This window comes from Cytobacillus oceanisediminis 2691 (assembly GCF_007678455.1).
Lineage (GTDB): Bacteria > Bacillota > Bacilli > Bacillales > Cytobacillaceae > Mesobacillus > Mesobacillus oceanisediminis_A.
Window position 1 is genome coordinate 287,142 of the sequence record NZ_VEEP01000001.1, and the last position, 57,282, is coordinate 344,423.

The following is a 57,282-nucleotide window of genomic DNA, read 5'->3' on the forward strand; positions in this document are numbered from 1 at the left end:
GACAAGACGCCCCTCATCGAGTACATGGTACAAAGGCGCTGAATCATATAATTTAAGGAATTTCTCACGGAAAGAATTTTTCTGTTTCGCATCCAGTGACAGAAATTCTGCAACAGTTGTCTCAAGCCCATGGGCTGTCTGTACTTTATTGCCCAATAGATATCGATACAGCTTATTGCAGTGGTTTCCAGGAACATAATAAGCAGCCTTTTTTTTCACGGCAAGTTCCCAAACTAGCTCTGCAGTTTTCAGTGACTCTGGTCCCCGGTCTGTCAGATCTCCGACAAAAGCAAGCTTCCGGTGCTCCGGGTGGATCGGAATGCCAGAATCCCAGTCATATCCAAGAATTTTGGTGATCTCTTCAAATTCGGCAAAACAGCCGTGGATATCGCCAATAATATCTAGTTTCATGGAGCCATCCTCCTTTTTATCGATTATCATTCCCACTCGTGAAAAAAAGAAAAGTTTAAATTAAAAAAGGGAATATTATTGAAAAGGCGAGCCTTGAAAACTTACGGTTACAAAACTTATATTACCATCTAATTTCATGGGAAAAAGAGAAGATAAAAGACAAAGATTTCATTAAATGCTAGTATAATGAAATGTACATAAAGGAAAGGGGGTAAGGTGTATGTCTGAAGAACGTCAAGAATCAGCATCCAGGCAGCAAATCAATTCTGAACTGCTGTTGGAAGCACTTTACTCTGAGAAAATTGATGATTTCCGTGCGGAATTTTTAGATTTGCATCCGTACGACCAGGCTGAATTTTTCAGTGAACTAGATGACGAAGATCGAGCTAAAGTTTATAATTTCCTCTCACCTGAAGAGATGGCTGATCTGTTCGAGAACCTGGAAGCGGATGAAGAGGATTTCAAGGATGTCTTGGCGCAGATGAATCCTAACTACGCGGCCGACATGCTGTCAAATATGTATGCCGATGACGCGGTGGATGTCCTGAATGAGCTTGACAAAGATCAGGTTGCCAGTTATTTGACAATCATGGATGAGGAAGCTGCGCAGGAAATCAAGGATTTGCTGCATTACGAAGAATACACAGCAGGAAGTATCATGACGACAGAATTCATTGCGATTTCTGCCAACCAGACGGTCAGGTCGGCCATGTATATCCTGAAAAAAGAAGCACCCAGGGCTGAAACGATTTACTATATTTTTGTTGTCGATGAGGAGAAGAGACTTGCTGGAGTCATTTCCTTGAGAGACTTGATCGTGGCGGATGACGAGACGATGATCGGTGAAGTGATGAATGAACGGGTGGTCTCGGTTTCGGTAGGAGAGGACCAGGAAGAAGTAGCGCGGATGATGCGGGATTATAACTTCCTCGCTCTTCCTGTCGTGGATTTCCAAAACCATCTCCTTGGAATCATAACGGTCGATGACATCATTGATGTAATGGAAGAAGAGGCATCGGATGACTACTCCAAGCTGGCAGGTATTGCAGACCTCGACACAGTCGACCGAAATCCATTTACAGCCGCCAAGAAACGCCTGCCATGGCTGATCATTTTACTCTTTTTAGGGATGTTCACAGCAAGCCTGATTGGAAGATTTGAGGCTACATTGGATAAGGTTGCAATTTTGGCTGTATTCATTCCTTTGATTGCCGGAATGGCTGGCAACACTGGTACCCAGGCCCTTGCCGTGGCTGTCAGGGGAATTGCCACTGGAGATCTTGAAAAAGAAAGTAAATGGAGCATTATTCTGAGGGAAGCTGGTACAGGATTGATTACCGGAGCGGTATGCGGGATCCTGGTTGCATTTGTTGTTTACTTTTGGAAAGGTGAATTTTTTCTTGGGATTTTAGTCGGTATATCGATCTTTATAACATTAATCATCGCCACACTGGCCGGGTCGCTTGTTCCGCTGCTTATGCACAGATTGAAAATTGACCCTGCGGTAGCATCAGGTCCATTTATCACAACGATCAATGATATTATCAGTATTTTGATTTATTTTGGGATTGCTACTGCTTTTATGAGTTATCTTATCTAATAATATCTTTTGCAAGGCAAAACAGCATTAATTACTGTTAATTCTTATATAAAAGGAGGGAGCGGATGGAACAGCATGCTTCGATTACATCACTTGTGATCGTCATTATTGTTGCATTTTTAACACCTATTATATTACACCGCTTAAAATTGAGTTTCATACCTGTAGTTGTTGCTGAAATCATCATGGGTTTGATTATCGGTAAAAGTGGCTTCAACATTGTCCATGAGGATGCATGGCTCAGCACATTGTCCACCTTGGGATTTTTATTCCTGATGTTCTTGAGTGGGTTGGAGATTGACTTCACTGCATTCTCTGGCGGGAAAAATAAAGGCAGGGCAAAACCCAACAGCAAAAAAGAACCAAATACGTTTGTCGTGGCTTCTGTCATATTTGTCGGGATATTCATTGCCTCTCTTGGATTGTCGTATTTATTCGTGCTTGCAGGGTTTATTGAGAATGTATTTTTGATGACCTTGATCATCTCGACAATCTCTCTTGGAGTGGTAGTTCCTACTCTTAAGGACGCACATTTAATGAAAACAAATATTGGGCAGATCATTTTATTGGTAGCTGTCATTGCAGACCTTGCCACCATGATCCTGCTTGCTGTCTTTGTATCCCTTTATGATACTGGCGGTGGCAACACATGGCTGCTGCTCGTGCTTTTTGCTGCTGGTGTAGCACTTTATTTCATCGGCAGATCCTTCAAAAATAGGACGTTCATTAATGCATTGTCCACTGGTACCACACAAATTGGCACCCGTGCGGTTTTTGCCTTGATTATTTTATTGGTTGCCATCTCAGAAACAGTCGGCGCGGAAAATATCCTGGGGGCATTCCTTGCAGGTGTCCTTGTTTCCCTGCTGGCACCTGACCAGGAAATGGTCCATAAACTTGATTCATTTGGCTATGGCTTCCTGATTCCCATCTTTTTCGTGATGGTGGGGGTCGAACTCGATTTATGGTCACTGTTCAGTGAAAAAAAGCTCTTATTATTGATACCGCTATTACTTTTGGCTTTGTTTTTGTCAAAAATGGTCCCGGTATATCTTTTGAAAAAATGGTACGACACAAAGACGGTTCTCGCTGCTGGCTTCCTGTTGACCTCCACATTGTCACTCGTCATCGCTGCAGCAACGATTGGTGAAAGAATGGAAATGATTTCACCGCAGATGAGTGGAACACTGATTCTGGTGGCAGTCATCTCCAGTGTTTTGACACCAATTTTATTTAAAAAATTGTTCCCTGAAGAAAAAGCAGAGGAAGTTAAAGTAAAGGTGGCGTTTATTGGCGCCAACCAGATGACACTTCCGGTATCAAGAGCGCTTCAATCTTCTCTTTACGAACCAGTCATTTTTCATACAAAACAGGATAAGGCGGAAAAACTGGCGGACACTGTTTTTGAAATCATTGAAATTGACAATTATGATATTGATACACTCGATAAGGTTGAAGTGTATGATGCGAATATCATTGTTATATCTACAGGGAATCCCGACCTAAATGCGACCATCGCGGTCAGCGCAAAGGAACGTGGAGTTGAAAGGGTCATCGCGAGGATTGAAAGTCCAGACCTTGCTGAGCAAGCCCAGGAAGAGGGAATTGAAGTATTCTCTGTTCTTCGTTCAACTGAGTCGCTGCTGCGTGCGATGATTGAATCACCAGGTGTCATGACCATCTTGACACATCAGGAAAATTCCCTGCATGAAATCAGAATGCTCAATGATCATTTTGACGGTATGACTCTCAGACGTTTCCCATTCACAGGAGATGTCATCTTTGTCAGGATCCTGCGTGAAAATGAATCAATCGTGCCTCATGGAGATACCGAGCTGAGACTGAATGACCGTTTGATTGTCACAGGATCAAAAGAATATGTCGATGAGCTGAAAAGAGAACTCGAATTCTGTTTTTGGTGCTGATTTGGAACGTAAACCCGTCTTCCCGACGGGTTTTTCTTTTCAAATGAAAAAATATGGTGTAGAATTAGCACTAGGTACTAATAACTTGTATTAACAGGGGGATATTTTAAAATGACTCTTTCATTGAACGGAAAAACATACGTAGTAATGGGTGTAGCCAATAAAAGGAGCATCGCCTGGGGTATTGCTCAATCTCTCCACAATTCCGGGGCGAATTTGATTTTCACTTATGCCGGTGAGCGTCTGGAGAATAGTGTCAGGGAACTTGCGGAATCACTCGATCAAAATTATTTAGTTTTACCTTGCGACGTTACAAGTGACGAAGATGTCGCTAAATGCTTCAAAGAAATCAAGGAAGCAGCAGGTTCGATTTCCGGTGTTGCCCACTGTATCGCATTCGCTAACAAGGAAGAGCTGCAGGGAGACTATATGAATGTTACACGCGATGGTTTCCTGCTGGCCCATAATATCAGCGCCTACTCCCTGACAGCTGTTGCCAAGGAAGCAAAAGAGCTGATGGCGGAAGGTGGAAGCATCGTGACTTTGACTTATCTTGGCGGCGAGCGTGCGATCCCGAATTACAATGTCATGGGAGTGGCAAAAGCATCACTTGATGCAAGTGTCCGCTATCTTGCTGCGGATTTAGGAAAGCACAATATTCGTGTAAACTCGATTTCAGCCGGTCCAATCCGCACACTATCTGCTAAAGGGGTAAGTGATTTTAACTCGATTTTGAAGGAGATTGAAGAGAAAGCTCCGCTTCAACGAAATACTACTCCGGAAGAAGTCGGCGATACAGCAGTATTCCTTTTCAGCGACATGTCACGCGGGATCACTGGCGAAAACATCCACGTTGATTCAGGATTCCATATCTTATAGAAACACATGGCCCGCCGCCTGAGCGGGCCTTATTTATTTTCAGCATTTATGATTCCTTTCAAGCAAATTCATTCATGATTCCGGCACCTATCCTGGGCGGCCGCATACATATAGGGTGAGCGAAGTTTTGGAGGTGCCATAAATGGGAAGAAAGCGAAGTCGTAAGCAATCTCCTTTGTTTTACATCAATCAGCCTGTTATTGATCTGCCCCAAGCTGATATGCAAAAAAATTATACGATTAAAAGTGAACCCGATACATCTGAGATTCTGCAAGAACAGGGTGATGTCCTTGTAACTAAAGAAATGATTTTTGAGGATAAGGAGTCATCTGAAGTGAAAGTAAACCACCAAGTTGAAGAGAAAGAAAACATTCAATCTGACCAGTCCGATGTCCGAGGGAAGAGAAGTTTCAATGATTATACATTGGAGGAAAAAATCAAACACTTAAAGTTTGTTCCCGCATCTGTAGCTAAGGTGAAATACGAATTCATTACGGTGGGAAGATCATATAAGGGATTTTTTATCGAAATGAAGGGAGAAGTATTGTTCATCCAATCTGTAACTCCCAGGAAGAAAAGCGTAAGTATTCCGAAGGAGGATTTAATCGACATCAAGAGGGTTGGATTATAAAAAAGGCTTACCATTTAGGTAAGCCTGATTTTCCAGCCTTGGTTATCTTGTATTGCCAGGAAGGCTTGAAAGTGGTGAAGCTGCAACTGGGTCAAGGCATGTGACTGCACAGAAGCAATCCAGGTCTACAGTTAAGCAGATACCAGTCCTGAAGAATTCATTTCTTGATCCGCCAGTCGTGATTTGCTCGCAAGGAGTGTCGAAGCTTTCTCCTTGGTCACCGCGAGTAGCAAGAAGCTCGAGTTTAGCGCAACAGTTATCATCCACAGAAGTTACGCGGAAGAAGAAAGAGTTGAAGCAGTCAAGCATTTGTGGTCCGCCGCCATTTGTGCGGATGCGAGTTCCAAACCCTTCGAACGGCTGGCAGTCACCGCAATATAGAATTACCGGGATTGTATCCAACTCAGTAGTAGGAGTTTGTGCACCTGCAAGCAATTCCTGGATGGATTTATTGCAGCTGACATCACAATCGTTGTCTACATCCACTTCATCCTGTGCATCTGCTATCGCTCTGAGGACTTCGCACACACAGTTATCCTCACCATGGTTCTTATTTTTGCAACCCATAATAAGTTCATCTCCTTTTTGTTGATATGACCTATTGTCCTTAATAGAATATGAATCGCCATCCTAATGGTGTGGGTGTTTGTCTAATTTTCAATATGTTTCAACAAAAATTAATGACAAAAGTGGACAGGCTCGTGCCTATCCATAGGAAATTGCCCAGCATAAGCTGTATTGAATCCAACAAAAACAAAAGTGGGTGAGATTATGGTAAGTTGGCTGGATTTATTTCTTCTGGGGATGGCGAGCTTCCGCTTGACGAGACTGATTGTATATGATGTGATTACTGAATTTCTCCGTCAGCCATTTCATGAGACAGTGGTGGAGACCCTTGAGGATGGGAGCACGGAAACCTATATAGAAATTAAAGGTACTGGTTTGAAATATTGGATCGGTGAGTTGTTAAGCTGCCATTGGTGCACTGGCATTTGGTCAGCGGCATTTTTGTATTTTGGATATGTGTTGTATCCTCCGCTGGCGATTCCGGCCATCACCATACTGGCAATTGCGGGTATTGCCTCCTTAATCCAGCATGTCCTCATTAAGGATTAACCAGCTGGATTTAATGAAATCGTCCAGAACCCCTAAGTAGACTTGTTCATAAGCTACCATATGGACTCTAAATGAAGGGGTTGTCATCATGGAGGAAAAACAAAAGAAGGATAGCAGCAATCCAAGCGAAGAAAGCCAAAATAGTAAAACAGCCTCAACCAGACGCGTACGCAGAAAACGCGGCTGTGGCTGCGGGAAAAAGAGAAAGAAAGCATAAATTCATCGTCTGCCAAACAACTGGCAGGCGATTTTTGTATTCAGGGAGTGAAAGCTGGGGGATATTAAAGTTGTTCTTACAATGATATGGAAATAAAACCCGAAATAAAAAATTCATAAATTAGGTTTTGGACGTGGAAAATAATTTTAACCAATCAGATGAATCATAGAAGGGGATTAAGGATGAATATAAAACAGACAATAAAAACAATCGCAGTACTGACGATGCTTGTAGTCGGTATTGCTGGATGTTCTTTTGGGAAGACATCCCCAGAGAGCAGGGCTTCCATGATCCAATCGGTCAATCCTGATCCGGGTGCGACTAATGATCTTGAGGAAAAGGATCTCGAGCTTGCTGAGAAGGTAAAAAAAGATATAGCTGGACTTGATGCGATTTTTGACGTCGCTGTGATTGCCGGGAAAAAAGATACACTGGTTGCTTACAAAGTAAAGCACATGAAGCGTTTCAACATGAAAGCGATTGAAAAAGAAATCAATAAGAAGCTGGAAAAAAATTATCCTGGTGAAAATTTCATTGTTTCAAGTGATTTCAAGATCTTTATTGAGGCGGTCGAGCTTCGTGAAAGAATGAAAGATCCTGCCTATCCTGATAAGAAAGCAGAAAAAGAATTGCAGCGGATAATTTCATTGAAAAAAGAAATGACTTAAGAAAGGATGGGTGAGATGGGGGACAAAAAGAAGCAAAAGATGACTCCAGAACAGCAGCAATATCAGCAGCTTGAACAAAAGCACGAGCTCAAGCGGCCAGTATTGAAGAATTGCATAAAGGCTTTTTTGGTTGGCGGTCTGATCTGCACTATTGGACAAGCGATCACTTATTTTTATATATATTTCTTTGATTTTACCGAACAGACAGCCGGGAACCCGACGGTAGCCACGATGATATTCCTTTCGATGCTGTTGACCGGGTTTGGGGTTTATGACCATATCGGCCAATTTGCCGGGGCAGGCAGTGCTGTTCCGGTGACTGGATTTGGGAACTCGGTGATATCGGCAGCGATTGAACACCGAACAGAGGGCTTTGTCCTTGGTGTTGGGGGAAATATGTTCAAGCTGGCAGGAAGCGTCATATTGTTTGGCGTATTTGCAGCATTTGTCGTTGCACTGATCAAGACTTTATTGACAATGATGGGGGTGCTTTAAATGTTGATTGGAACGCAGTCATGGCAATTCAACAATAGCCCGGTCATTGAATCATGGGGGTCATCTGGAGGTCCCTTTGAGTCGGAAGGGAAGCTTGCAGCGGATTTCGATGTCCTTCATGACGATCTATGGATGGGGGAAGAATCCTATGAGAAAGCTCATCGAGTTTTGCTTGAAGAGGCCATCAATTCGGCATTGCAAAAAGGGGAATTCCAAAAAGAAGATATGCAATTCATGCTGGCTGGTGATTTGATTAACCAAATCACGCCTACCAGCTTTGCTGCAAGGACGATGGCAATCCCATATTTCGGACTTTTTGGCGCATGCTCTACCTCAATGGAGGGTCTAGCGCTTGCATCCTTTATCATCAACTATCAGGGAGCAAAAAAGGTGGTAACTGGCGCGTCCAGCCACAACTCAGCGGCGGAAAAGCAATTCAGATACCCAACAGAATATGGCGGGCAAAAGCCTCCTACCGCACAGTGGACAGTCACAGGAGCAGGAGCGGCAGTGCTGACAGATAACTCAGATAAGCGGGGGAAAATCGTCACAACGTCAGCCACCATTGGGAAGGTGGTCGATATGGGGATATCCGATCCGTTTAATATGGGGGGAGCGATGGCGCCAGCAGCTGCAGATACGATCATCGCCCATTTCAAGGATTTGAATCGTCAGCCGTCCTATTATGATTTAATCGTAACAGGAGATCTCGGAAGGATTGGCCAGGCTACTACATATGACCTATTGCAGCAGGCCGGCCTTGAAATTACGAGAGAGCAGTTTCAGGATTGCGGACTGTTGATCTATAAAGAGGATCAGCCAGTTCAGTCTGGCGGCAGCGGTGCTGGTTGTTCGGCTTCGGTCTTGTATGGCCACTTATTGAATCAGATGAAAAATGGCATCTATAGGAAGATACTTGTTGTAGCGACAGGTGCATTGCTTTCGCCGCTTTCATTCCAACAGAAGGAAACCATACCTTGTATTGCACACGCTGTTGCGATTGAAATGAAATAGAAAGGAGGAATCGTAAATGCTGCCAATGTTTTTCTGGGCTTTTGTTGTTGGAGGTTTGATTTGTGTATTTGGCCAGCTGCTGTTCGATATAGCAAAATTGACACCGGGCCATACGATGAGTTTGCTTGTAGTGATTGGAGCGATACTTGATGGCTTTGGTCTTTATGAGCCTCTAATCGACTTTGCAGGCGCCGGTGCAACAATTCCAATCACCAGCTTTGGAAACTCGCTGGTCCACGGTGCGTTACAGGAGGCCGAGCAGCATGGGCTGGTAGGTGTTTTGACCGGGATGTTCGAAATTACAAGTTCTGGTATATCAGCTGCTGTCATTTTCGGTTTCATCGGGGCACTGATTTTTAAACCTAAAGGCTGATTCTATAAGGGATGATCTAATGCCGGATATCTTTGGTACAATCATACGTTCCATATTGTTGATCATTGGTTTATTCGTAATTACAAAGCTTCTTGGCAAAAAGCAGTTATCAAGCCTGTCATTTTTTGAATATATCGTTGGAATTACTGTTGGTGATATTGCTGGAACATTGTCAATGGATCCAGATTTGAGTCTTAGGGACGGAATTGCCAGCCTGATTATCTGGTCATTCGTCCCGTTCGCCATTTCATTGATTTCCTTAAGAAGCAGGGCGTTTCGCAGAGTCGTCGAGGGAAAGTCAACAACATTTATTGAACATGGCAACATCATTGAAAAAAATATGCGTAACGAAAAATACAGTCTTGATGAACTCCTTGAGCAGCTCCGCAAAAAAAGTGTTTTCAAGGTGGCGGATGTTGAATTTGCATCGCTTGATTCAAACGGAGAACTGAGTGTTCTTTTGAAAAAGGAAAAACAGCCTTTGAAGTATGAGGACATCAGTCACATGACAGAGGATGACAATGTTCCGGTCACCTTGATCATGGATGGGGAAATAATTAAGGAAAATCTTGAAAAGGCAAAATTGGATAAAAAACAGGCTGTAAAACTTATTAAAGATAAAGGCTATGAACAAGACAATGTATTTTATGCAGAAATCGACACAAACGGAGATATTAATATCGATCTTTATGATGAGTATTTAAGATCCCACTTTCCGGACTTTGACCAAATTTAATCCAGTTCTTTAAAATTGGGTAGGGGCTCGCCCATACATATCCCAATCACCTCTCATATAGTGTTATTGAGTAATCAAAAGTGAGGTGAAGAAGAATGGGCTACGGTTTTGGCGGCTTTTGCGGCGGTGGCTACGGCTATGGCTATGGCGGTGGATACTATGGTTCTACATTCGTTTTAATCGTCGTATTGTTCATTTTGTTGATTATTGTAGGAGCAAGTTTCTACAACTAATTGAAAACACTGGCGAAAGCTGTTCCGCGTCGGAGCAGCTTTTGCTGCATCATGAAGGAATAATAAATCATCCAGGCATTGTCTTTCACCATTTTCGCCTAGCTTCATACTATAGAGTAGTTAAAGAAGGAGGCGTGATTTATATGGATAATAATTTTTTCAAGAATATAGAAAAAAAGACTGGCGTCAATATGAAAGATGTATTTGAGCTGGCTAATTCATTACAAAATGCGAACTTTAAAGATGAGAAAACTGTAAGAGGGGTAATCCGCCGTGTTTCCCAATTGGCCAATAAGCCAGTTAACAAAGAAATGGAAGACAAGATTGTTGAATCGATCGTAAAGGATGGAAAGCAGCTTGATTTCAGCCAGATTTCCAAAATGATCAACAAGAAATAGTCACATCTTGAATGCCAAATCAGGACCTGAGTTTTGTTACCCGGGTCCTGATTTGGCATTTTTATTTGAACATGATCACAAAGCAGTTAACCTTACGCATTTGCCTGATTACATAAAGTCCTGCTTCAAATTCTTCCCAGGAAACGGGAAGGGTTAGCTTTCCGGCCACGTCTCCGATGCGGGACTGAAATGAAAAGCCTTTTTTCTGCTCTTGTTACCGCTACATAAAGCAGGCGCCGTTCTTCTTCAAGTGGGTGGCGGTCTCCATTCCGGTAGGCATCCAAAGCATAGTCATGCGGAATGCTTCCGTCCACTGTACCAATTATATAGACATTCCCATATTCCAGACCCTTGGATCGGTGGATGGTACTCAGTGTTATGGCGTCAGATATTGTTTTGCTGGTCCGTTTGATTTCTGCATTCATAGCAATCATATGGTCAGCATGCTCAATGAACTCTGCAATAGATTTAAAGTTTCGGGCTGCTACTTTCAGGTCACGTACGTCATCAGAGCCTTTTTCCAGCTGATTGCCTTCATTGCCGCGCTTTTTAATGAAATCCTGATACCCCAGGTCCTTTTCAACAATATCAATGGCGGCAACAGGGGACAGGGATGAAAGTGAACTGACTACCGGGATCAGCCTCTTCAATTTTTGTTCCTGGAAGGTGAAGCCTGTTTTTACGTAGGTAAGGGCTTCAAGCATAGAACAATCATTCAGGATGCTATTCGCTTGTAAATCCCTAAAGGTCGACTGTTTCAAAAACAGCGATGGAAGGATATTCTTGATCGCATCCGAATCATCGGGATTCAAACTAAGCCGCAAAAAAGAGAGCATTCCTTTTACCATGAATCGCTCGTAGAAGGATTCAATGTCCTGGTCAAGCCGGAAAGGAAGGCTTGAATTCGCCAGCCTCTCGAATACCGCACGGCTCGCAGCATTGGTCCTGAACAAAATCGCAAAATCACCGGGACGTTCTCCTTGTTCAATCCGCTCTTTAATGTCTGTCAGGATCATCGTCGCTTCCTCTTCTTCGTCATAAGGGTGGAAGATGACTGGCGGGCACTCATCTGAATATTGGGCGCGCATTTCTTTTTCATGTCGGATCAGATTTGCTGAAATCAGTGTGTTAGCCGTTTCAACAATCTCGTGTGGCGAACGATAATTTTGGTTAAGGATGATCACTTCTGTATTATTAAAATCCGCCTTGAAGTTGATCAGGTAGGCAGGGTCGCTTCCGCGAAAAGAGTAGATTGACTGGTCATCATCGCCAACCGCGCAAACATTTCCGTGTTTACTCGAGAGCATTTTCACGAGTTCATACTGCACTTTATTAATATCCTGGAACTCATCGATCAATAGATATTGAAAACGATTCTGATAGATTTCGAGTATAGAAGGCTGATCTGAAAATAGCTTATAACATCCAATGAGCATGTCATCAAAATCAAATAACCTCTGCCTGTCCTTAGTTGATTCATAGTCTTTATAAAGCAATGCAACCTTCTCTTCCCATGGTGATTCCGGCTTCACTTCATTGGGCATGATCAAGGTGTTTTTCCATAAACCGATCTGCTGGAGAGCGAGGTCATAGGCAAACTCTTTTTCGTCCAGCTGAAGCTTTCTCCCTGCTTCCTTCAGGATTTGTTCCCGTTGCCATTCTTTTTTCATTAGCTTGTCTGATGACCATTTCTCACGTTCATGAAAACAAAGAATCCGGTAGAAAATGCTGTGGAACGTACCGGAAATCAGCCTATTGACTTTAGATGGTGACATATTCGGGTATTGGGAAATCCGTTTTTTCATCTCAGCGGCAGCCTTTGCCGTAAATGTAACAAGCATGATGGAACCTGGATCTATTTTCTGTTCTTCAAGCATGAAGGCGGTCCTGGCGGTAAGAACCCTCGTCTTTCCGCTTCCAGCTCCTGCCAAAATCAATAATGGGCCGTCTGTGGACACAACCGCTTTTTCCTGGTTTCCGTCAAAATGAATTCCGGCCTCTTTAAGCTGTTTTATGTAATCCAACTTGATTCCTGGGTTAACCGGCGGATGCGAGGTAAAGGGGGAGGTTACTTTCACTTCCCGTGGAAATATGAATTTATCTTCTTTCTCTGCCTCAGCTGTGATCGAACGCGATTTTGGTATTTTGAAACCATTTCGCTCTATATATTCCGTTTTTTCAAAAGGCGGAGACGAAGGTGTTGGCAAACTCTCTTCCTGACAATCATCTTTACTGGAAAGATGATGATAGAAATGGGGCTGTTCCTGAATGCCGAGGTAAAGACGGACAGGACCTCCGCATACTGTACAGGCAAGCATTCCTTTCTTTCCGTCGTCATAAAGCTTTTGATAGTCACTGCGATCATATTGGTTAAGGCTTATTATCTGCTGGTTATACTTAGCTGTTTTCATGTTTTCCCTCATCTCCGGCCAAAAAATAGCACAATCTTTATCATACCAGAATAGAATTTCTAACAAAAGATGTTATCCGCTGAGGAGAAGCAGCAAATCCAGGTTTATTAATGGTTTCAGGCAACGGAAAAAAGATTAAAAAATAGCAGTTTACTACGGTCATAAACAGGGAAAAGGAATAGAAGATTATAGTAAGAAATTTAATAATCGTAAAATTGGGGGATAACAAAAATGGGATACATTCTTCCAGTGACAAATTATCAATATATTCAATATGCTGAGCGGGAAATTGGATTGGATTATGACCCGTTTATGATTAATAGCGTTAATAGGATTCGAAAAGAAGACCCGGTGTTGAAGGGACAGGAACAATATGAGCAGGCAACAGCGCCTCTGCAGAAGCAGAAGGAGCAGCAGCCTGTGTCACGCATGCAGCTCGCAGCATCCGATTCAAGTTTCCCTCGCATGGACCGTGTTTATAAGAAAAAGGTAAATCCATTGGTTGTCAACCAGGCGTATGCTGAAATTACCGGTAAAGGAAGGCACTACAGCGAGTCGATTTGAACTGGCTGCAGTGCTTTTTTCTTTGCTGTTTTTCGCGGTGAATTTTGCTATTCAAACACTGGTCTCAAAGTTCCTTCAAATATCTTTCTGAAAAATTTAAGGCAATAGAGTGTGGAACCACCAAGGTACGAAATAGCCATACATACAAAACCCCCATTCAAATTTGAATGGGGGTTTTGACTCATATGGATTTTTTCATTGTCTTATGTGGGATACCGGCATCCATGAACTCCTCTGAAACCGTTTCATACCCAAGCCTGCTGTAAAAGGGGATGGCGTGTGTCTGTGCATTTAATTTCAAGGTTGAAATGCCCTGAGACTTTGCATATTCCTCGATTTTATTCATGACGGCGACACCAGCTCCGGTTTTGCGGTTTTCTTTTAGTACACAAATCCGCTCAACCTTGCCTACTCCATCCAGGACACGGAACCTGCCGGCCCCTGCTGCTTTTTTGTGATCATCATATAATACGAAGTGAACAGAGTCGGACTCGTATTGATCAATTTCTTCTTCTTCCGGAACGTTTTGTTCATGAATGAAAACGGTCTTGCGCACATCGAATGCGTCTGCTAATTCTTGATCGCTATTTACGATTTTTACTTCCACGATTATTTATTCCTTTCCAAGCCTGAATGTTTCATATACAGTCCATGAACCGTTGTCCAGCTGGTACAGCAAATGAATCCGATCGGCTGTATCTTCAAATTGGACCTTTGTCATCCCTAATGATCCATAGACATCCGAGTGCTCATCGTCGGACATTTTTTGACCGATGGTGATATGCGGTACAAAGTTATATTCCTGATTGCCTTCGAATGTTGAATTGAGTTCATTATGAAGTGAGTCTAACTCTTCAGGTGATTCGACTTTCAGGTATATCACGTTATTTACGGGTTTAAATGAACTAATCTTCTTGATGTTCAGTTTGACTGGTTTGAAATTCCTGGCAATTGAATCAATCTTATTGGCGATTTCCTTGATTTCTTCTTCTGTTGCTTCAAATGGAGATTTTAAAGTGATATGTGGCGGGATTAACGCATAATGTGGGTCATAACGCCTTCTCAACGAATTAGCATAATCCTGGATTTTCTTTGATGGAAAAATGACAATACCGAATTTCATCTGAATACCCCCGTTTCATAATATTGTTGCATTTCGTTCAGTTTAAAAAACTGAAAATTATGATTTACCATTCATTATAACAAATTTTTGATATATATAATATAAAGAAGCATAATCATGAAAACATTCTATTCATTGCCCGTTTAAGGTCGGGCTGCCAATAGGTCCATGTATGGTCTCCGCTGAATTCTTCGTAAAAATAGCCAAAGCCTTTTTCTTTAAAAATCTTTGAAAGATCCCTGTTTGGCGTCAGGAAATCTTTGTTTTTGGATGAGGTCGTCTTAACGGTTGTCTCCTGTTCGCCGACCGTGTGGTATATATTCAGCAATTCAGGCTGACTGAAGTTCTTAACCGCGGAAAATACTTCCTTATTCACATATGGTGATTGAAGCAGAACTTTTCCAAAAGTATGAGGATACTGGATAGCGGCAAGCAACGAAACTGTTGCTGCAAGCGAATCCCCGACCAAAGCGCGTCCCATGCCCATTTGGTATGTTGGATAACGTTCATCCAGGTAAGGGACAAGCTCATGAGCAAGAAAGCGGATATAGGCCTGGTGCTGCTCTCCTTTTGGATGGTATTTTCGGCGCCGGTCTTCGACGGAATCATATGGGATTCCAACGATGATGACGTTTTCAATTTCTTTTTTGGCAAGGAATTCATCCGCAATCCTGCCTATCCTCCCTAATTGGAAATAATCGCGGCCATCCTGTGCGATCAGCAAGGAGTATTTATACAGCGGGGAATAATTGGCAGGCAGGTAGACCAGCATTGTGATATCTTCACCCAGCTCCTTGCTTTGGAGTGTGATTTCTTCAATTTTGCCCATAGGATAATCCATATATTTACCTCCAAATCCTTCGATTTGCTATTTTACTTTTTACCGTCAAAACGATTTTAGCATATGTATTTTTAAAAAGCTTTTCAGGTAATGTATTATAAGCCGGCATGAAATTAGTAAGCAAGTAAGATGTTTGACAATTGTGTGAAGTCTTATGGTAGAATTATGGTGAACATTTATATATCAAAGGGGGAAATCTGATGAAAAAAAGAAAGTTTCTTTTATTCACTGCTCTTGTGCTAGTGCTTTCGATGGTGCTATCAGCTTGTGGCGGCGGCTCTGACGAAAAGGGTGGAGAAGGAAAATCACAAGAAAAACCTAAATTCATGAGCATCCTTACTGGCGGTACGGGTGGTACATACTTCCCGCTTGGCGGAGCTTTCGCCAAGATTGTGTCTGATGCAACGGGTATCGATACAAATGCGGAAACAACAGGAGCATCTGCTGAAAACATGCAGAGCATTAAGGATGGAAAAGGTGAAATCGCCTTCACTCAAACAGATATCGCTTCTTATGCAACTGAAGGAAAGCTGATGTTTGATGGAAACAAAATCGATAATATTAAAGCGATCGGTACTCTTTATCCTGAAACAATCCAAATCGTTACAACTGAAAAATCAGGCATCAAATCCGTTGGAGACCTGAAAGGTAAAAAGGTATCGATAGGTGCACCAGGGTCTGGAACTGCAGCGAATGCAGAACAAATCCTTGAGGCTTATGGAATGTCAGTTGATGATATCAAGAAGCAGGATTTAAGCTTTGATGAATCAGTAAATGGCATTAAAGACGGAAATATCGATGCTGCATTCGTTACGGCGGGACATCCGACTGCAGCTGTTGAAGAGCTTTCTGCGACAGAAAAAGTTGTAATCGTTCCTATTGAGGCTGATAAGGCTGATAAACTAATTGAAAAGTATCCATACTACGCAAAAGAAGTAGTACCTTCAGGAACTTATAAGTTGGGTTCCGATGTGCCAACTGTTGCTGTTCTGGCAATGCTGGTAGTAAAGTCTGATCTTTCAGATGAAGTTGTTTACGATATCACTAAATCAATTTTTGAAAACCTTGACCAGGTACAACATGCAAAAGCTAAGCAAATTAAGCTTGAAAATGCTTTGAATGGTGTAGGTATTGACGTACACCCAGGAGCACAGAAGTATTTTGATGAAAAAGGAATCAAAGCTGCTGAGTAATATTCAAAACCCGACCGGACAAAATCCTTTTGTGGATTTTGCCCGGTCAATAAATATTTCTGGACTGCATTTGTACTCCGGAGGTTCCACTAAAGAACAGACCGAACTCTATTCCGGTCTTTTTTTACTGAATATTTATCAAACCTCTTTGAGCGATATCAGACAGGCGAGGAATGGATAATGAAATCAATAAAATTCAATAAAAAGATCTTCGTTCTGTTGCTCCTCATTATGTTAATTTTAATTATCTCAATCAATATTCCATATAAACAAGCTCTTGTTTTTCTTCAACCTGAAGAAGAAGATATACTATGCTATGTACCTATTGCACAAGGGGACAAGTTTAAGATAAAGTATACACATTCCATCCATTTGTCCGATGTAATTGAAAGCTATAAAATTACCGAACAAAATGAGATTCAGCAATACGAATTGGAGTATGAAGATTTTGCCATTGGTATGCCATCAGAAATTGCAGAAGGGGAACATTTTGAAATGCAGGATGGCAAGTACCGTATAAAGAATATGGAAAGAAGGTTTAAGCACTTCGACCTGCGAGTCGGCAAGGTGAGGGCTAATCACACGTTTATGCAAGGTAAAGTCTCCTTTCCACTTTCCAAGGCAATTGAACCAGGAACGAGAGTAAGGATACAAGTAATGAAAATTAATGTTATTCAGCAAATGAAAGGAGTGAATATCCTTGAGCATGAAGAATGAAACTTTATCTGAACAGGAACAGCAGGAGCTGCTGGAAAAATACGATCCTGAAGCTGCCTCAAGGAAATTAAATGGAATTATGGGCATGATTGCATTCATTATGCTGCTGTCATTCTCACTATTCCAGTTGTACACATCCATCTTTGGGGTTTTGACGGCACAGTTGCAGAGGTCCATCCATTTGGGGTTTGCGCTTGCACTGATTTTTATTTTATTTCCTGCACGCAAAAAAGACCGTGTACATAATAAAGTCGCATGGTACGATATTTTACTGGCGATTATCGCAATAGCTGTAGGTGCCTATTGGCCATTAATGATTGATGAACTGGTAAACAGGGTTGGGCGTCTTACTCCGGTTGATTTTTACATTGGTCTTGCTGCTGTTTTACTCGTCCTCGAAGCGACCAGGAGAACGGTAGGACTGCCGATTACGGTTATTGCGGTTCTGTTTTTGGGTTATGCATTGTATGGTCCATATATGCCGGGTTTCCTCGCACACAGAGGACTTGAACTTGACAGCTTGATCCAGACAATGTTCTTCACAACTGAAGGTATCTTAGGAACACCATTAGGGGTTTCTTCTACGTTTATCTTCTTATTCTTGTTATTTGGCGCGTTTCTAGTGAAAACAGGCGTTGGCCAATATTTTAACGATCTTGCTGTTTCTATCGCTGGAAAAAGAGTTGGTGGTCCGGCAAAGGTAGCGATTTTTTCTAGTGCATTGCAAGGAACAATCAGCGGCAGTTCCGTGGCTAACGTAGTCACGTCAGGCTCATTTACGATTCCTATGATGAAAAAGCTCGGATATCGTAAAGAATTTGCTGGAGCAGTAGAAGCAGCTGCTTCTACCGGTGGCCAGCTTATGCCGCCTATCATGGGTGCAGCTGCTTTCTTGATGGTGGAATTCATTGGCGGCGGCATCACATACTGGGATATCGCTAAGGCTGCAGCCATTCCAGCGCTGCTTTATTTTACCGGGATTTGGATCATGACACATTTTGAAGCAAAACGGGTCGGCCTGCGCGGATTGAAGGATGAAGAAATGCCTGACCGCAAAGAAGTTCTGGCTAAAATCTATTTGCTATTGCCAATATTGGCTGTAATTGTCCTGATGGTAAGCGGAATGAGTGTTATGAGAGCCGCTCTATGGAGTATTGTTATTACTGTGGTGGTTAGTGCGATAAAGAAAGAAACCCGGATTGGTTTCAGAGATGTAATTGATGCGCTTGTCGATGGGGCACGCACGGCGTTAGGTGTTGCGGCTGCAACTGCTGCTGCTGGTATTATCGTAGGGGTTGTAACCAAAACCGGCCTTGGCCTGAAGCTAGCCAATGGATTGTTGGATCTTGCCGGAGGACATTTACTCCTCACCCTGGCGTTTACAATGGTTGCATCCCTGGTATTAGGAATGGGGTCACCGACAACAGCAAACTATGTCATTACGTCAACCATTGCAGCACCGGCCATCATTTTGCTGGGAGTACCTGATTTATCTGCACATTTATTTGTATTCTATTTCGGGATCATCGCTGATATTACACCTCCAGTAGCGCTGGCGGCATTTGCGGCAGCTGGTGTATCAGGCGGTGAACCAATAAAAACAGGGGTTAACTCAGCAAAGCTGGCAATAGCAGCGTTCATCATCCCTTATATGTTCGTATTGTCTCCAGAATTACTAATGATTGATACAACATGGTATTACCTTATCTGGGTGGTGTTTACGGCACTTGCCGGCATGATGCTGATTGGTGCAGGTATTATTGGTTTCTGGCTGAGGAAATTGTTCTGGTACGAGAGAATAATTGGAGTTGTAAGCGGCTTAATGCTGATTTATCCTGAAAAAATTACTGATATAATCGGACTTGGTTCCTTTGTTCTACTCATTGCATTGCAAATTCTGATCAAGAGACACAATACACCTGAGCCAAATACAGTTAGTTAATTTTTAGAAGTCCTCATTCCGGGGGCTTCTTTTTTAACTGGTTTTAAGAAAGTGCCGTTTTTCTGGCATGATGGATAGGATGTTTTCAACCTTGAATAAACGTTCATCGTTTCTAAGGAAACAAAATGCTTTAAAGTAATCCCCACTGATCTCTTTTACAATAATCCTACGCTGTGTAATCTGGTTATCGACTGCAAAATAAATCATTTCAACAGGCTGGTTTTCTTTTAGTGATTTTTCCAAAAGGAAATTCATGTGATTCACTCCTTTTCTTTTATAATTATATTATACCCGAACATTCGTTCTTTATTCAATTATTTCAGAACAAATGTTCGTTGTTTTGGCGGATGGGTAGTGGTATAATCTGGAATGGAGGTGTTATGGATGGAGAGCGAAATGCTTAGGATTTTTGATCAACATGGGACCTGCCTGGGAACAGCACCGAGGTCCCGTGTACATAAAGCTGGCCACTGGCATGAGACATTCCATTGCTGGTTTGCAGAGCGGATAAACGGAGATGACTTTCTTTATTTTCAAGTTCGCAGTTCCGCTAAGAAAGATTATTCCGGTTTGCTGGATATCACTGCAGCGGGGCATATTCTGGCTAATGAAAGCCCTCTTGATGGCTTGAGGGAAGTAAAGGAAGAACTCGGAATCGACGTGACTGTTGAAGATTTACAATCTTTAGGTACCATCAAAGATTCACTGATCAGTCCAGAATTCATTGACCGAGAGCTATGCCATGTTTTCTTGTACAAGGAACATCAGCCTTTTGAAAAATTCCAGCTGCAAAAGGATGAGGTCTCAGGGATCATGGTGGCAAGCATGACCGATTTTGAAGATCTATGGTTTGCTAAATCCAGTGAAATAAGGCTCAAAGGTTTCAAGGTAAGTGAGGAAGGCGAAAAGAAACCAAAAGAGATGCTGGCCTCCAAAAAGGATTTTGTGCCTCATGAAGATGAGTATATTAAAAGGGTCATCCAAAGTATAAGAAATTCATAATCCAGATAATTTTTATGGGGAAAAATTATTGACTTTATACTGAATCCAGTATATATTAATTAATGTCCTCATTAAATAGGACAACTTAGAACGATTCCTTAGCTCAGCTGGGAGAGCGCTACCTTGACAGGGTAGAGGTCGCTGGTTCGAACCCAGTAGGAATCATACTTTTGAAAAAGCCCCCATCTCTTATATAACAAGGGATGGAGGCTTTTTTGTTTTGCCAACACTTCTTTTACCAGACAAGCAGGCGGAATCAATCAGCCACTACTTTTTCAAAACTTATTGCCGTTTTCCCTTCAAAATGTTCAGTTAAGCTCAATGCCTAACTGAGCTTTTTTATTATTAGCTGCTGATAATATACCTTCTTCCTGCTTCCCGTTAATTTAGAGTGATAATTTCATTTAACTTAGAAAAAAATAAGGATTAGGAAAGGAGGGATAGCAAATGCCTGTGAAAAAGTTGGTTACAGGATTGATTTTGTTTGTAGCATTGTTCACGGTTGTGACAACAATAGGCTTACATAGTAGTTTTGCCGAAACTGGTGTTGCAACTAAACCAATGGAGAATGTTAATATGATTGAGGTAGAGTTGAATGATAATTACTTTAATCCAAAAGTTATCAGCATTCCAAACGGAATCACTACAACCTTGAAATTGAGAAACAAAGGGAAGAAAGAGCATACATTTACAGTGGAAAAGCTTGGGATTGACATCGAGCTCCAGCCAGGAAAAGAAAAAAACATTTCCGTGAAACCAGAACAGAAGGGTACTTATGAATTGATATGCCGGTATCACTTCCAGGAAGGTATGGTTGGGAAGGTAAATGTTAATTAAAAAGCAGTGCAAATAATGTATTGAGTACCCAAAAAGTTAGAGTGAAATCTAACTTTTTGGGTGTCTCATCAATGCTCCTTTTTATTTTCGAAACAATAAGAGTAGTTCCACTTCTAATAATGATAAATATAATGTACGGTACGGTGAGCCATATATCATTTAAGATGAGGTGGAAAGTTGTATTTTTTTAAGCCTATTTCTAATGAAGTGCGTTTATCTAAACTGATATTCAAAAAACGCAATAAAACGATGAAGCTCATTTTGGGGTCTTTTTTTGCCTGTATATCAGTTATGCTACAGGCAGCTGGAGGCTTTTTGCCAGGTATAGGATTATTTTTTAGTCCGCTCGCCACTGCACCTATTTTGTTATGTTCAATGTTTTCCATTCCACTTGGAGTAATGTCCTACTTTCTGACCATTATATTGTTATTTATTCTGCAGCCAAGTGAATTAATTGTATTCGCCTTTACAACAGGACTGTTGGGACTGGGCATAGGAGCAGCATTTTGGTTTTTTAGGAAGAGATTAAGCATTATTGCGGCAGGGACTATTTTTTTAATGCTGGGAATTATCATTTTGCTATTTATCTTCGACTTTCCCGTTTTAGGACCAGTCGTTTCAGGTTCCTTTTCATTTCTTACAACCGCGGGGATCCTTTTATTTGCTTTACTTTATAGCTGGTTATGGGTTGAAATTGCTTTAAACATTTTTAATAGACTAAAAAGGTTAATCATTTAGTGTCTCCTAAATCCACTCACTATTGCCTGGCAGATAAAGCCCTCAGAAATCAGATAGGCTCAAGATTCAAGGAATGATTTCAAAAATAGTACCCTTGTTAAAGTCAGTCACTTTCATCGAGCCATAAACCCCCAAATATAATCTGGTTTGGTCCAGATTCGCTCCCAAACTAACATAATAAGCAGATTCAGATCCGAAATTATAGTCAGTTTCAATAATACTATAATCATTTAGTTTACAGTCTGGCCTTACCTTAGAATAAGCTAATACTCCTTTAACTGAAGTTGCCGATTCATCCTTGCGGGCTAAATCGGTAAACAAAATGTTTCCCGTTAAAGCCGGTATCCCTTTCCCCATATATGGTTGGACTCCTGTAAGGGAAGTGCCGCCAAACTTATCTGGTCGTGGATCTTTATGATAATAACTAGTTAATGGCTGAATCCGCCTGACTGATGTTTCAATTGCTTCATCGTAATAAACAATGGTTTTCTTATCCGAATTCGAATTAGCAGAGCAGACATTCATAATTGAAGTAGGAAAAGCACCTTCCCAGCCACGCCAGCCAAAGTTAATATACATTTCCTGAGTGGTCCCGGAGTTCATGACAAGTTCAGGGACCGGTATCGGTCTATACTGAATGAATGAATAAATCGATTCTGTCAAATCCTGTCCGACATTCCCCACATATTTAATATAATGATTATAATTCCTTTGAAATGAAATCCCTGGTATATTGCGAACTCCTTTGGCAATTACCGTAAGTATTTGCTGAACTTGTGCAGGCAGTTCATTAAAACGACTGGCAACATGTGGATTATTGAAAGATGTATTTTTAACTACATCAATTTCAATTACTTTACCGGCGATTTCCATATCATCCTGACTCAAATTAAATGGATCATAGCCTAAACCGCCATCTCCTGTTGTTAAAACCAGTTTTCCTGTTTCAGGTGAAAAGTTTAAGCTATTGACACCATTATGATTAAAAAAGGGCCTTCTTAAGTTCAGCAATGTTCGTCTCTTTTGAGGCTGTCCATTCATTTGGAGAATCCATTCTTCTACTGTATCAATATGATCAAATTGAACTTCTCTATTATCCCATTTTCGATTTAGGGTGTTTGGGTCACAGGGGTCAGGCATAGAAGTTTCAGGAAGTGCACCTGGACCTTGTGTTCCAGCTACTGAATAATGAAGATAGAATAGACCGTTGTAATAAAACTGAGGGTGAAACGCAAGCCCTAATAATCCCCGCTCATCATATCCGCCACCTTGATCACCAAGTTTAAGGACTTGCGGTCGAATATCTAAAAAAGTTTTAATGTCTCCGTTACCTATATAAAAAATTTCTCCTATTTGGGTTGCAATAAATAATCTTTCAATTGAGTCTCCCGGTAAAATGGCTGTTTTCATAATGGTGGGTAAATTGATCTTGCTTACTACAGGGCGTAAACTTACCTTAACTTTTTCCAATTAAATATTCACCTCGGCTTATTGTTTTCTTTTATAAGAATATGGTCAGGAATCCTCTAACAGTACCTGATTAGGGTCATGGATCAGGTGAAGCCTTTTCTCAGCTATAAAGCAGCAGAACCAGGTAAGTTAGCACATATGAGAAAAGCTTTTCCACATTCCATTTCATTATTTATAAATGCAGGCGGCCTATATAAGCTTTCCTGTGAGTGAATTGAGTGTGAAACAATATGAACGAGAAATAAGAAACAATTCATCAGCATTTTCGATTTTCTCCGCAAAGCTGTGATGAATGACTTATACTGCTTTTTAGTTTTTAAAAATTTATCATTTCCCCTGAATGAATCAGTAATCAAAGGAAACCATTAAATTAGTACATTTTTTTGGAGGGAAACGATGAAAACTTCTGATTTGCTTGTTCAATGTTTGGAAACGGAAGGAGTGAAGTACGTTTTTGGGATATTCGGCAAGGAAGTATTAGATCTAGCAGACTCGTTGTCCAGATCAACTTCGATCCAATATGTTCCTGTTCGCCACGAGCAAGGGGCAGCATTTATGGCGGATGTATATGGGAGGGTAGCGGGGAAACCTGGAGTTTGCCTGGCTACCCTGGGCCCTGGTGCCACAAATTTATTAACAGGAGTTGCAAGTGCCACATTGGATGGCTCACCTGTTGTAGCGATAACTGGACAAGCCGGCATGGAAAGACAGCATAAACAGTCTCATCAATTTATTGATGTAGAGAAAATCTTTGAACCAGCAACGAAATGGTCCGTTCAAATTAAACAGTCAGAAACGGTTCCAGAAATTATCCATAACGCTTTTTGGAGAGCAGCAAGTGAAAAGCCTGGAGCAGTGCTGGTAGAGTTACCAGAGAACCTGGCTTCAGAGGCGATTTCCAGAAAAGCAATGCCTAAAAGAGCTGCGCCAAGTGTCGTCCCTTCGATGGAGGAAATTGATGAAACAGAAGTAATTTTTAAACAGTGTCAAAAACCCTTTATCCTGATTGGGAACGGCGTAATTAGGCAAGGGGCTGGCGAAGCATTCCAAACCTTTGCTGAACTGCTTAGGGTACCAGTGGCAAACAGTTTTATGTCCAAAGGGGTCTTACCAAAAAATCATCCTCTTAACTACTTTACCTTTGGATTCAAAGACCATGATTTAGTACCAGAGGGAATAGCCGAGGCAGACTTACTGATTGTGATTGGTTTCGATCTGATTGAAAGCTTACCGAAAAACTGGAATAAAAACAAAGTTCCAGTTGTGCATATTCATTCTCAAGAAGCAGAGTATGATGAATATTATCCAGTTCGCAGTCAATTAATCGGTGATTTGAATCAAATTTTTAAGCTATTAAAAAATAGGGAAATAGTTTCTAAACAATGGGTCCCCGCCAACAGTCTTAAAGAGAGGATTTTGCAAGAAAGTCAAGTCTCCTGGAATGAAGAAACGATAAGTAAACAGCCACTAACGACCAGGAATATTCTCCATATAATCGAAAAGCACACTGACGAAAACACCATCGTATTATCTGATGTGGGTGAACACAAAATGAAAATAGCACGTCACTTCCAACCTGATAAGCCAGGACAATTAATCATTTCAAATGGACTTGCATCCATGGGAATTGCGTTGCCAGGATCTATAGGGGCAAAATTGGCTGCGCCAAATAAAAATGTAATATGTATAACAGGAGACGGAGGACTCCTGATGAACGTTGCGGAAATCGAAACAGCAAAAAGATTAGGGCTAGCTTTTGTGATCATTTGTCTGAATGATTCGATGCTTAAGATTGAAAAACAGATGATGGAAAAGCAGTTTGGCCACAGTTATGGTGTAAATTTCAGCAATCCGGATTTTGTTCAACTTGCAGGGAGCTTTGGGATCAAGGGTGTTAGGGTGAATAACCTTATTGAGCTTGACAACCTTCTTGCACATGAAATCTCATCACAGGAAGGAATTGTATTGATCGATGTCCCAATCAGTGAGTGAAGCATTCAGGCTTTTTAAGAATACAGTATGGGCTTAATCCAAAAGCTATTAAGTATACCTGATTGAAGACAATAGCACATTTACTTAATTTGTTTAACTTTTTGAAAATGATTTAATAACTTTTTGAAAGGATAGAGGCTCCGGTTCGAACCCACGGGGAACCATAATCAAAAAGCCTGTAACAGTAGTATTTTACAGGCTTTTGACTCTGCCTAATATGCATATTAGGCTGCAAGTGCCAATCGTTCATTACCGCAGGGAGGGATCATGGGTATAAGGAGGAGAAAGTTTCAGCTTTGGCTTTAGTCAGAATGGAGCCGGATTCTGGAAGTATTGGAATGTTCCAAATCCATCCATCCATGCTTGGTCCGCTTGCCCATCTTCCTGCAGCACTTTCGTCCCCTTCTGAAAGGTTGAATAATACATAAGATACTTTCTATTTTTCAAGATGTTTCGGGAAAGTGCTCGGCACTGCCACGTTTTCTTTGCTTCCATCCAGTTCCTTAATGGCTGCAATCCTCTGATTTTGATGGATGGTGTCCCTTGCCAGCAGCAGGAAAGCATATCCCTGACCACAGGATCGGTTGTTACTTTATATAACCGGGCAGCATGCAGCCTCCATTGTGACTCAGCGTTCAGATTTGTCTCAAGGAAGATGCATCTCATGCTGTTGCTCTGGTGAATGCTGAAGATCTTGAATCCATTGTTCTTCTAAGAGATTTCCAGATAAAAGGTAAAGAGTAAGTAAAATAAAAACGATTGCTGGTTTAATAAGATCCTTTAATGATTTGATTACTGAAGAATGGTTCATGAGAACCTTAAAAAGGAATAGCGATGATAGTGAAAACGCTAAAAAAATATTTATGAAGACGAATGATTTTTCAGGCGGAAGCATTTCACCAAGCATAGCCCCCATCATCCCCCCCATTATACCGGACATAAGCCCTTCAATTGATGTGACCGTATTGTAAGACGCTCCCAAAATGCAGCTACTGACGCCTCCTATCAATATGGATAGGAGGGTTGAACTAAAAAGATCACCGCGATAGATCGCACCAAGCAGAATTCCGGAAGTTAACCCTGTATTCATTCCAAAATACATTGCAAACATCATCCCATTCATTCCAGACATAATGCCCCTGTGGTGAAGCAGCAATAGGATGGAAACCAATAAAAGAACAGTAAGAGATAAAAATATATAAGCAGTGAATATGATCATCATCAGTCCTCCTCTTCAACATCATATGAAAAGGCTGGACAGCCCATGCATCTATTGGTGGGGGGATAAGAATGGATATAATGATCTTCGAATGTCAATAGGGGGGAGACCCAAGTTTATGCCCTTGTATGAAGGGTAGAAACAAAATAGGGACAAAAAACAATTCGATTACAGGAGGGAATGTACATGGATAAAAATAAAGCTCCTAACAAAGGGTTGAATACTGAACAGAACAATGGGTTATCTGACACTCAGGAAGTCCTATACGCAAAGGATTTTACAAAAGCCGTTAAAGCGGAAAATAAGTACAGAGAAGAAAACACAAATAAGGAAAAATATAAATAATCGGTCACTAAGTCCGGTTGTGAGCAGGAGGCATTCCATTTTATTGGAATGCCTCTTATTATATAGTGAATTAGCCTCTGAAAAGCACCTGCTTCCCGAGCAGGTGCTTTTTCTTGTTTATCCGGTTAATTTTGGCCATTTATTATGACGAATGACCTGATAAATGGACAGTCCATCACTGTAATTTTCGTTTCCATAATCGACTGGCACCAAAGAAAAGGTCGCAAGCCAGACAGAGAAATAGGAATAACGGACAAAAATCGTGTGAGGTTCAATTATGTTTTGTGAAATGAGCAGGTTTAACACAAGGACAGATCCGAGATTAAAAATGACTCCTCCGGCATGAACAAGAAAGTGAGTGAGCCGGTTATTCCATTTCAAATGTCCATATTCACAAAAGGCATCTAAAAAATACATGCTATTTAAGATGAACGGGCCTTTTTTAAAAATTTGTCTTCCTCTTCCAAGTGAAAAACTGAATTTGCCGCCAAACAGCCATGCAAAGAAGGAATGGCCTAATTCATGGACGAGTGAAACGACAGGATAAATAAATAAAAGGGCAAGTAGAAAACCTAAAAAATCCGAAAAGCCGAACATGAAGTCAGAACCTCCTTCTTAGTGCTTTGAATCGCCAATGTACAAGTTATACCCGGGCGATATGATCATAAACGAACCTGGGAACTGAAAAATATGGCATATCAACCTTATTATTGTCAGTGAATGGAAATATAAAACAATTCCGCCTATACCCCTTCGCCCGAGAAAGAATAGGATAATACTGAATAAAAAAACAGGAGGCGAAAATTATGTCCGGAAAAAAAGCAGGCAAGGAGATCCACGTTGATCATCTTACTATCCATGCGAATGATGTAAAGATCATCCGCGAACGGTCAAGAGAACACGATGAAGAAAGAAGACACCCCTTGGATTTTTTTGGTCCTAGAAGAAGGCGAGAACAGGAAATGGATGAAGAACATCATCGGAAAGATGAAAGCAGTTCTGATGAGGGAAATGAAGAAAGGCGCAGAGGTTTTAGGTGGTTTTAAGAAGTTTTATTTGGTCTTTCTTTAAGCATAATCCTGTCATGTGTGTCCGAAGAGTTAGCCGATAAAAAGATGTAAAATATATCCCCTCTATATATAACAGCCTGCAGGCTTTGATCGCTGCAGGCTGTTTTCTTTTTTATGCTGTTTTATGCTGGTGCATCAAGTTCATCTTCTTCAATCCGCTTTTCATAGTGTTCGACATCTTTGCGGGCGTTGAAGCGGTCAGCTTTTTCAAGGGTGACCGTGATATTGTAATCTGGTATGCCTGCATACTTTTCATAGCGTCCTCTTGGCAGCAGGAAGTTTCCTTCCGGGAAGTGAACCTGGACGTTGCCACGGGAAATGTCTACGAATTTAGCCCTTCCCTGGAAAACACCAAAGCCATTATAGAGAACAATTCCTTCTCCTTCAGCGATGCTAAGATCCTGGGCATCTTCTGCATTCATCAGGACATCATAACGCCCTGCGCCGTTAAGTGGATCGACTTCATTATAAACCATCGAATTAAATTGTTTTCCCCGGCGGGAGGTAACGATGAATTGGCCTTCCTTTTTGCCTAATTCTGGGATATCAACTGTGATCAGGTTTCCTTTGCCATCCGGGGTAGGGCAGATGCCCTCCTCACATAACCAGGCGCCGCCCCATTGGAAAACGTCTCCCGCTTTTTTCAGGTGTTGGATTCCGTCATAATTGGGATTCGCCACGGCTATTTCATTCCGGATCTCCTGAGCATCTTTGAAGTCCACCATGTGGGCTGTCTCAGGCTTAACGCGTTTCGCTAAATCAATATAGATTTTCCATTCTGCACGAGCTTCTTCAACCTGGTTTTTGTTGCCCTCAATTTCGGGACTGAAGTAAACCATTCTTTCAGTGGAAGTGGACGTTCCTCCGCCTTCCTGCTCATAACGTGTTTTGGCAGGGAGGATAAGGACGGCTTCTTTAGCATCTACAAGAGTAGAAGTATTTAAGATGATATCCTGGTGGACACGGATGTCCAATTCGGATAATGCTTTTTCCACAAAATTCGGGTCTGGCATCGTTTCAAGGAAATTGCCGCCCGATAAGTAGTACATCTTGATTTTTCGTTCATGATCCTCAGGGAGCATGATGTTTTCAAGTGTAACACCGACGATGTCACCTTGCCATTCAGGAAGGTCAAATCCCCATAGCTTTTCGATGCGCTTAATGTTGTTTCCGTAGAAATCCCCGCCTGGCAGTACAAAAGGATCCGCACCCATTTCACCGCTTCCCTGGACTGAGGAGTGTCCGCGGAAAGGCATCAGCCCTGCATGCTTACGGCCAAGGTGACCGCGGAGCAGCGCCAGATTTGCCACTTGTGAGATATTATCGGTTGCGAATGAATGCATAGTCAAACCAAGTGCCCATGCATATACGGCATTCTTGCTGCTTGCGAGCAGTTCCGCCAACTCGATAATGCGTTTTTGTGTAATTCCGGAGGAAGCAACAATATCTTCCCATTCTTGTTTCTGAACCTTTGCTTTTAATTCCTCATAGCCATTTACATGTGCATTCACAAATTCATGATTGATCGCTGAGCCATACTTATTTGATTCCATCTCAAACCAGTGCTTCATGATTCCATGCATGAAGGCGATGTCTCCGCCGATATTTACCTGGTAGAAATCATCGGCAATTTTTGTGCCAAATAGCGCAGATTCAGGATTAGAAGGAATCCAATACTTGTCCATGGCAGGTTCTTTATATGGGTTGACGACGATGATTTTCGTTCCCTTTTTCTTTGCTTCGAGCATGTACTTCGAAGAAACAGGGGAGCTGTTCGATGCGACACTGCCCCAGAATAATAAAACATCGGTTCCAATCCAGTCCTGGTAATTTGAAGTCGAAGCCCCCACGCCTATTGAGCGTTTCAATGCTGTTTTTGAAGGGGAGTGGCAAATCCTGCTGGCATTGTCGATATTATTCGTTCCAAGAAAACGGGAAACTTTTCCCGCAACATAGTAGGATTCATTTGTGATTCCCCGGCTTGTCAGGTAAAAAGCATACTGTTTCGGGTCAAGTTTTTGCATTTTCTCTGCGATCATGTCCATGGCATCATCCCAACTGATGCGTGAAAACTTACGCTCTCCATTTCTGCGGATCATTGGATATGGGATGCGTCCCAGTTTGCGCAGCTGAGTGCTGTCATATTTTCTGAGTTCGTCAATGTCGGCGTGGAGGATTTCTGGCTTGATGGCACCAGAGGTATTCAGCCTTAGGACATTCAATCTTGTCGTACAAATATGCGGACCAGTCAATGTCTGGTCATGAAGGCCGGACACACCAAGTGCACAGCCATCACATACACCTTTAGTCAGGATGTTGGTGGCATATCCGAAGTTATCCCTATTGTCCCAAAGGGTTTTCATCGTATCTCTAATATGTTTAGGCTTCACCTTTCCAAGCCCAAAAGGTATAGGGCTTACCCAATGCTTTGGTGCAGGCATAGCCGCTTTTTTCTGCGGTCCTGGATGTTTAGTTTTTCCCAATTTGAAACACTCCCATTTTAAATCTAGTCGAAAAAAAACCACCGTTACCCGAAAACAATGCTTCGGATATAAACGGTGGTTAGTCTTTAGCAGGGTCGCTGCCAAGTGCCATACCTGATCAGTTATTGAATTTCGCTTGAATATCTTCGTCAAAAACAAAGATGGACATTCCGAAATCACGGTCGATATCTATGTCTACAAAAAGTTCGACAAGCTTGCAGCCTAGGAATTCTTCCATTTCAAGTGGAGGATTTTTCCGGTACATTTCCTTCACCATTTCCGTCCTGGCTGCCCGCAGTGCCTGCTTGCCTTCATTGGCAGAAGCAATGAACTTCTCAACTGGCGATAGATTCCCTTCCATTTCGCATATCGCCCACTTTTTGCAAAAGGTAGTGGTTATTTTGCTGGGGCCTTTGCCCATATGCTTCTTACGGAAGGAACGGACCAAATTGCTGAACTCTGCCTCGTATTTATTCATGTTATCCTCCTGTCATCCATACAGGTTATAAGATGATTGGTATTTTACCATACTGTGAGGCAATTGGAAAAGCGCAAGCGCCTTGCTCAGTCTCGACAGGGGCTGGAAGTCCGTCCAGAGAAGGCGTTCCTTTGACTTCTTTTGGCGGACAGCAGCGACTGGAAGAGGGCAGGGGCTCAAGTCAGACATTTCTCGAAGCTCCTGATTGTAATAAAAGAATTAACCAGCCATTCTTTCATTTGCTTCATTTTGCTTGCGAAGCTTTTGGATATCACGGCGAATCAAGATGGATACCGCAAGGGCAACAACAAACAGTCCGCTAAAGAAAGTCAGGCTTGTTGCATAGCTTCCAGTAGTGTCCTTCATCCATGCTGCAAACATTGGGCCTGCAAGGCCGGCCGCTGCCCATGCTGTCAGGATATATCCATGAATCGCACCGAGCTGTTTGGTTCCGAAGATGTCGCCGATGAAGGCTGGGATTGCTGAAAACCCTCCGCCGTACATCGTATAGACCACTGCGAGCATAACTTGGAAAAGAAAAGCTTCTTTAGTATGCGGCAGCAGCATGAACAATACAATTTGAGTCGCAAAGAAAATGGTGTACGTATTCGGCCGTCCGATATAGTCGGAAATCGAAGCCCAGGCAATACGGCCGAAGCCATTGAAAAGTCCCATTATGCCAACGAGTGCTGCAGCCTCAGCTGTCGTCAGGCCAATACTTTCTTGTGCCAGAGGTTTTGCAGCAGAAAGGATGGCAATCCCGCAAGTAACATTGATGAATAGCATGATCCATAGATAATAAAAGCGTGAAGTCTTGATTGCTTCATTAGCTGTCAGCTGTGAAAGATCCTTTTTAACCTTAACTTTTCCTGCTTTAGCCTTTTCCTGGAACCCTTCAGGAAGCCAATCAACCGGAGGCTTTTCAAGATACAAGGATGATAATGTCATGATAATAAAATAGGCTGCACCTAAAATGTAAAAAGTATTGGCAGTTCCAACAGACTTAATCAATGAATCCATGATCGGGCTGCTGATGGCGGCCGCAAATCCAAAACCCATGATCGCAAGTCCGGTAGCAAGCCCGCGTCTGTCCGGGAACCATTTAACTAAAGTAGAGACAGGAGCAATATAGCCAACCCCAAGTCCAATCCCGCCTAATACCCCATATGTAATATACAATAAAGGCAATGATCCAAGATTAACGGCAAATCCTGAACCTAAAATTCCTGCTCCAAAAAATCCAGCAGCCAGCAGTCCGGCTTTTCTTGGACCATGTTTCTCCACGAAATGCCCCAGGAATGCGGCAGATAATCCTAAGAACAGGATTGCCAGACTGAAGGTGAATTGCACTTGCTTTGAAGTCCAGCCGAACTCCTCGATCAATGGGTTAGTAAAGTTACTCCAGGCATATACTGAGCCAATGGAAATATGGATGCCTACTGCAGATGCTGCAATCAGCCACCGATTCTTTGTTTTCTTCATGTTTTTACCCCTTTGCTTTGTTAATTTTTCATTCTGCGCCATGGCTGAAAGTGAAAGTCTTGGAATCTTCCAAACTACGATTCCCGGTCGTTATGTACATGGGTTGTCCATAAGTGTGCTTATTTCTTTGCCAACAGAAAACCGCCAATCTTTCCAGCCCTATGCTAAATACACAGGACGTCGTGAGAAAGATCGACGGTTAGAATCAAGCAGGTATCGCTACTCAATGGCCAACAGTTAATCGCTTACATCTCTGTGACACCTTAACCGATGACAGGATCGCTATCTCGAATCAAAATGTTACAGATTTGTGAACTTCGAAAAAATTTTATCACTTTACAAATGCAGATGCAACAACTTTTAGCCTTGCTAAATCAATTTTACACTACACTCGTGTTGTAAATTTTTCTTGAGAAAAAGAAAATACTGTGTTTAGATTTTAAGTATTCTCAAATTCTCAAGATTCAGGTGAAGCCTATGTTGGAAAATATGAGCGATAAATATACGATTACAAAATATCATGATGGACGATTCCAGGACGTAGAGGATGTCGTTGTCAATGAATTCCCGTTGACGATTTATGTGAACGATATGGAGTTCGCAACAATGGTCTGCACTCCGACTCATTTTGAAGAAATGGTTGTCGGCTTCCTGGCATCCGAAGGGGTGATCCGCTCCTATAATGACATCCATTCCCTCAGTATTGACGAGAGCAGGGGATATGCTTACGTCATGCTAAAAGTAAATATGACGACAAACCAGGAATATTTTTCAAAGCGTTTTATTGGATCATGCTGCGGAAAAAGCAGGCAATTTTATTTTCACAATGATGCTAGGACAGCAAAGACTTCCATGTCCAAAACGACAATCACTGCGGCCCAGAGCATTGAACTTATGAACCAGATGCAGAATAATTCACAAGTTTTCCTTGAAACCGGCGGCGTACATAATGCAGCTCTCTGTTCCCCTGAGGAAATGATTGCAGTCAGGACGGATATTGGGCGCCATAATGCGCTAGATAAGTTATATGGATATAGTATTTTGAATAGAGTGCCAGTAAGGAATAAAATCATTGTTTTCAGCGGCCGTATATCATCGGAAGTTTTGTTGAAGGCAGCGAAAATCGGCGTGGGGATTGTGCTATCAAAATCCGCACCAACTGATTTGGCAATCAAACTGGCTAAGGATTTAAACATCACCGCAGTTGGTTTTATAAGAGGAAAATCATTCAATGTCTATTCTTGTCCAGAAAGAATTATAGATTAATAACTTTAGTTCTTTTGTCGTGTCAGCTAATAACTTTATTAAATAATTAGAATGAAGCCAGGCCCTATTTCAAGGGTTCTGGCTTTTTCCAGTATAATGTAATATTTCCGCGCACCTTGTCGGACAAGGAAGAATCGGGAGCATAAAAGAGTATATGCAGGGAAAAGGGAGGCTCGCCAAGCTGAGTGCGTGAGAAGGTGTATTTTCCTGTGATTTCAAGAATTATCAGACAATTTGAATTTTGAAAGCATATTACACGATTGTTACAATTATATTCATAAAAATGTTTTTGGAGTTCAAGATTTTCCACAGCCAAAAGTACGAAAGAACTGTTTTTTAAAATAATAGTTTACTTTATGGGGCAAGCGGGTAAATGATTTTCAGGGTGAATGTTGCGGTTTTTCATACATAGTTGTTGAAGACCGATTAACAGAATAAATATGTACAGAAATTAATCATTATGAGGGGGAGTTTTAAACAGTGAAGAAATTTTTATCATTAATCATTTTGATGGTGACCCTTACAGGTCTCCTCGCTGCATGTGGCAGTGATGAAAAGGCATCAGGCGATGGCGGGATGGATCTTGCTGAGGAGGGCAAATTCACTTTTGCGTCTTCTGGTGAATTCAAGCCATTCAGTGTAACAAGTGGCGGCGGTAAGATGTCAGGCTTTGACATTGATGTAGCCGAAGCAGTGGCAAAGGAACTGGGCCTTGAGCCAAACCAGAAGAAGTTCAAGTTTGCCAGTATTGTAGAAGGAGTCAAGTCAGGACGGTTCGATGCGGCTGTTGCCAGCCATACCATAAATGAAGACCGCTTAAAGCATGTTGATTTTTCCACTCCGTACTACTATTCTGGACCGCAAATCTTTGTCAGGCCTGACAGCGATGTTCAAAAACTTTCAGATCTAAAAGGAAAGGAAATCGCAGTTTCGAAAGGTTCTACCTATGCAAAAACAGCAGAAGAGGTAACAGATAATATTGTGCTTTATGATAGTGACGTAACAGCTTTGGAAGCTTTGGCCAATAAAAGGCACGACGCTGTCATAACGGACTTTGTTACAGGAAAAGAAGCGATTGGTGCCGGTCTTAAAATCGAAGGCAGAGAGCTTCTTGGCCGAAGCGAGCAGGCAATTGCGGTAGCCAAAGACAACGACGAATTACTGAAAAAAGTCAACGAAGCATTGGATACTTTGAGAGAAAATGGAACGTTGAAGAAAATCAGTGAAAAATATTTCGGTGAAGACATCACAGTTAAACCGGAGGAATAAGTTGTCCATCAGGAGCGAATGTGCGGTAAAACCGCACATTCGTTTCTGCTTAAAAATGATGTTTAGCACAATCAGCAAACAATAATTAAGAACCACCGATAAATGAGCCCACAGGGAGTTGAATGAATTTTGCCAAGTCTATCGCATGTTATAGAAGTCTTTTTTGACACGTATGATATTTTCCTTAAAGGCATGCTGCTCACATTGCAAGTTACAGCAATTTCGATTCTAATCGCTATTTTCATAGGATTGTTTTTCGCCTTTTTAAAAATTTCAGGAATCAAAGTACTGGAATGGATTGCTGATGTCTATATTTACCTTGTCAGAGGAACTCCATTGATTGTACAGATTTTCATCTTCTATTTTGGAATGACGAGCTTTAATATATCCGCGTTTTGGTCGGTAGCGCTTGGACTTGCTTTCCATAACGGTGCCTATATTGCCGAAATCTTCAGGGGAACCATCCAGTCCATAGACAAAGGCCAGATGGAAGCAGGCCGTTCACTTGGGATGAGCAAATCCCTTACTATGAGACGAATTATCCTTCCACAGGCTTTCCGTCGTGCCTTGCCCCCACTTGGGAATCAATTCATCATTGGCCTCAAGGATTCATCATTAGCAGCCTTCATAGGGATGTATGAATTATTCAATGTGGCAACGACAAAAGGAGCAAACGATTTTGACAATATGACGTATCTGCTCATTGTTGCCGTATACTACCTATTCCTTGTTTATTTGATATCTGCTCTAGTTGGATTGCTTGAGAAAAAACTATCCGTAAGTGATTAAGGGGGAGACTATTTTGGACGGAAGAGACATGATCAATGTTAAGAAAATGAATAAATCATTTGGCGACCTTCATGTATTGAAGGATGTCGATATAAACGTTAAGGAAAGCGACGTTGTCTGCTTGATTGGCGCCAGCGGCTCTGGCAAAAGCACCCTGCTCCGCTGCCTGAATTTCCTGGAACTAAAAGATAATGGCCAAATTATTATTGAAGGTGAAGAAATAAATTCTGATAGCCACGACTTGAACGAAGTTCGCCAGAAGATCGGAATGGTATTTCAGCACTTCAACTTGTTTCCTCACAAAACCGTAATTGAGAATATTATCGAAGCACCAGTCCATGTTAAGGGTGTCAGCAAAGCACAGGCGATCAAGGAGGCAAGGGAACTCCTCGGCAAGGTTGGGCTTGCAGACAAAGAAAAAGTGTATCCATCCAAACTATCCGGCGGACAGAAGCAGAGGGTGGCTATTGCGAGAGCGCTGGCCATGAAGCCTGATATCATGCTGTTCGATGAGCCAACTTCAGCACTTGATCCGGAGCTGGTGGGAGAAGTATTGGCAACCATGAAGGAGCTTGCAGAAGAGGGCATGACCATGGTAGTCGTCACACATGAAATGGGATTTGCTCGTGAGGTTGCAGATTGGGTCGTTTACATGCATGGAGGAAGAATTGTAGAGGTTGGACATCCTGATGAAATTTTTGATAATCCAACAGAAGAACGCACACGTGAATTCTTAAGCAAGACATTTTAACAAAATGGACGCTTAGCACTATCTAAGCGTCCATTTTTCTTTGAGATATCTGCTGAAGCAACTGATTAGACATGGATTTTTCTGGTTTCATAATGGATATTTCAGGGCGGAAATTTGCAGAATAATTACGTGCTTACATAATCCTTTGTTTCTTCCATCTACTAAATATCTGGAAAATTCATATTATTGGAGGCTGACATGCTCAAAAATATTTTATCTAACTTTGTTTTTTCTATATCAGCTGCGGTGATCTTATTGTTCGTCGTAGTTGGGGCCGCCATGCCAGAAAAATTTGGTGCGGTAGCTGGTGAGTTGTTTAGTTTTACAACCGTTAATTTCGGCTGGTTCTATTTACTGGCCGTGTTCATAATTGTTTTATTCTTGATCGGACTGGCTGTCAGTAAGTATGGAGCAATCCGGCTTGGCGGTGAAGGAGAGCGTCCTGAATTCTCCTTTTTTACCTGGATTGGCATGCTTTTTTCAGCAGGATTCGGGGCAGGACTAGTGTTCTGGGGAATCGCAGAACCTATGAGCCATTTCTTTAATACTCCGTTTGCGAGCATAGAAGGGGAATCCCGCAGTGCGGCAAGAATTGCGATGGGCTATTCCTTTTTCCACTGGGGACTCAGCCAGTGGTCCGTCTTTGCGATTGTTGGGCTGGTGATTGGTTTCTTGCAATTCAGGAAACAAAAAGACGGCTTAGTTTCTACGGCTCTTGAGCCAATTACAGGCACAAAGCCAGCAGTGAAAAACACTATTGATACACTCGCAGTTGTCGCAACTGTCATGGGGATTGCCACTTCTGTAGGGCTTGGTGTTCTGCAAATGAATGGCGGATTGAACGCTGTATTTGATACAGGGAACTCTATCGGAATCCAAATGGTCATTATTTTAATCATTTTCATTGCCTATATGATTTCTTCTTCCACCGGTCTTGATAAAGGTATTGCGATGTTGAGCAACCTTAATCTTGGAATCGCTCTTGTCCTCTTATTATTCGTCCTGATTGCCGGGCCAACTGTATTCATTATGGAAAGCTTCACGCTCGCGATTGGGGATTATTTTGCGAACTTCATCCAGTACAGCCTCAGGCTTCAGCCTTACCAGGAAGGAACCTGGACAAGAGATTGGACAATCTTCTACTGGGCTTGGGCCATTGCCTGGTCGCCGTTTGTCGGGGCATTCGTTGCCCGGGTTTCAAAGGGGAGAACAATACGTGAATACATCTTTGGTGTAATGGTGATTCCCCCTGTGATTGCCTGCCTCTGGATTGCGGCATTCGGCGGTACGGCTTTATGGAATGACCTCAATAACAACACAGGTATTGCTGCGGCAGTAGATGCAGATTTAACCTCTGCTTTATTCAAGACATTCGAAGTTTTGCCTATGTCAACGATTCTGTCGGTTCTATCGATTATCTTGATTTTCACATTCCTGGTAACATCCGCGGACTCTGCAACCTATATACTTGCAAGCATGACGACCTCGGGAAGTCTGAACCCGCCAATATTTGCAAAAATCGTCTGGGGTTCACTAATGGCAGCTATTTCTGCAGTCCTCCTTTATGCTGGGGGACTTGAAGCATTACAGACTGCTTCCTTGATTGCTGCACTTCCATTCACCGTCTTGCTCTTGCTGTTGATGTTCGCGATCCTTAAGCTCCTGAAAAAAGAACCTTTGCCAATCAGGCCAGCAGATTTAAGGAGATTCAAAAGACTTGAGAAAGCAGCAGGAAAGGAACAGGAGAAAAAATGATCCATGCCCATAAAGCAGATTCAGATTGCAGAGAGACTCGATTTTTTCTCGAGACTCTCTGCAGTCTTTTTTTTTTGGAAAATTCCCATTAAAAAGGTATTTAAAAGAAAGGAAGAATTTCCGATATAATAACCATGTAACCAATATGAAAACCTAACAAAGAATGTTTACCAGGGATGATTTTATGGAATCTAACATCTTCCTACGGCTGTTTCATAAAATATTCGATGTATTTGTTAATGATTTTAAAAATATACTTGGGGTATCTTCGTATTGTCAGTACAAACAACTATAGGAGGAGAAAGAATGAACTTATCGATTTCACAAATTAAAAAGAAGGCACTGGCATCATTGAAAGGAAAGTGGGGTATTGGAGTCGCCCTGACGTTCCTTATCTTTTTGATTACGACGATTGTGCCGGGAATTATTGAAGTTTTATTGAGCGGCGGTTTTTCAGAGTGGGCTAATCAGGATGAAACCCCACTAATAGCAGATATGGTGAATCTATTGATCTCGTTTTTGTTTATCCCGCTGACAGTTGCAAGCTACTGGTTCTTTCTTGTCATTACCAGGTGGAATGATCCAAAAATCTCCGATATCTTTGCTGTTTATAAAAAATGGGAGCTATCGCTGAAGCTCATCGGAACATCTATCCTAGTCGGAATCTTTACGATTCTATGGTCTTTATTATTAATTATCCCGGGAATTATCAAGGGAATTTCCTATTCTCAAGTATTTTTCCTGCTTAGAGATAATCCGCAGCTTTCCGCTCTTGAAGCGATTACAGAAAGTAAAATCAGGATGAAGGGGTACAAATGGAAGTATTTCCTGCTGAATCTTAGCTTTATTGGATGGGCATTCATTGCAATCTTTACTTTCGGAATTGGTTTCTTGTGGCTGGCTCCGTACATTAGTACCGCGAATGCTACTTTTTATAATGAACTAATCGCTCCCAAAGGTCATGAAGATGCAGAGTCATCCGACTTGGCTATCTAATTTTTCAGCCCGGCTATATTTTAGCTGGGCTTTTTGTTTTGTTCGGCCGGCTCAGCGAAGTCAAAGGAACGACTTCATCGGTAGCCCATCCAGCACTTGTCCGGGCTGACCGAGCAGCTTGTGCCTTTTTATTCAAACTTATTATCACTCTTCAGTTTCTGGGAAGCTTTCCTCCCGCATTCGGGATTGTTCATCTGGATTCCATAAAATAAAGGATAATCATGGAAAAAGTCGAATAGTATTAATCTCAGTACGTTTCAGAAATGGAGGAAAAACTTGTGTTTGATATGTCTACGATTTTTCTGGTGGATCAAAAAGAAGGATTCACTCCAACACTCGGCCATTTGGTGTCGATGATGAACTACACGCGGAAAACCACTCTGGAGGCAGTGGAGGGGCTATCGATCGAGGAGTTGGATTACCTTATTCATGATGAAGCAAATTCCATCGGCATGCTGCTTGGCCATATGGCTGCCGTGGAACGCATCTATCAAATTGTTACCTTTGAAAAGCGTGACCCTACTGAAGAAGAAGAGCATACTTTAGCTGCCGGACTAGAACTAGGCGAGAAGGGGAAGGCAGCTTTTAAAGGATTGCCGCTAGATCATTATCTTGAAGAACTCCAGACAGTCCGAAATGAAACCTATGAAAAATTCCAGACTCTTTCAGATGATTGGTTGTTTGAACAGACCAATTGGTGGTGGAACCAGCCTGGGAACAATTACTTTAAATGGTTCCACGTGTACGAAGATGAAATCAACCACCGCGGCCAGATCAGGATGATCAAGAAAATGTACAGTAAAGAACTTGTAAAATAATATACCAGATGGCCGTTGGGAGATTAGAAGGTTTCTAATTTGCTATTGGGTGAACAGTCAGGAAATAAATTAATGGATTAAAAGGGGGCTGAGAAGTGAAAAAGCTATATAAGGACTTTTTGTTTTTTCCGGATATTAGTATCTTGATATTTTTAATATTTGCTGGCATCGGGATGTCCATCTTGAGAGGCATGACATGGTCCATGGTTTTATTTTTCATTGCAGGTATGATTACATTCGCTTTCAGTGAATATTTTACCCACCGCTTCTTCTTCCATATTAAAGCACCGAAGAACCCATTATTCCTAAGATTCATGAAAAGAATCCACTACGACCATCACACTGAACCGAATAACCTGAAGTTGTTATTCCTGCCATTGTGGTACAGTTTACCAGGCTTTTTGATCCTGTCGTTTCTTTTTTATCTAGTTTCTCAGAATGTGACTCAGACTATTGGATTTGGTACGGGGCTGATGACAATGCTGCTTGTCTATGAGTGGAAGCATTATGTTGCCCACCGGCCAATTAAGCCAAAGACCAAATTCGGACGTTGGGTGAAAAAGGTTCATCTTCTTCATCATTATAAGAATGAGAATTTTTGGTACGGTGTTAGCACCCCGTTTGCCGATTACTTATTTGGGACATTCGGGAACGAAAAGGAAGTTGAAACAAGCAAAACAGCGAAGGATTTGGAAAAACGAGTCTTATAACAGTAGGCCTGTTTCCTCTAATAGGAAACAGGCTTTTCATTAGTTTTGGTTTTCATGGAAGGCTTTAGCTATTTTTCTACAAATTTTTAAAAGTTTTGAAACTTATTTCCAGTACAATCGTATTACATATCAAGAAATAAATGGAAGAAGGGAGGGTGCGAATTTCGATTTTAGCAAGGGGTGATAATTATGGAGATGTTTGGCATGCCATTAGAAACGATTTATTTATATGGATTGGTGATTTCGGGTGTTGTCACGATTCTTTATCTATTTTTCGGTGACGCCCTTGAAGGACTGGCAGAAGCGATTCCTTTTGTGAATCCGACCTTGATTTTTTCATTCGTGACGATTTTTTCTGCAGGAGGATATTTAGGAGAAATCTTCACACGTCTGCCCAGCTTATTGATTGCTGGGGTTTCAGCGATTATTGCTCTTATTCTTGTCACTTTATTGAATGTGTTTGTATTGATTCCCTTATCGAATGCCGAGGAGTCACTTGTCTACAAGGATAGTGACTTGCGGGGAAGAATCGGAACCGTCATCACCGGGATTCCGACTGATGGATATGGTGAAGTCTTGATTGAGAATATTAGCGGCCGCATCTCCAAACCGGCAGTCAGCTTCACAAACACTAACATTCCTTATGGAAAAAAAGTACTCGTGATCGACATCGAAAACGGGGTTCTGCAAGTGAAATTATATGAAGAATTAGAGACTTATATTTAGGAGGAGAAGGTATGGATCTAATGTTAATTGTTATTGGTTTTGTTGTCTTTTTAATCATCGCATTGGTCGCCGTTTTCATTACGAAGTATAAAACAGCCGGACCTGATGAAGCTCTTATTGTGACTGGTAGCTTTCTTGGAAGCCGAAATGTCCACACAGATGAATCGAGTAACAAAATAAAGATCATCAGGGGCGGAGGTACATTCATTTTCCCGGTATTCCAGCAATCACGTCCGCTTAGCCTGTTGTCCAGCAAGCTTGAAGTGACGACTCCTGAAGTTTACACAGAGCAGGGTGTACCGGTTATGGCAGATGGTACTGCGATTATCAAAATCGGCGGATCCATCAGTGAAATCGCCACAGCAGCTGAACAGTTCCTTGGCAAGACAAAAGAAGACAGGGAAAATGAAGCGAAGGAAGTTTTAGAAGGGCATCTTCGGTCGATTTTGGGGTCGATGACAGTAGAAGAAATCTATAAGAACCGTGATAAATTCTCCCAGGAAGTACAGCGTGTGGCATCCCAGGACCTTGCAAAAATGGGGTTAGTGATCGTTTCGTTTACAATTAAAGATGTCCGGGATAAAAATGGATACCTTGATTCTCTTGGTAAACCTAGAATTGCCCAGGTCAAACGTGACGCAGATATCGCAACTGCTGATGCGGAAAAAGAGACACGCATCAAGAAAGCGGAAGCCGATAAAGAGGCCAAGAAAGCCGAATTCGAACGTGCGACAGAAATCGCCGAAGCCGAAAAAATCAATGGATTAAAAATGGCTGAATTCCGCCGTGAGCAGGACATTGCCAAGGCTCGTGCCGACCAGGCATATGACCTCGAAAATGCCCGTGCCCAGCAAGAGGTAACAGAGCAGGAAATGCAGGTCAAGATCATCGAGCGCCAAAAGCAAATCGAGCTCGAGGAAAAAGAAATCCTGCGCCGTGAACGCCAATATGATTCCGAGGTCAAGAAAAAAGCCGACGCAGACCGCTACTCTGTTGAGCAATCCGCAGCCGCTGACAAAGCCAGACAAATCGCGGAAGCTGATGCAAATAAATACCGCATTGAAGCAATGGCACGTGCCGAAGCAGAGCGAATCCGCATGGATGGACTTGCAAAAGCCGAAGCCGAGCGGGCACAGGGTGAAACTGAAGCTGAAATCATCCGCCTGAAAGGGATTGCGGAAGCAGAGGCAAAAGAAAAGATTGCCGAAGCATTCGAACAGTTTGGCCAGGCAGCCATCCTCGATATGATCGTGAAAATGCTTCCTGAATACGCGAAGCAAGTGGCAGCCCCACTTGGAAACATTGACAAGATCACCGTTGTCGATACTGGCGGCAGTGACGCCAATGGCGGGGCAAACAAGGTAACAGGCTATGCAACGAATCTAATGTCGACACTCCAGGAATCACTAAAAGCATCATCAGGTATTGATGTAAAGGAACTGATTGAGAACTTCTCAGGAAAAGCCAATGTCAGACACAGTATCGATGCATTGGCAGGCGAAATCCGTGAAAACAAGCCCGAAAATAGAATTGAAGCAGTGATTAAGCAGGAAGATTAATTTGAAAACCCGCCTGGAGCGATGATTCCAGGCGGGTTTTTATTTAAAACTAAAAGCAATCAATCAGAGGGCTTGAACAAAATTGTATGCAGGCTCATTTAATCAGGGAAACTACGGTGGGAAAAGTTAACGGAATATTCACAAATACGGAAGGCGGTTTAGATTAAAATAAGCTTAAAGAAAGGAAGTGGAATATGTTACTTAAAAAAAGAACTGAATCGAATGAATTAGTTGCATTGAGGTATCTGAACACAAGGATGGAGTTGGCCGCAAATGAAAAATTCCATCTTGTGAATCTGGAAAAGGGGTATAAAGGAGAGGTTGAATTTGACCGGATGACTGAAAACCTCCCTGAGGAAAGGTATATCATGGATGACCTTCTACTCCAGGTAAATAATTCTTATTTTCAAATTGATAAGGTTATAATCTCTGGGGGATTGATCCATCTATTGGATGTGAAATATCATGAAGGTGATTTTTACCTGGAATCAGATAAATTTTACTCATTGAAAAGTGGCAAAGAATACAAAAATCCAGTCATACAATTAAAGCGAAGCGAGACACTCTTTCGCCAACTCCTTCAGAACCTCAAATTAAATTACCTCGTCCAGGCTTCTGTCGTGTTCAACAACCCCGAATTCACACTTTACCAAGCCCCAATGGACCAACCAATCATCTTACCAACCCAGATCAATCGCTTTTTAAAAGAACTTACCAATACACCTTCTAAGTTAGACGAGAACCATAAAATACTAGCCCAAAAACTGCTCTCCTTGCACCATGATAAAAATCCATTTACCACTCTGCCTGAATATGATTATGATCAGATGGAAAAGGGGATGCACTGCAGGACTTGTGGTTCATTCAATACAGTGATTAAAAACTATGACTTAGTCTGCGGTAAATGTAGTGAACAGGAAAGGATTGATCAAGCCATTCTGCGATATATACAGGAATTAAAAGTGCTTTTTCCTGAAATTAAAATTACAACGCAGATTATCTATGAATGGTGCCAAGAAAAAATTAGCAAGAAGACAATAACCAGAATTTTAAAGAAGAACTATGTATCAACCGGCAGGACCTGTGGTACTTATTATGAATAATTCTAATAAAATCATTTCAATGCTTTTTTAACACATTAAGAGTTGTATAAGGGTTGGGGAATGTTTCAAGCTTTCCGAAGTAGCTGTGTGTTCGGACAGGTTTCAGGGTGAACAAGGAAAAGTTGTCCGAAGTAGTGATGAGTTCGGACAGGTTCAGTGTGAACAAGGAAAAGTTGTCCCAAGTAATCCCGGGTTCGGACAGGTTTCAGGCAGAACAAGTAAAAGCTGTCCGAAGTAGCTCTGTGTTCGGACAGGTTTCAAGCAGAACAAGCAGAAGCTGTCCAAAGTAGCCCTGAGTTCGGACAGGTTTCAGGAAGAACAAGCAAAAGCTGTCCAAAGTAGCTCTGTGTTCGGACAGGTTTCAGGCAGAATAAGCAAAAGCTGTCCGAAGTAGCCCTGTGTTCGGACAGGTTTCAGGCAGAACAAGGAAAAGCTGTCCGAAGTAGCCCTGTGTTTGGACAGGTTTCAGACTGAACGAGCAAAAGCTGTCCGAAGTAGTGCCGAGTTCAGACAGGTTTCAGACTGAACGAGCAAAAGCTGTCCGAAGTAGTGCCGAGTTCAGACAGGTTTCAGACTGAGCAAGCAAAAGCTGTCCGAAGTAGTCCCGGGTTCGGACAGGTTTCAAGCAGAATAAGCAGAAGCTGTCCGAAGTAGTTCCGAGTTCGGACAGGTTTCAAGCCGAATAAGCAGAAGCTGTCCGAAGTAGCTCTGTGTTCGGACAGGTTTCAAGCAGATCAAGCAGACGCTGTCCAAAGTAGTCCTGAGTTCGGTCAGATTTCAGGCAGAACAAGGAAAAGCTGTCCGAAGTAATCCCGAGTTCGGACAGCTTTCGGGGCGAACAAGCAAAAACTACTGGTTAATCAGCAGAGCGCCATGGATGTTCTACAGTACGCTCCCAAATAGCATTCATTGTTATTCCGTTATTGATAATTTTGTGATAATTGAAAAAACAATGTAATATAGATTATAATAAACCGACTGGATAGTTTATTTTAAAAAATTAGGGGGAGATATCATGGAACAAAAGGTGATGAATCAACCAATCATCTCAGCACTGGAAAAATTCACGGAGCTGGATGAAAAAATATCACATTTTAATAGTATTTCAGGATTGCTTAGCTGGGACCAGAAAGTGATCGCTCCAAAGAAGGGCCGATCTATTTTCGCGAAAGCCAGCAGTACCTTAAGAACAGAAGCGTTCAAGCTGACCGTTTCAGAGGAAATGGGAGAACTTTTAAGCGCACTCTCTTCTCCAGAAGCAGATGCTTATCTTGATGACGCAGCAAAAGCGAAGGTTCGTGAAAGGCTGAATTTCTATAACCGTTCAAAAAGTATTCCGGCAGAAATGATCAAGGATTTTTCCGTGCTGACATCACAGGCGAATGATGCCTGGGAAGAGGCAAGGGAGAATAACGACTTTGAGAAATATCTGCCATACCTTGAAAAAATCGTTGATTTTAAAAGAAAGGCCGTTGAGATTTATGGCTATGAAAATCATCCATACGATGCGCTGCTTGATGAGTATGAACCTGGCTTGACTGTTGAAAGGCTGGATCCTTTATTTGATAAATTAAGAAAATCAAGCACTGATTTGCTAAAGAGGATTCAACATGCGCCCTATAAGCCGCGAGCAGAAATTTTTGATCAGGCTTATTCGGTGGCGAAACAAAAAGAGTTCAACCGATATATTTTGCCGCTGATTGGCTTTGATATGAATGCCGGCAGATTGGATGAGACAGTTCATCCATTCGCGCAGACGGTTAATACTGGAGATGTGCGGATTACCACCAGATATTTAGAAAATAATGTTCGTTCGGCCATTTTCGGTACGATCCATGAGGCCGGTCATGGTATTTATGAGCAAAACATTGATCAGCAGTTCGAAGATACTGTCCTCCAGGAAGGGGCTTCTTTCGGAATCCATGAGTCCCAGTCACGCTTCCTTGAAAATATGGTGGGGCGAAGCGAAGAATTCTGGAAATACTTTTATCCGAAGCTGCAAGAACATTTCCCTGAACAGCTTGGGGATGTCGAGCTGGATGATTTCTACCGTGCAGTCAATGCAGTTCAGCCATCATTCATCAGGGTCGAAGCCGATGAACTGACATATAATCTGCATATCATGGTCCGTTACGAAATTGAAAAGGCATTGATTGCCGGGGAAGTAGAAGCGAAGGATCTTCCTGCAATATGGAACTCGAAGATGAATGAATATTTGGGAGTAACACCTTCCAGTGATAGCGAGGGAGTACTTCAGGACATTCACTGGTCGTTTGGCGGATTTGGATATTTCCCATCGTATTCTTTGGGGAATTTGTATGCAGCCCAGATACTAAACAAAATTAAAACGGATGTGCCTGATTTTTACGGAAGCATTGAAAAAGGTGACTTTGCCGTGATCCAAAAATGGTTGAAGGAGAACATTCATCAATATGGTATGCTTTATACACCAAACGATTTAATCGTAAAAGCTACCGGTGAAGAACTGAATGCGGATTATCTGGTTCAATATCTGGAAGACAAATACAGCAAAGTATACAAACTATAATATTAGCTGGAAATAGAGGTAACGGAAATGGCGCCAATTGTTTCAGAGGAGTACAAGGAAAGGAAGCGGCAGGAGATTTTGCAGAGTGCCCATGCCTGTTTTGCCAAGAAAGGGTTTGAAGCATCAACTGTGGATGACATTGTCGCACAATCTGGCCTGAGCAAAGGGGCGATCTACAATTATTTCAAAAGTAAGGATGAAATCTACCTTGCCCTGATGGATGGCCAGACTAGAGAGTCAGGCACAAAATTCGCGAAGGCAATAGCAGAACGATCGACTGCTTTGGAGAAGCTTGATTTTCTGGTTGATGCCTATCTGGGTAATGACCCGAACGATGCTGAGAACAAGGACGAGGCACTTGTTCATTTCGAGTTCAGGCTTTATTCAACACGAAATCCTGAATTAAAGAAAACATTGACGGAGAGATATAAAAATTTCTTTGTTACTTTGTTAGCAGGCATTATTGAGGAAGGGCAGGGATCGGGAGAATTTGATATTCATCTTGATCCAGCCACTTATGCGGATATTTTTTGGGCGATGGTAAATGGAGTCACATTACAGGCCACAATTCTTGATGGGTATAGATATAAAAACACGTTAAAAGAAATGCAAGCGATGTTCGTCGAAAAACTGAGGGCATAATGAAAAACCAGTGGGGCAAAATCCCACTGGTTTTTCAATTAACTCAAGAGTTTTCTGGACTGATTGATTTTTCCTTTAAAAGTTTTTTTAACTGGGGTTTATTTTTCCTGGCAGACAAGATGTAAAGAAAATCCCCTGCCAATATGGCTGTATTTCCAGTAGGAGCTGTCAGTTTACCATCACGGATAATGGCATTTACCAGTGTCCCTTCCGGAAAGGGGATATCCATCAAAGTTTTTCCTATGATCGCACTATCACTTTCCATCTCATATTCTATCATTTCAGCATCGGCTTTTCCAAGGGAAACTAGTTCAAGTGACTGCATTGGTGTCGTTTTCTTGGGTCCGTTTAGTCCAAGTTTATCCGCTAACTTTGGAATCGTGGCACCTTGAATCAGGGCGCTTGTCAGTACGACGAAGAAAACAACATTGAACATCTTATGGCTGTTTTCAATCCCGGCAAGTAACGGGAAGGTGGCCAGAATGATCGGAACTGCACCTTTAAGTCCTGCCCATGAAAGGAAAATCCGTTCTTTTTGGGAGTAATTCATTTTTATTGTTGAGATAAAAACGGCTACAGGTCTAGCCACAAGCATTAGAATCACAGAAATTAGAAGACCCTGAATTAAAATATCCAGACTGAATAGTTCTGTTGGAAATACAAGGAGTCCAAGGATGACAAACATTAGGATTTGCATCATCCAGGCGAACCCTTCTGAAAAACGGAAAATGGAATGGCGGTAAGCAATCTCAGCATTTCCGATTATGATGGCGGCAACGTAGACAGCAAGCAGACCACTTCCATTCAAAAACGCTGTTAGTCCATAAGTCAGCAGAGCAAAAGCTGTTGCGAAAACTGGATACAGACCGCTGGAATCAAGGTTGATGGAGTTCAGGGCTTTAACAGCGATTCTTCCAAAGATTATTCCAAGAATCAGGCCCAGTCCCATCTGCAAGAAAAAGTCCCCAATCAATTTTAGGATACTTGCATCAGGTAAGGTAATTAGTTCAATCATTGCTACTGTTAAGAACACAGCCATCGGATCATTAGAACCTGATTCGGCTTCGAGTGTTGAACCTAGTTTTGGAGAGACATTGTGACCCTTCAGGACAGCAAAAACAGCTGCAGCATCAGTGGATCCAACGATCGCACCAAATAATATCGCTTCTAGCCAATCAAGTCCCAAAATCCATTTTGCAGCAATAGCTACGATACCCGAGGTGATCAACACTCCAAGCGTTGCAAGTGATAAAGAAGGTACGATCACCGGCCTGACGTCTTTCCAATTTGTTTGCAGTCCGCCTTCAAATAGAATGATGACGAGAGCAATGACACCGATCATTTGAGTCATTGCTGCATTATCAAAATAAACAATGCCAAGGACATCGCTGCCCATGATCATTCCTACCATGATAAAGAAGATAAGTGAGGGAACACCCAATCTGGTTGAAAATCTGGTCGTTAATACTCCGACAATAAATAAGAAAGCCAAAAGTAAAATAAACGAATCGGTACTTAGAACACTTTCATTCAATGAAAGACCCCCTTATAAATTAATATTTATTGTGACTGTAACTGGCTGCTGGTCCAATCCGATGAAATGCATCGTTTCAGATGAAGATGAATGCTGAAGTCTTTTCTGGATAAGAGAAATGGCAACACCCTGGGAATAGGCATGGTAACCAAAGGTCTTTCTGAGAGTGGTCATTCCAACAGGTTCCATGATCCCAGCCTCTTTTGCAGCTGCATTGATGATTCGATATGCTTGCTGTCTTGTTATAGGTTCTGAAGTTTTTCTTGATTTAAAAAGATAATCCGTACTAATTAGGGAATTTTCATTTAAGTATCTTTTAAGAACCTTCCTAATTAATGCATTTAAATAGATAGGAGGATTGGTGTAATGAGGAATTGAAAGAAATTCTGCTATTTTTCCTTCTTCGTTGCAGACATCATGAACACGAAGGCTCAAAAGTTCCTGAAGCTTGATGCCGGTATTTATCCCCAGCAAAAAAAGACTGTAATCCCTGGTTGAATGTGCTTCTAGATATCTCTTCATTTGTTCAATCTGATTTTTTGATTTTATGGGGCTTACTGCATGCATTGTTCCACCTCCTTATGTAACTTAATTATACCCTATTTCAGGTTGTGTAACATATAAAATGCTTAAAAAGAGTTTTTTTTATTTAGCTTTTCCTAAATGGTATAATGAACAGAATCAAAAATTTGTCCTTAATCTGGAGGCAATTATGCTGACTTTTGAACAAAAACTTTCAATTATTGAATCTTTTCCGGAACTGGAACGGAAAAATGTATCTTTGGGCCGTGTTAACTTCCATTATGAAGATAGCATCTATGACAAGAAAAATGTTGTATACCACTTACATCCAAATGGGAATGGGTTTGTCTATGGAGAATTTTTAGAGGGATATGACCTTGATCCTAAGGGCATGGTGAATATTCGCGAATTTACTGCGGAGGAGCTTAAATCGATCATTGAACTTTCAATTGAGTCCCTTTCACCTAACAGTACCATTGAATCAGCCATCATAGAGGACAATGAGGAAGAACGCTGGGTGAATACAGAAAACCACACACTGATTCTTGTCCATGAAGATGATATGTGGAATGTGTATGCCGGACTGAATCTGGACGGTACCTTTCTTTCTTACAATGAAGCGAAACAATATTTAGAAGAAGAAGGATTCAGGAAAAGATAAAAAGGATGCCCGCAGGCATCCTTTTTACTTTTTATCATTCCAATAAGAATTAACAGAAGCTTATAATTTAAATCTGCCAGTCAACTTTTCTAACTCTAATGCTGTTTGTTGGAGCACTTTAGTTGTTTCATTCACATTTTCAGCTATTCTCAACTGGTCCTGTGTTGATTGGTCTGTCTGGCTTGTACCTGCGGCAATTTGCTGGGATGCCTGTGAGACAGTATCGAGTGAGTTTGTGATTTGTTCGATTGCAATGACCTGCTGTTCAATCGCGGAAGCAATATTGCTCGAGTTATCTTCGATCTCCAATGTTGTTTCATATATTTCTTTCAGTGTATCTTTGGCGTGAATCGAAAGGTTTTTATTGAATTGAACAGCTTCTTTCGTCTTGATGATGTAATCTACTGCATTACGTGTATTTTGAACATTCTCATTAACAATGGAAATAATTGTTGAAGCTGACTTCGCACTCTCTTCAGCAAGTTTCCTGACTTCATTTGCGACCACTGCAAAGCCTTTTCCATGTTCACCGGCCCTTGCAGCTTCTATAGCTGCGTTTAAAGCCAGCAGGTTTGTCTGGTCAGAAATTGTGTTGATGATTTTAACAAACTGGGTGATTTTGTCGGACTGTTTTTCAAGTTCTGTTATGATATCAGCCAGCTGATTGGTATTCTCATCAACTGCTTCCAGTCCCTCGAGCATTTCATCAATTCTCTTCGTGCCTTCTCTGGAGGTCGCAGTTGAATTTTTGGCGATGTAGCTTGCCTGTTGTGCCGAGGCGTTGATTTCCTCGATTCCTGCATTGATTTCTTCCAAAGTTGCCTGCATTTCCTCTATATTGGCATTCTGCTCCTGTGTGCTTGCAGCTGCCTGTTGGTTCGCTGCAGTCAATTCCCTGATGGCTTCTACAGAACTTGAAGCTACCTTGGATAACCCCATAGTTTCAGTGGATACTTCCTTTGTACTGTCCTGAACCTGTGAAACCAAAGTACGGAGTGAAGCAGTCATCTTATTGATGCTATCAGCCAGTGCGCCGATTTCATCCTTTGAACGGACCTTTATGTCATCCTGTGACAAATCGCCATTTGCAATATTTGATGTCAGGTTTTTTATTTTATCCAATGGCGTAATCAGTCTTGAAACCAGGAAATACATTGCTGCGCTTGAAAGAAGCAGGATTATGATGGACAGGATCCAAATTCCTGCAACTTCACCATTGATCTTTTTATTTATTTGGGAAACATCAAACTCGACCCCGTATAATGCGATTGTTTTTCCACCCATGTCATTGATTGGGGCAAATCCGGTCATTTTTTCCCCAGTATCCGACTTATATATTTCAGTTGTCGTTCTTTTGTTTTCCTTAAAAGCCTCTACTGCGGCCCGGTCAAATGCTTTTCCGCCTGAATATTGTGAACCATATGTGAGCTCATCCGTCATCATTGCAGAACTCATAGTCGGAATTATGAATTTGTCACCATCCATGGTGATTAAATAAAGATTATGTATTAAAGGATTCTCCTTCAAAATTTGATCCATTTGTTTTTGCATTGAGGTGACACCAGGATTGTTTTTAGATGGATTGCTGATGATGGTCTGTGCTTTACCGACTGAAACCTGATCCGACAACAAGCTTGAAAGCGTAGTGAGTTCGGCTTCCATTGAGTCGAAATTGCTGGACTTTATCGTATGCTGGGCATAGAAAGTTGTAGCCATTGCAAGGACAAGTATTGAAATGATACTTAAAGATACAATTTTCAGCTTTAAACTCATATTTCTGTTAAGCAGTTTTTTGCCTGGCTTTTTCTGTACTGCTGTCTTTTTGACAGAGTTCTGTCTTTTCTTAAAACGCAATTTGTCCACTCCCTCTTTTCTACATAGACGAAAATATCGTTATTGTTATTTTCGGCAAATTTCAAAATTTGTTAAGCAAAAAGTACTATTCTGTGAAATGTTTATTACATGTTTTCTATTGATTGCTGAATATGGAAATGTTCTCAGGGACCGAGACCCTATTCGACCCACCTGAAAAATTCATGTTTGTTAATATAAGCCTTGTAAATTGACTAATAACAGATGCTCCAATATATTTAAGTTAAGAGGATCATCCTTTTTAAAGGGGAGTAGCTGTCACAATAAAGTCGTCATGCCGAGATGGAAATCTCCGGCTTTATTGGCAACATGACGTTGTTAGCAAGACCTTTACTGGAAACGGTAAAGGTCTTTTTCTATTTGATTCAGCCCTTTGCCATTTGAGGCAAGGGTTTTTATCGTTTGCCGCGGATGATTCGGAATGGAGGAGTAGAAAATGGAATTTACTTTGTTGCTTGAGTATGGCTGGGTACTGCTTGTGCTTATATTTATGGAGGGGCTTTTAGCGGCGGATAATGCATTGGTGCTGGCGATCATGGTGAAGCACCTTCCTGAAGATAAACGTAAAAAAGCCCTGTTTTATGGCCTCGCAGGAGCATTCGTATTTCGATTTACATCATTATTTGTTCTTTCTTTCATGGTTGATATATGGCAAGTTCAGGCTATTGGGGCATTGTATCTTTTGTTCATGTCATTAAGCCAAATTATTAAAAAACTGTTCCCTCATGAAAAAATTAAGAAGGAAGTCAGGACCCAAAAAAGGGAAAACAAAAGCGGCTTTTGGATGACCGTACTGAAAGTGGAAGTAGCCGACATTGCCTTTGCCATCGATTCGATTCTCGCAGCAGTTGCATTGGCAGTGGTGTTGCCAGAAACTCCAATCCCCGATATCGGCGGAATGGACGGTGGTCAATTTCTTGTCATATTTGCGGGCGGCATGATTGGAGTGATCATCATGAGATTCGCTGCGAATATGTTCGTCAATCTGCTTGAAAAAAGGCCAGGTCTTGAAATTGCTGCATTTGCAATCGTCGGCTGGGTTGGGGTGAAACTGGCAGTATTGACCTTATCTCATCCGGCACTGGGAGTAATCAATCAGGATTTCCCTCACTCGACATTATGGAAGGTGATTTTCTATGCTGTTCTAGGCGGGATAGCTGCTGCTGGATGGTTCCTATCCAATAGAAGGGTTGAAAAGACCTTTAAAAAGGCATCATAATCAAATATAACATCCATCGGCAATTAGGGAATTGTTCAAGATTTGCTGATATATTGCGGTGCAATATCGAATACTAGGATTGTATTGATTCATGTTCTTTCTATATAATGCGTTAGTTGCTTAACATACGGGTATAATTTAAAAAATGATTTCATTTGGGTAATGAAATTTTGGAGGAAATGTTGGTTAGGAGGTGAATGCCTTACTAAATGTAAGGCTTGCCCATTGATTATTACGAACTTGCTGTTAGTTATCCTTTTGATTGCATTAACCGGCTTTTTCGTTGCGACAGAATTTGCGATTGTAAAAGTCAGGAGTTCAAGGATTGATCAACTGATTGCTGAAGGAAGGAAAGGTGCACAGTCTGCCAAACATGTGATCACGCATCTCGATGAATATCTGTCCGCCTGCCAGCTGGGGATTACGATTACAGCCCTTGGGCTTGGATGGTTAGGGGAACCGACAGTTGAAGCGCTGCTCCATCCCGTTTTTGAAAGCTTTCATCTAAATGCGTCATTATCTGGTCTTTTATCGTTCGCAATCGCCTTTGCTTCGATTACCTTTTTGCATGTAGTAGTTGGGGAGCTTGCCCCAAAAACGGTTGCCATCCAAAAAGCAGAATCAATAACCATGGCATTTTCAAAGCCGATCATCTTGTTTTATAAAATTATGTACCCCTTCATCTGGGCGCTGAATGGATCTGCCAGGCTTCTGGTTGGATTATTTGGTTTAAAGTCAGCCTCAGAACATGAAATAGCCCTTTCAGAGGAAGAGCTTCGGATTCTTTTATCTGAGAGCTATGAAAGTGGAGAAATCAATCAGAATGAATTGAACTTTGTAAACAATATATTTGAATTTGATGAACGGATTGCCAAGGAAATCATGGTTCCGAGAACTGAGATTGTTACGTTTGACATTTCTGATGATATTGAAAAAATTATCAATGTGATCCAGCAAGAAAAATATACTCGTTATCCCGTAATCGATGGTGAAAAGGATAATGTAGTAGGTATGATCAACATCAAGGAGATACTCACAGCCAAACTGACACAAAAAGAGCTTCAAAAAGAATCGATTTTATCGTCATTTATTAAACCTGTCATCAGAGTGATCGAGACAATACCTATCCATGATTTGCTCGTGAAGATGCAAAAAGAGCGCATCCACATGGCTATCTTGATTGATGAATATGGCGGCACATCAGGACTCGTGACCGTTGAAGACATACTGGAAGAAATCGTTGGTGACATCCGTGACGAATTTGATGTAGACGAAATTGCGGAAATTAGAAAAGTGAAAGAAGACCATTATCTTTTCAGCTCAAGAGTATTGATTGATGAGGTGAATGACCTACTAGGCATCCATATTTCCGAGGAAGATGTCGATACCATTGGCGGCTGGTTCATGACCAAGAATATTGACGCGATAATTGGAGATGAGATCGAGGAAGAGGGATATCTTTTCAAAATCATTGAAATTGATGAATACCATATTGCCTATTTAGAGGTGACAAAGTTAGAGGAGGAATGAAAACCGGTGTAATCCGGTTTTTTTCTTTTTATTTAGTTGTGGCTCAGCGCTTGTCGTGGCTGTATGATGAGCTTGACACTTTTTGTTCCTGCAAACAGTCATCTCTTAGAAGATTCTTCTTCCCCTGCTTTTTCGGTGGTGGCTAATTTTGGTATGTTCTAAATTGTTTGAGGGGTTGGACGTGCAGGGTAAGAATACACTACCGGTGCAGCCGGATGTAACTCACATTGAATTGGAGGAATTTAAAATGGCTAAAAAAGTAGTTGGAGTTTACGATAATCAAACAGAATTAATTGAAGCGATTGAAGAGTATAAAAACAATGGATATGCTGTTCAGGATTTTTCCATCATTGGGGACACAAATGACATTACCACTGCACTAGAAAGCAGGACAGGTGTAACGGCAGAAACTGTCGGAACAGATCATGATGATCATAAAGAAGGAGGATTCTGGCAGAGCCTGATGACTGCATTTGATGCTGACCGAAATCTCGGCGGCAATGAACCATCTATTTCAGACCGTCTTGTAGGGCTTGGATTGACAGATGACTTTGCAAGGGAATATGAAGCGGATGTACGAGCTGGCCGCATCATTCTATTAGCGGAAACCAATGCTTCCGGCCTTGATCTTGAAGACAAGGGCTATGCTACGGACACATCATTAACAGGAAATTATGAAGGTAGGGGCACATCAGTCACTGGAAATTATGAGGATGCGGACGAACAAACATTGAAATTAAGGGAAGAACAGCTGGATGTTTCCAAGGATCGCGTCCAGACAGGTGAAGTAGAGGTACACAAAGAAGTAGTTGAAGACCAGCAAAAGGTTAACATTCCAGTTTCCCGTGAGGAAGTATATATTGAAAGACGGGATGTGAATGAGGCCGCTTCTGGCACTGACGCTACAATTGAAGATGATGAAACAATCCGTGTACCGATCATGGAAGAAAAAGTAGAGGTTACGAAGAAACCTGTTGTTTCTGAAGAACTTGTCATCGGCAAGCGGGAAGTGACTGATACTGAACAGGTTGTCGAAAGTGTCAAGCGTGAGGAGGCTTATCTTGATGCTGATGACGACAGGATCGTGGATGATGCTGACCTGAACCGCAATAAGTTAAGAAACGATACTGATCTTAATCGCAATGAGTTAAGAAATGATACTGATTTGGATCGTGACGGTTACAAAAATCGATAAGAAGATAAAAAGGAAAAGACGCCTCAAGGGGCGTCTTTTCTGCGTATTGAGGCGACTGACTGTACGCCACATCGTACATTTCCATAATGGAGTGTCAGTCGGCTTACACAATTCAGCTCATCGCTTGATTAATATATCATTTAAAAGCATAGGTTAGCAAGAGGAAATTTCAGGGAAGACACTTTAGGTTTCAGGTACAGTACCAAAGGGGTAAGAAAAAGGGAAAACAAACAGAGAAGGGAAACATCATGAAAACCAATCGAATTCTAATAACACTAGTTGTTGTAATTGCACTGCTGGCAGCAGTCAGCGTTTATGGAAACACACAAGTAAAGGACGAGGATGAAAAGCTGGTAATTGCATTTGGCGACTCACTTACGTATGGGTATGGAGATGAAAAAGGATCAGGTTATATCGATACATTAAAAGTGAAATTAAATAACCAGAACAAAGAAGAATTCAACTTTGACAACGAAGCAATTTATGGCCTGGAATCATCAGGGATCCTTACCCAACTGTCTGATGTCGGGATAAGAGGGGAACTCGATGAAGCAGACTATTTTATTCTTTTTATTGGTACGAACGATTTGATCAACAGCAACGGCGGAAACTTGAAAAACCTTAAGCACGAAGAAATTGCAATAGGTAAGGAAGACTATATGAAGAACCTGAATGCCATCATCAGCATTCTGACTGAACAAAATGAGCAAGCGCCAATCCTGCTGCTTGGACTTTATAACCCATATCCTGACAGCAAGGCAATAGAGACTGTGATTGATGACTGGAATAATGGAATCAATAAAATGATAAAGGACGAAAAACGGATTGTTTACATTCCTACCAATGATTTGTTTAAAGGGAAAAACAAAAAACAATATTTCAGTGATTCCCTCCATTTAAATGATAAAGGGTACAAGCTGGTCTCTGATCGTATTTTAGAGAAATACCAGTTCGAATAGAATTGGCTGCCTGGCAAAGTAATTGCCAGGTTTTTTCAATTTATCTATCAATGAAACCTGATGTCGTTCGAATTCGTAATATAATAGACTGAAAGACTTACTGAAAGGACTTTTGCCGTGAAAAAAAAGCTGTTTGGGAATGCATCCGTTACTTTCTTGCTGATTTTGGTGGTGCTCCTGCTATATTATCAGTTCCTGACCAGGCCGGAAATCAATGAAGACGTTCCCTTGCCAGTGGAACTCCATCCAGTTATC

General features: G+C 41.7%; 59 protein-coding genes, 1 tRNA gene and 1 pseudogene (2 of these 61 running past the window's edge). 43 read left to right on the forward strand and 18 right to left on the reverse strand.

Features of this window, described 5'->3' with window-relative positions; genetic code table 11:
* Positions 1–411, reverse strand: the 5' portion of a protein-coding gene (gene prpE / locus FS736_RS01435) for a bis(5'-nucleosyl)-tetraphosphatase PrpE (protein ID WP_144474578.1). It extends 327 nt beyond the left edge of the window; 411 of the gene's 738 nt are visible here — the first part of the coding sequence; its start codon is at positions 409–411; its stop codon lies beyond the left edge, outside the window.
* 220 nt (positions 412–631) lie between these two features.
* Here prpE and mgtE point away from each other — a divergent pair, with 220 nt between their 5' ends.
* From mgtE to FS736_RS01455, 4 genes are all read left to right on the forward strand, one after another.
* Entirely contained in the window at positions 632–2,011 is a 1,380-nt protein-coding gene (gene mgtE / locus FS736_RS01440; RefSeq protein WP_144474579.1) for a magnesium transporter, read from the forward strand.
* A 65-nt stretch (positions 2,012–2,076) separates the two neighbouring features.
* Positions 2,077–3,936, forward strand: a complete 1,860-nt coding sequence (locus FS736_RS01445) for a monovalent cation:proton antiporter family protein (RefSeq protein WP_144474580.1) — start codon at positions 2,077–2,079, stop codon at positions 3,934–3,936.
* A 111-nt stretch (positions 3,937–4,047) separates the two neighbouring features.
* Positions 4,048–4,815 carry an enoyl-ACP reductase FabI gene (gene fabI, locus FS736_RS01450; RefSeq protein WP_144474581.1) on the forward strand — a complete coding sequence of 256 codons (768 nt, stop codon included), beginning with the start codon at positions 4,048–4,050 and terminating at the stop codon, positions 4,813–4,815.
* A gap of 142 nt (positions 4,816–4,957) precedes the next feature.
* Positions 4,958–5,446, forward strand: a complete 489-nt coding sequence (locus FS736_RS01455) for a CotO family spore coat protein (RefSeq protein WP_144474582.1) — start codon at positions 4,958–4,960, stop codon at positions 5,444–5,446.
* A gap of 42 nt (positions 5,447–5,488) precedes the next feature.
* Here the strand turns inward: FS736_RS01455 and FS736_RS01460 are convergent, their stop codons facing one another.
* Positions 5,489–6,013, reverse strand: a complete 525-nt coding sequence (locus FS736_RS01460; RefSeq protein WP_144474583.1) for a CotY/CotZ family spore coat protein — start codon at positions 6,011–6,013, stop codon at positions 5,489–5,491.
* 204 nt (positions 6,014–6,217) lie between these two features.
* Between FS736_RS01460 and FS736_RS01465 the strand changes: the two genes are divergently transcribed.
* From FS736_RS01465 to spoVIF, 9 genes are all read left to right on the forward strand, one after another.
* A complete protein-coding gene (locus FS736_RS01465) occupies positions 6,218–6,562 on the forward strand; it encodes a DUF1360 domain-containing protein (RefSeq protein ID WP_144474584.1) in 345 nt (114 codons plus the stop codon).
* 88 nt (positions 6,563–6,650) lie between these two features.
* Entirely contained in the window at positions 6,651–6,779 is a 129-nt protein-coding gene (locus FS736_RS25040; protein ID WP_260983502.1) for a hypothetical protein, read from the forward strand.
* Between the two features lie 182 nt (positions 6,780–6,961).
* Positions 6,962–7,447, forward strand: coding sequence for a YhcN/YlaJ family sporulation lipoprotein (locus tag FS736_RS01470; protein ID WP_186326630.1), 486 nt, complete (start codon positions 6,962–6,964; stop codon positions 7,445–7,447).
* A 15-nt stretch (positions 7,448–7,462) separates the two neighbouring features.
* On the forward strand, positions 7,463–7,942 hold the full coding sequence (gene spoVAC, locus FS736_RS01475) for a stage V sporulation protein AC (protein WP_144474585.1): 480 nt from the start codon (positions 7,463–7,465) through the stop codon (positions 7,940–7,942).
* A complete protein-coding gene (gene spoVAD / locus FS736_RS01480) occupies positions 7,943–8,956 on the forward strand; it encodes a stage V sporulation protein AD (RefSeq protein WP_144474586.1) in 1,014 nt (337 codons plus the stop codon).
* A 16-nt stretch (positions 8,957–8,972) separates the two neighbouring features.
* Positions 8,973–9,329, forward strand: a complete 357-nt coding sequence (spoVAE, locus tag FS736_RS01485) for a stage V sporulation protein AE (RefSeq protein WP_144474587.1) — start codon at positions 8,973–8,975, stop codon at positions 9,327–9,329.
* A 19-nt stretch (positions 9,330–9,348) separates the two neighbouring features.
* Positions 9,349–10,065: a DUF421 domain-containing protein gene (locus FS736_RS01490; protein WP_144474588.1), complete on the forward strand. Its 717-nt coding sequence runs from the start codon at positions 9,349–9,351 to the stop codon at positions 10,063–10,065.
* 95 nt (positions 10,066–10,160) lie between these two features.
* Entirely contained in the window at positions 10,161–10,298 is a 138-nt protein-coding gene (locus FS736_RS01495) for a YjcZ family sporulation protein (RefSeq protein ID WP_144474589.1), read from the forward strand.
* 143 nt (positions 10,299–10,441) lie between these two features.
* Entirely contained in the window at positions 10,442–10,696 is a 255-nt protein-coding gene (gene spoVIF, locus FS736_RS01500) for a sporulation-specific transcription regulator SpoVIF (RefSeq protein ID WP_144474590.1), read from the forward strand.
* 125 nt (positions 10,697–10,821) lie between these two features.
* Here spoVIF and FS736_RS01505 read toward each other — a convergent pair whose 3' ends face one another.
* Positions 10,822–13,107, reverse strand: a complete 2,286-nt coding sequence (locus FS736_RS01505; protein ID WP_144474591.1) for an ATP-dependent helicase — start codon at positions 13,105–13,107, stop codon at positions 10,822–10,824.
* Positions 13,108–13,338: 231 nt separating this feature from the next.
* Here FS736_RS01505 and FS736_RS01510 point away from each other — a divergent pair, with 231 nt between their 5' ends.
* The gene (locus tag FS736_RS01510; protein ID WP_144474592.1) at positions 13,339–13,671 is read left to right on the forward strand and encodes a hypothetical protein; all 333 of its coding nucleotides are present in this window, start codon (positions 13,339–13,341) and stop codon (positions 13,669–13,671) included.
* A gap of 181 nt (positions 13,672–13,852) precedes the next feature.
* Here the strand turns inward: FS736_RS01510 and FS736_RS01515 are convergent, their stop codons facing one another.
* The 3 genes from FS736_RS01515 to FS736_RS01525 all read right to left on the reverse strand — a co-directional run bounded on the left by FS736_RS01515 (position 13,853) and on the right by FS736_RS01525 (position 15,635).
* Entirely contained in the window at positions 13,853–14,278 is a 426-nt protein-coding gene (locus FS736_RS01515) for a GNAT family N-acetyltransferase (protein WP_144474593.1), read from the reverse strand.
* Positions 14,279–14,284: 6 nt separating this feature from the next.
* Entirely contained in the window at positions 14,285–14,794 is a 510-nt protein-coding gene (locus tag FS736_RS01520; protein WP_144474594.1) for a YjcG family protein, read from the reverse strand.
* Between the two features lie 115 nt (positions 14,795–14,909).
* Positions 14,910–15,635 (reverse strand): alpha/beta hydrolase, encoded by a 726-nt coding sequence (locus FS736_RS01525; RefSeq protein ID WP_144474595.1) that lies wholly within the window; start codon positions 15,633–15,635, stop codon positions 14,910–14,912.
* 200 nt (positions 15,636–15,835) lie between these two features.
* Here FS736_RS01525 and FS736_RS01530 point away from each other — a divergent pair, with 200 nt between their 5' ends.
* The 3 genes from FS736_RS01530 (at position 15,836) to FS736_RS01540 (ending at position 19,487) form a co-directional block, all read left to right on the forward strand.
* Complete coding sequence (locus FS736_RS01530; protein WP_144474596.1) at positions 15,836–16,828, forward strand: TAXI family TRAP transporter solute-binding subunit; 993 nt, start codon at positions 15,836–15,838, stop codon at positions 16,826–16,828.
* A gap of 180 nt (positions 16,829–17,008) precedes the next feature.
* Entirely contained in the window at positions 17,009–17,545 is a 537-nt protein-coding gene (locus FS736_RS01535; protein ID WP_144474597.1) for a DUF1850 domain-containing protein, read from the forward strand.
* Positions 17,535–19,487 (forward strand): TRAP transporter permease, encoded by a 1,953-nt coding sequence (locus FS736_RS01540; protein ID WP_186326646.1) that lies wholly within the window; start codon positions 17,535–17,537, stop codon positions 19,485–19,487. The genes FS736_RS01535 and FS736_RS01540 overlap by 11 nt, the downstream gene beginning before the upstream one ends.
* A gap of 33 nt (positions 19,488–19,520) precedes the next feature.
* Here FS736_RS01540 and FS736_RS01545 read toward each other — a convergent pair whose 3' ends face one another.
* Complete coding sequence (locus FS736_RS01545; protein ID WP_144474599.1) at positions 19,521–19,742, reverse strand: WYL domain-containing protein; 222 nt, start codon at positions 19,740–19,742, stop codon at positions 19,521–19,523.
* A 129-nt stretch (positions 19,743–19,871) separates the two neighbouring features.
* Here FS736_RS01545 and FS736_RS01550 point away from each other — a divergent pair, with 129 nt between their 5' ends.
* From FS736_RS01550 to FS736_RS01565, 4 genes are all read left to right on the forward strand, one after another.
* Entirely contained in the window at positions 19,872–20,489 is a 618-nt protein-coding gene (locus FS736_RS01550) for an NUDIX hydrolase (RefSeq protein WP_144474600.1), read from the forward strand.
* A gap of 92 nt (positions 20,490–20,581) precedes the next feature.
* A tRNA-Val gene (locus tag FS736_RS01555) sits at positions 20,582–20,654 on the forward strand.
* A gap of 282 nt (positions 20,655–20,936) precedes the next feature.
* Positions 20,937–21,326, forward strand: coding sequence for a cupredoxin domain-containing protein (locus tag FS736_RS01560; RefSeq protein WP_144474601.1), 390 nt, complete (start codon positions 20,937–20,939; stop codon positions 21,324–21,326).
* 177 nt (positions 21,327–21,503) lie between these two features.
* Entirely contained in the window at positions 21,504–22,064 is a 561-nt protein-coding gene (locus FS736_RS01565) for a YybS family protein (protein WP_144474602.1), read from the forward strand.
* 66 nt (positions 22,065–22,130) lie between these two features.
* On the opposite strand, the gene FS736_RS01570 is transcribed toward FS736_RS01565, so the two are convergent.
* Entirely contained in the window at positions 22,131–23,534 is a 1,404-nt protein-coding gene (locus FS736_RS01570; RefSeq protein ID WP_144474603.1) for a PQQ-dependent sugar dehydrogenase, read from the reverse strand.
* 396 nt (positions 23,535–23,930) lie between these two features.
* On the opposite strand from FS736_RS01570, the gene FS736_RS01575 reads away from it, so the two are divergent.
* Positions 23,931–25,526 carry an acetolactate synthase large subunit gene (locus FS736_RS01575; protein WP_144474604.1) on the forward strand — a complete coding sequence of 532 codons (1,596 nt, stop codon included), beginning with the start codon at positions 23,931–23,933 and terminating at the stop codon, positions 25,524–25,526.
* A gap of 309 nt (positions 25,527–25,835) precedes the next feature.
* Here the strand turns inward: FS736_RS01575 and FS736_RS01580 are convergent.
* Both FS736_RS01580 and FS736_RS01585 read right to left on the reverse strand, forming a co-directional pair.
* Positions 25,836–26,168, reverse strand: a pseudogene (locus FS736_RS01580) (manganese catalase family protein); the annotation flags it as partial.
* Positions 26,169–26,172: 4 nt separating this feature from the next.
* A complete protein-coding gene (locus tag FS736_RS01585) occupies positions 26,173–26,649 on the reverse strand; it encodes a hypothetical protein (RefSeq protein ID WP_186326631.1) in 477 nt (158 codons plus the stop codon).
* Positions 26,650–26,931: 282 nt separating this feature from the next.
* On the opposite strand from FS736_RS01585, the gene FS736_RS01590 reads away from it, so the two are divergent.
* The gene (locus tag FS736_RS01590; RefSeq protein WP_144474606.1) at positions 26,932–27,090 is read left to right on the forward strand and encodes a YfhE family protein; all 159 of its coding nucleotides are present in this window, start codon (positions 26,932–26,934) and stop codon (positions 27,088–27,090) included.
* A gap of 117 nt (positions 27,091–27,207) precedes the next feature.
* Here the strand turns inward: FS736_RS01590 and FS736_RS01595 are convergent, their stop codons facing one another.
* Positions 27,208–27,687, reverse strand: a complete 480-nt coding sequence (locus FS736_RS01595; RefSeq protein ID WP_144474607.1) for a hypothetical protein — start codon at positions 27,685–27,687, stop codon at positions 27,208–27,210.
* 209 nt (positions 27,688–27,896) lie between these two features.
* On the opposite strand from FS736_RS01595, the gene FS736_RS01600 reads away from it, so the two are divergent.
* Positions 27,897–28,136, forward strand: coding sequence for a hypothetical protein (locus tag FS736_RS01600; RefSeq protein ID WP_144474608.1), 240 nt, complete (start codon positions 27,897–27,899; stop codon positions 28,134–28,136).
* Between the two features lie 146 nt (positions 28,137–28,282).
* Here the strand turns inward: FS736_RS01600 and FS736_RS01605 are convergent, their stop codons facing one another.
* From FS736_RS01605 to FS736_RS01615, 4 genes are all read right to left on the reverse strand, one after another.
* Positions 28,283–30,643, reverse strand: a complete 2,361-nt coding sequence (locus FS736_RS01605) for an FdhF/YdeP family oxidoreductase (RefSeq protein WP_144474609.1) — start codon at positions 30,641–30,643, stop codon at positions 28,283–28,285.
* 118 nt (positions 30,644–30,761) lie between these two features.
* Positions 30,762–31,121: a Na-translocating system protein MpsC family protein gene (locus FS736_RS01610; protein WP_144474610.1), complete on the reverse strand. Its 360-nt coding sequence runs from the start codon at positions 31,119–31,121 to the stop codon at positions 30,762–30,764.
* A gap of 12 nt (positions 31,122–31,133) precedes the next feature.
* Positions 31,134–31,310, reverse strand: coding sequence for a hypothetical protein (locus FS736_RS24100; protein WP_186326632.1), 177 nt, complete (start codon positions 31,308–31,310; stop codon positions 31,134–31,136).
* A gap of 30 nt (positions 31,311–31,340) precedes the next feature.
* A complete protein-coding gene (locus tag FS736_RS01615; protein WP_144474611.1) occupies positions 31,341–32,603 on the reverse strand; it encodes an L-lactate MFS transporter in 1,263 nt (420 codons plus the stop codon).
* A gap of 477 nt (positions 32,604–33,080) precedes the next feature.
* On the opposite strand from FS736_RS01615, the gene fdhD reads away from it, so the two are divergent.
* From fdhD to FS736_RS01680, 13 genes are all read left to right on the forward strand, one after another.
* Positions 33,081–33,869, forward strand: a complete 789-nt coding sequence (fdhD, locus tag FS736_RS01620) for a formate dehydrogenase accessory sulfurtransferase FdhD (RefSeq protein ID WP_144474612.1) — start codon at positions 33,081–33,083, stop codon at positions 33,867–33,869.
* Between the two features lie 480 nt (positions 33,870–34,349).
* Positions 34,350–35,138, forward strand: a complete 789-nt coding sequence (locus FS736_RS01625; protein WP_260983503.1) for a transporter substrate-binding domain-containing protein — start codon at positions 34,350–34,352, stop codon at positions 35,136–35,138.
* 129 nt (positions 35,139–35,267) lie between these two features.
* Positions 35,268–35,927 carry an amino acid ABC transporter permease gene (locus FS736_RS01630; RefSeq protein WP_144474613.1) on the forward strand — a complete coding sequence of 220 codons (660 nt, stop codon included), beginning with the start codon at positions 35,268–35,270 and terminating at the stop codon, positions 35,925–35,927.
* A 28-nt stretch (positions 35,928–35,955) separates the two neighbouring features.
* Positions 35,956–36,678: an amino acid ABC transporter ATP-binding protein gene (locus FS736_RS01635; RefSeq protein WP_144474985.1), complete on the forward strand. Its 723-nt coding sequence runs from the start codon at positions 35,956–35,958 to the stop codon at positions 36,676–36,678.
* Between the two features lie 198 nt (positions 36,679–36,876).
* On the forward strand, positions 36,877–38,433 hold the full coding sequence (locus FS736_RS01640; RefSeq protein WP_144474614.1) for a BCCT family transporter: 1,557 nt from the start codon (positions 36,877–36,879) through the stop codon (positions 38,431–38,433).
* Positions 38,434–38,739: 306 nt separating this feature from the next.
* The gene (locus FS736_RS01645; RefSeq protein ID WP_144474615.1) at positions 38,740–39,429 is read left to right on the forward strand and encodes a DUF975 family protein; all 690 of its coding nucleotides are present in this window, start codon (positions 38,740–38,742) and stop codon (positions 39,427–39,429) included.
* Between the two features lie 287 nt (positions 39,430–39,716).
* Positions 39,717–40,247: a DinB family protein gene (locus FS736_RS01650; RefSeq protein ID WP_251544215.1), complete on the forward strand. Its 531-nt coding sequence runs from the start codon at positions 39,717–39,719 to the stop codon at positions 40,245–40,247.
* Positions 40,248–40,342: 95 nt separating this feature from the next.
* On the forward strand, positions 40,343–40,957 hold the full coding sequence (locus FS736_RS01655; RefSeq protein ID WP_144474616.1) for a sterol desaturase family protein: 615 nt from the start codon (positions 40,343–40,345) through the stop codon (positions 40,955–40,957).
* A gap of 189 nt (positions 40,958–41,146) precedes the next feature.
* Positions 41,147–41,683 carry an NfeD family protein gene (locus FS736_RS01660; RefSeq protein WP_144474617.1) on the forward strand — a complete coding sequence of 179 codons (537 nt, stop codon included), beginning with the start codon at positions 41,147–41,149 and terminating at the stop codon, positions 41,681–41,683.
* 11 nt (positions 41,684–41,694) lie between these two features.
* Positions 41,695–43,242, forward strand: coding sequence for a flotillin family protein (locus FS736_RS01665; protein WP_144474618.1), 1,548 nt, complete (start codon positions 41,695–41,697; stop codon positions 43,240–43,242).
* A gap of 194 nt (positions 43,243–43,436) precedes the next feature.
* Positions 43,437–44,345, forward strand: coding sequence for a nuclease-related domain-containing protein (locus FS736_RS01670; protein WP_144474619.1), 909 nt, complete (start codon positions 43,437–43,439; stop codon positions 44,343–44,345).
* A 1,015-nt stretch (positions 44,346–45,360) separates the two neighbouring features.
* The gene (locus FS736_RS01675; protein ID WP_260983504.1) at positions 45,361–46,893 is read left to right on the forward strand and encodes a carboxypeptidase M32; all 1,533 of its coding nucleotides are present in this window, start codon (positions 45,361–45,363) and stop codon (positions 46,891–46,893) included.
* A gap of 27 nt (positions 46,894–46,920) precedes the next feature.
* Positions 46,921–47,535 (forward strand): TetR/AcrR family transcriptional regulator, encoded by a 615-nt coding sequence (locus FS736_RS01680; RefSeq protein ID WP_144474620.1) that lies wholly within the window; start codon positions 46,921–46,923, stop codon positions 47,533–47,535.
* Between the two features lie 43 nt (positions 47,536–47,578).
* Here FS736_RS01680 and FS736_RS01685 read toward each other — a convergent pair whose 3' ends face one another.
* Both FS736_RS01685 and FS736_RS01690 read right to left on the reverse strand, forming a co-directional pair.
* Complete coding sequence (locus tag FS736_RS01685; RefSeq protein ID WP_144474621.1) at positions 47,579–49,069, reverse strand: potassium/proton antiporter; 1,491 nt, start codon at positions 49,067–49,069, stop codon at positions 47,579–47,581.
* A 12-nt stretch (positions 49,070–49,081) separates the two neighbouring features.
* On the reverse strand, positions 49,082–49,636 hold the full coding sequence (locus tag FS736_RS01690) for a tyrosine-type recombinase/integrase (RefSeq protein WP_144474622.1): 555 nt from the start codon (positions 49,634–49,636) through the stop codon (positions 49,082–49,084).
* Between the two features lie 145 nt (positions 49,637–49,781).
* Between FS736_RS01690 and FS736_RS01695 the strand changes: the two genes are divergently transcribed.
* Positions 49,782–50,252 carry a hypothetical protein gene (locus FS736_RS01695; RefSeq protein ID WP_144474623.1) on the forward strand — a complete coding sequence of 157 codons (471 nt, stop codon included), beginning with the start codon at positions 49,782–49,784 and terminating at the stop codon, positions 50,250–50,252.
* Between the two features lie 60 nt (positions 50,253–50,312).
* On the opposite strand, the gene FS736_RS01700 is transcribed toward FS736_RS01695, so the two are convergent.
* Positions 50,313–52,106 carry a methyl-accepting chemotaxis protein gene (locus FS736_RS01700; RefSeq protein ID WP_144474624.1) on the reverse strand — a complete coding sequence of 598 codons (1,794 nt, stop codon included), beginning with the start codon at positions 52,104–52,106 and terminating at the stop codon, positions 50,313–50,315.
* Positions 52,107–52,560: 454 nt separating this feature from the next.
* Between FS736_RS01700 and FS736_RS01705 the strand changes: the two genes are divergently transcribed.
* From FS736_RS01705 to FS736_RS01725, 5 genes are all read left to right on the forward strand, one after another.
* Positions 52,561–53,343: a TerC family protein gene (locus FS736_RS01705; protein ID WP_144474625.1), complete on the forward strand. Its 783-nt coding sequence runs from the start codon at positions 52,561–52,563 to the stop codon at positions 53,341–53,343.
* A 225-nt stretch (positions 53,344–53,568) separates the two neighbouring features.
* Entirely contained in the window at positions 53,569–54,873 is a 1,305-nt protein-coding gene (locus FS736_RS01710) for a hemolysin family protein (RefSeq protein ID WP_144474626.1), read from the forward strand.
* Between the two features lie 247 nt (positions 54,874–55,120).
* Entirely contained in the window at positions 55,121–56,068 is a 948-nt protein-coding gene (locus FS736_RS01715; RefSeq protein ID WP_144474627.1) for a YsnF/AvaK domain-containing protein, read from the forward strand.
* Between the two features lie 248 nt (positions 56,069–56,316).
* The gene (locus tag FS736_RS01720) at positions 56,317–57,027 is read left to right on the forward strand and encodes a GDSL-type esterase/lipase family protein (RefSeq protein WP_144474628.1); all 711 of its coding nucleotides are present in this window, start codon (positions 56,317–56,319) and stop codon (positions 57,025–57,027) included.
* 117 nt (positions 57,028–57,144) lie between these two features.
* A protein-coding gene (locus FS736_RS01725) for a M15 family metallopeptidase (RefSeq protein WP_144474629.1) crosses the window boundary here: on the forward strand, positions 57,145–57,282 show its beginning. Its footprint extends 429 nt past the window's final position; only the first 138 of its 567 coding nucleotides appear in the window; the start codon lies at positions 57,145–57,147; its stop codon lies off the right edge, out of view.

What these genes read in the sequence shown, in the direction of transcription:
- mgtE (WP_144474579.1), top strand. Translation starts at nt 632, where the DNA reads ATGTCTGAAGAACGTCAAGAATCAGCATCCAGGCAGCAAATCAATTCT.
- FS736_RS01445 (WP_144474580.1), top strand. Translation starts at nt 2,077, where the DNA reads ATGGAACAGCATGCTTCGATTACATCACTTGTGATCGTCATTATTGTT.
- fabI (WP_144474581.1), top strand. Translation starts at nt 4,048, where the DNA reads ATGACTCTTTCATTGAACGGAAAAACATACGTAGTAATGGGTGTAGCC.
- FS736_RS01455 (WP_144474582.1), top strand. Translation starts at nt 4,958, where the DNA reads ATGGGAAGAAAGCGAAGTCGTAAGCAATCTCCTTTGTTTTACATCAAT.
- FS736_RS01460 (WP_144474583.1), bottom strand. Translation starts at nt 6,013, where the DNA reads ATGGGTTGCAAAAATAAGAACCATGGTGAGGATAACTGTGTGTGCGAA.
- FS736_RS01465 (WP_144474584.1), top strand. Translation starts at nt 6,218, where the DNA reads ATGGTAAGTTGGCTGGATTTATTTCTTCTGGGGATGGCGAGCTTCCGC.
- FS736_RS25040 (WP_260983502.1), top strand. Translation starts at nt 6,651, where the DNA reads ATGGAGGAAAAACAAAAGAAGGATAGCAGCAATCCAAGCGAAGAAAGC.
- FS736_RS01470 (WP_186326630.1), top strand. Translation starts at nt 6,962, where the DNA reads ATGAATATAAAACAGACAATAAAAACAATCGCAGTACTGACGATGCTT.
- spoVAC (WP_144474585.1), top strand. Translation starts at nt 7,463, where the DNA reads ATGGGGGACAAAAAGAAGCAAAAGATGACTCCAGAACAGCAGCAATAT.
- spoVAD (WP_144474586.1), top strand. Translation starts at nt 7,943, where the DNA reads ATGTTGATTGGAACGCAGTCATGGCAATTCAACAATAGCCCGGTCATT.
- spoVAE (WP_144474587.1), top strand. Translation starts at nt 8,973, where the DNA reads ATGCTGCCAATGTTTTTCTGGGCTTTTGTTGTTGGAGGTTTGATTTGT.
- FS736_RS01490 (WP_144474588.1), top strand. Translation starts at nt 9,349, where the DNA reads ATGCCGGATATCTTTGGTACAATCATACGTTCCATATTGTTGATCATT.
- FS736_RS01495 (WP_144474589.1), top strand. Translation starts at nt 10,161, where the DNA reads ATGGGCTACGGTTTTGGCGGCTTTTGCGGCGGTGGCTACGGCTATGGC.
- spoVIF (WP_144474590.1), top strand. Translation starts at nt 10,442, where the DNA reads ATGGATAATAATTTTTTCAAGAATATAGAAAAAAAGACTGGCGTCAAT.
- FS736_RS01505 (WP_144474591.1), bottom strand. Translation starts at nt 13,107, where the DNA reads ATGAAAACAGCTAAGTATAACCAGCAGATAATAAGCCTTAACCAATAT.
- FS736_RS01510 (WP_144474592.1), top strand. Translation starts at nt 13,339, where the DNA reads ATGGGATACATTCTTCCAGTGACAAATTATCAATATATTCAATATGCT.
- FS736_RS01520 (WP_144474594.1), bottom strand. Translation starts at nt 14,794, where the DNA reads ATGAAATTCGGTATTGTCATTTTTCCATCAAAGAAAATCCAGGATTAT.
- FS736_RS01525 (WP_144474595.1), bottom strand. Translation starts at nt 15,635, where the DNA reads ATGGATTATCCTATGGGCAAAATTGAAGAAATCACACTCCAAAGCAAG.
- FS736_RS01530 (WP_144474596.1), top strand. Translation starts at nt 15,836, where the DNA reads ATGAAAAAAAGAAAGTTTCTTTTATTCACTGCTCTTGTGCTAGTGCTT.
- FS736_RS01535 (WP_144474597.1), top strand. Translation starts at nt 17,009, where the DNA reads ATGAAATCAATAAAATTCAATAAAAAGATCTTCGTTCTGTTGCTCCTC.
- FS736_RS01540 (WP_186326646.1), top strand. Translation starts at nt 17,535, where the DNA reads ATGAAGAATGAAACTTTATCTGAACAGGAACAGCAGGAGCTGCTGGAA.
- FS736_RS01545 (WP_144474599.1), bottom strand. Translation starts at nt 19,742, where the DNA reads ATGAATTTCCTTTTGGAAAAATCACTAAAAGAAAACCAGCCTGTTGAA.
- FS736_RS01550 (WP_144474600.1), top strand. Translation starts at nt 19,872, where the DNA reads ATGGAGAGCGAAATGCTTAGGATTTTTGATCAACATGGGACCTGCCTG.
- FS736_RS01560 (WP_144474601.1), top strand. Translation starts at nt 20,937, where the DNA reads ATGCCTGTGAAAAAGTTGGTTACAGGATTGATTTTGTTTGTAGCATTG.
- FS736_RS01575 (WP_144474604.1), top strand. Translation starts at nt 23,931, where the DNA reads ATGAAAACTTCTGATTTGCTTGTTCAATGTTTGGAAACGGAAGGAGTG.
- FS736_RS01585 (WP_186326631.1), bottom strand. Translation starts at nt 26,649, where the DNA reads ATGAATGGGATGATGTTTGCAATGTATTTTGGAATGAATACAGGGTTA.
- FS736_RS01590 (WP_144474606.1), top strand. Translation starts at nt 26,932, where the DNA reads ATGGATAAAAATAAAGCTCCTAACAAAGGGTTGAATACTGAACAGAAC.
- FS736_RS01595 (WP_144474607.1), bottom strand. Translation starts at nt 27,687, where the DNA reads ATGTTCGGCTTTTCGGATTTTTTAGGTTTTCTACTTGCCCTTTTATTT.
- FS736_RS01600 (WP_144474608.1), top strand. Translation starts at nt 27,897, where the DNA reads ATGTCCGGAAAAAAAGCAGGCAAGGAGATCCACGTTGATCATCTTACT.
- FS736_RS01610 (WP_144474610.1), bottom strand. Translation starts at nt 31,121, where the DNA reads ATGAATAAATACGAGGCAGAGTTCAGCAATTTGGTCCGTTCCTTCCGT.
- FS736_RS24100 (WP_186326632.1), bottom strand. Translation starts at nt 31,310, where the DNA reads ATGTCTGACTTGAGCCCCTGCCCTCTTCCAGTCGCTGCTGTCCGCCAA.
- FS736_RS01615 (WP_144474611.1), bottom strand. Translation starts at nt 32,603, where the DNA reads ATGAAGAAAACAAAGAATCGGTGGCTGATTGCAGCATCTGCAGTAGGC.
- fdhD (WP_144474612.1), top strand. Translation starts at nt 33,081, where the DNA reads ATGTTGGAAAATATGAGCGATAAATATACGATTACAAAATATCATGAT.
- FS736_RS01635 (WP_144474985.1), top strand. Translation starts at nt 35,956, where the DNA reads ATGATCAATGTTAAGAAAATGAATAAATCATTTGGCGACCTTCATGTA.
- FS736_RS01640 (WP_144474614.1), top strand. Translation starts at nt 36,877, where the DNA reads ATGCTCAAAAATATTTTATCTAACTTTGTTTTTTCTATATCAGCTGCG.
- FS736_RS01645 (WP_144474615.1), top strand. Translation starts at nt 38,740, where the DNA reads ATGAACTTATCGATTTCACAAATTAAAAAGAAGGCACTGGCATCATTG.
- FS736_RS01650 (WP_251544215.1), top strand. Translation starts at nt 39,717, where the DNA reads ATGTCTACGATTTTTCTGGTGGATCAAAAAGAAGGATTCACTCCAACA.
- FS736_RS01660 (WP_144474617.1), top strand. Translation starts at nt 41,147, where the DNA reads ATGGAGATGTTTGGCATGCCATTAGAAACGATTTATTTATATGGATTG.
- FS736_RS01665 (WP_144474618.1), top strand. Translation starts at nt 41,695, where the DNA reads ATGGATCTAATGTTAATTGTTATTGGTTTTGTTGTCTTTTTAATCATC.
- FS736_RS01670 (WP_144474619.1), top strand. Translation starts at nt 43,437, where the DNA reads ATGTTACTTAAAAAAAGAACTGAATCGAATGAATTAGTTGCATTGAGG.
- FS736_RS01675 (WP_260983504.1), top strand. Translation starts at nt 45,361, where the DNA reads ATGGAACAAAAGGTGATGAATCAACCAATCATCTCAGCACTGGAAAAA.
- FS736_RS01680 (WP_144474620.1), top strand. Translation starts at nt 46,921, where the DNA reads ATGGCGCCAATTGTTTCAGAGGAGTACAAGGAAAGGAAGCGGCAGGAG.
- FS736_RS01690 (WP_144474622.1), bottom strand. Translation starts at nt 49,636, where the DNA reads ATGCATGCAGTAAGCCCCATAAAATCAAAAAATCAGATTGAACAAATG.
- FS736_RS01695 (WP_144474623.1), top strand. Translation starts at nt 49,782, where the DNA reads ATGCTGACTTTTGAACAAAAACTTTCAATTATTGAATCTTTTCCGGAA.
- FS736_RS01705 (WP_144474625.1), top strand. Translation starts at nt 52,561, where the DNA reads ATGGAATTTACTTTGTTGCTTGAGTATGGCTGGGTACTGCTTGTGCTT.
- FS736_RS01715 (WP_144474627.1), top strand. Translation starts at nt 55,121, where the DNA reads ATGGCTAAAAAAGTAGTTGGAGTTTACGATAATCAAACAGAATTAATT.
- FS736_RS01720 (WP_144474628.1), top strand. Translation starts at nt 56,317, where the DNA reads ATGAAAACCAATCGAATTCTAATAACACTAGTTGTTGTAATTGCACTG.